The organism is Streptomyces sp. NPDC058284, assembly GCF_042881135.1.
In the GTDB taxonomy this organism is placed as follows: Bacteria; Actinomycetota; Actinomycetes; order Streptomycetales; family Streptomycetaceae; genus Streptomyces.
The window spans coordinates 116,989-172,957 of record NZ_JBHVYE010000011.1 but is presented as its reverse complement, the minus strand read 5'-3'; the positions used below and the strand labels follow the sequence as shown (position 1 = coordinate 172,957).

Genomic DNA, 55,969 nt, shown 5'->3' with positions numbered 1-55,969 from the left:
CGCGTACGCCGCCGACCTCGGCCTCTTCATCTGGCTGCGCGGACCCGTGGGCCTCGACCCGCTCACCGCCAAAGCCCTCTCCTTCGTGGCGGGCTGCTCGGTCGCGTACACGGGCAACGCGCTCGGCACCTACAGGAGCAGGACCTCGGGAGTCCCGCGGCTGCGCCAGTACGCGGTGTTCTTCGCCGTCAACGTCGCCGGCGCCCTCGTCCAGCTGCTGTGCATCGCCGTGTCGCACTACGGGCTCGGCCTCACCTCTCAGCGCGCGGACACCGTCTCGGGAGCCGGAATCGGTATGGCACTCGCCACTGTCCTGCGGTTCTGGGGTACCCGGACCTTGGTCTTCCGCGGAACGGGCAGGACATCGGACAGGACACCAGGCACGGAGGCGTCATGGACTGGCTGAAGAAACTGCCCGGAATCGGGCCGCTCGTCGAGAAGGGCATGCGCACGCACGCGTGGCAGGCCTATGAACGGCTGGACCACGTCCACTGGACGCGCCTCGCGGCCGCCATGACGTTCATCAGCTTCCTGGCGCTCTTCCCGCTCCTCACCGTCGCCGCGGCGATCGCCGCCGCGACGCTCTCGAAGAAGCAGCAGGGCACCCTGGAGAACAAGATCTCCGAGCAGGTGCCCGGCATCTCCGACCAGCTGAACCTGGACGCGCTGGTCGAGAACGCGGGCACCGTGGGCCTCATCGCGGGCGCTCTGCTGCTCTTCACCGGCATCGGCTGGGTCGGCTCGATGAGGGAGTGCCTGCGGGCCGTCTGGGAGCTGGAGGACGACGAGGAGAACCCCGTCCTGCGCAAGGCCAAGGACGCCGGAGTGCTCATCGGGCTCGGCGGCGCGGGCCTCGCCTCGTTCGCCGCGTCCGCCCTCGCCTCGACCGCCGTCGGCTGGACCGCCGACCTCCTCGGCGTCGACGAGCAGGGCTGGGGCGCCGTACTGCTCCAAGTCATCGCCTTCGCCATCGCCGTCCTCGCGGACTTCCTGCTGCTGCTCTACGTCCTGACGCTGCTGCCCGGCGTCCAGCCGCACCGGCGCCGGCTCATGACCGCGGCGCTGATCGGGGCGGCCGGGTTCGAACTGCTCAAGCTGCTGCTCGGCGGCTACATGAAGGGGGTCGCCTCGAAGAACATGTACGGCGCCTTCGGAGTGCCCGTCGCGCTGCTCCTGTGGATCAACTTCACCGCGAAGCTGCTGCTGTTCTGCGCCGCCTGGACCGCGACGAACAGGGCGTCACGTATGGAGGAGCAGGAGTCGCCTACGGCGGAGCGAGAAGGCGAAGAGGCGGTCTCCGAAGAGACCGCCTCCACAAACAGCCACCCCGTAGAGGGCGCCTCCGCGACCACGTCCTCCGAAGAGGCCGTCCGCCGTGAGTCCTGAAGGCCGCTTTCGCGTCAGCTCTGGCGGTCGCGTCGGCCGGACTGGCCCGGCAGCGGCAGCCGGCGCCTGATCACGAAGGCACCCGCGCCGAGCACCGCGAGCACACCGGCCGCGATCGCGAGCGCGGTGCCCATGCCGTTGCCGCCGCCGTCGGAGACGTGCGCTGCCTTCTCCGTCGCGTTCGTGCCCGCGCCGCCACCGCCCGGGGCGCCCTTGCCCGCCCCGCCCGTGGAGGCACCCTTCGGGGCGACGAGCTCGCCCACCGGGTCGACCTTGCCCGCGGCCGCGAAGCCCCAGTCGAAGAGGCGCGCGGTCTCCTTGTAGACCGCGTGGGCCTCGGAGGACGAGGGGTTCATGACGGTGACGAGGAGGACCTTGCCGTTGCGCTCGGCGACACCGGTGAACGTGTTGCCCGCGTGCGAGGTGTAGCCGTTCTTGACACCCGCGATCCCCTTGTAGGGGGTGACACCTTCGGCGCCGGTGAGCAGCTTGTTGGTGTTCTGGATCTCGAAGGGCTCGCGCTTCGTCTTGCCCTTGTCCTTGCCCTTCTCGATCTTCTTGGTCTCACCGGGGAACTGGGCCGTGGCCGTCGAGCAGTACTCGCGGAAGTCCTTCTTCTGCAGCCCGGAGCGCGCGAACAGCGAGAGGTCGTACGCGGAGGACACCTGCCCCTTGGCGTCGTAGCCGTCGGGGGAGATCACATGCGTGTCGAGGGCCTGCAGGTCCTCGGCGTGCTTCTGCATGTCCTTGACGGTCTGCGGGACGCCGTCGTTCATCGCGGACAGGACGTGCACCGCGTCGTTGCCGGACCTCAGGAAGACGCCGAGCCACAGGTCGTGGACGCTGTACGACTCGTTCTCCTTGATGCCGACCATGCTGCTGCCCGCGCCGACGCCCTCCAGGTCGGAGGGCACGACCTTGTGCTGCTGCGTCTTGGGGAACTTCGGCAGGACCGTGTCCGCGAAGAGCATCTTCAGGGTGCTGGCCGGAGGCAGCCGCCAGTGCGCGTTGTGCGAGGCGAGGACCTCGCCGGACTCGGCGTCCGACACGATCCAGGAGCGCCCGGTCAGCTCCTTCGGCAGGACCGGCGCACCTGCCTTGAGCTTCACCTGGGTGCCCGCCGTGCCGAGCAGGGCACCGCCGACGGTGGACATCTTGGCGGGCGGCTTCGGTTGGCCGTCGTCGTCTCCGGGCTTCCCGTCCGCCAGCGCGGGCGCTGCGGTCGACAAGGTCAGCAATGCGGCGGAAGCGACCAACATGGCGGTCTTTTTTACGGCAGGCACGGACGAGAACGTACAGGGCGGGACTGCGGGCGTCGCCGTCGAGGTCCACTGTGTCCCCTCGTCCCCACCCCGGCGGCGGCCCGGCAGGGAAGCTCGCGATACTGAACGTATGAAGCTCAGCCGCCCTGTCTCCTGGTTCCTGCTCGCCTTCGGGGTGTGGAGCTGGTTCATCTGGATCACTTTCGTCAAGAACCTGTGGAAGGACGGCAGTGGGCTGGCCTTCGACGACGCGGACAACCCGACCGGGTACTTCTGGGTGCACCTGACGCTTGCCGTTGTCTCCTTTGTCTTGGGGACGGTGGTAGGGGCCATCGGGTTCCGTGGCGTCCGGGCTCTGCGCAGAACGTCATAACCGTGGTCGTCCTCATGGTCCTCGCGGGCCTGGCCGTCCTCGCGGCCTTGGCGGGTCTCCACTGGTACGTCTGGCGGCGTCTGGTGCGGGACACCACGGCCGGGCCCGGACCGGCCCGGCGCGCGGGGACGGCGGTCTTCGTCGCTGCGCCGCTGACGATGCTCGCGGCGCTCGTGGCCGAGCGGACCGGGGCGCCCTTCCTGTTGCAGCGAATCCTTGCCTGGCCAGGGTTCATGTGGATGGCGATCGCGCTCTACCTGCTGCTCGCGCTGCTCGTGGGGGAGTTGCTGCGGCCGGTGGTGCGGCGGTGGGCGGAACACAGGTCCGTGGGGTCGCAAACGGTGCTCTCCGAAGAGGGCGATCCCGAAAGGGCCGCCTTCGGAGAGGCGGGTCCGACTGTCGCGGCTGCCTCCGCGGACGCCGGAAGCGCCGCCGTTGCCGCCGCCGCGGAGGCCACGGAGTCTGCCCCCGTGGCCCCTGCCCCCGCCCCCTCGACTGCCCTTTCCGCCACCCCTTCGCGCCGTCTCTTCGTCTCCCGGATCATCGGGGGGACCGCCGCCGCCGTCGCGGCGGGGACCGTCGGCTACGGGACGTACGGCGTGCTGCGCGGCCCCAAGGTGAAGCGGGTCACCGTGCCCCTGGCGAAACTCCCGCGCGCGGCACACGGCTTCAGGATCGCGGTGGTCAGCGACATCCACCTCGGGCCAATCCTCGGGCGCGACTTCACCCGGCGCGTGGTCGACACCGTCAACGCCACGCAGCCCGACCTGATCGCCGTGGTGGGCGACCTGGTGGACGGCAGCGTCGAGCACCTCGCCCCGGCCGCCGCGCCGCTCGCCGGGCTGCGGGCACGGCACGGCGCGTATTTCGTCACCGGCAACCACGAGTACTTCTCCGGGGCCGAGCAGTGGGTCGACCACGTACGCGAACTCGGCCTGCACCCGCTGCGGAACGCCCGCACCGAACTCCCCGGCTTCGACCTCGCGGGCGTCGACGACGTGGCGGGCCAGAGCGAGGGGAAGGGCCCCGACTTCGCCAAGGCCCTCGGCGACCGGGACCGCTCGCGCGCCTCCGTTCTCCTCGCGCACCAGCCGGTCGTCATCCACGACGCCGTCGAACACGGCGTCGACCTGCAACTGTCCGGCCATACGCACGGCGGCCAGCTGTGGCCGGGCAACCTCGTCGCCGACCTGGCCAACCCGACGCTCGCGGGCCTGGAGCGGTACGGCGACACCCAGCTCTACGTCACGCGCGGCGCCGGCGCGTGGGGGCCGCCGGTGCGGGTCGGGGCGCCCTCGGACATCACGGTCGTGGAACTGGCGGCGCGGCGGGCGTGAGCGGTCCGGTGGCCCGGCCCGTTGTCAGTGGCTGCCGCTAGCGTTCAGGCATGGGAATGGTGACGTTCGTCGACGAGACGACAGCGGGGGAGCGCCGTGCTGCCTGGGGTCTGGAGGTCGTGGAAGAGCGGCTGACCGTGCGGGAGTTGATCCGGCGCCGGGTCTTTCACGAGGTCGCCGAGTACAACGCTCGTGCGGCGACCGGGGACTTCCGTGGTCTCGTCCAGCCGGTGGACACGGAAAGCCCGTCGGACGGGGGCGCGTCGCGCGGGCCGCGTGAGGTCGACGCCGAGCGGCAGTTCGAGCAGGCGGTCGTGGCGTTCGGGCGAAACGGGTTCCTGGTGATCGTCGGGGACCGGCAGTTGGAGGAGCTGGACGCGGAGGTCGACGTGGTGTTCGGCGCCCGGGTCTCGTTCCTCAAGCTCGTGCCGCTGGTGGGTGGCTGATGAGCGGGCATTACCCCCAGCATGTCGAGGCCGTCACGCGCCTGGCCGCCGTGGGCGACATGGCCGGCCTCGCCGACGTGCTCCTCAAGGCGGCGACCGTCAACGCCAACCGCTGGGACGGTGACGGGGAGCAAGTGCTCGAGATCCTCCGTGCGTTGCCCCCGGAGGAGCGCACCCAGCTCGCCCACGCCCTCGACGAACAGGCCGACCCGCCCGACAGCCACCAGCCCATCGCCCCCCTCCTGACGCTGCTCGGCGTCATCGCCGACGACCTGCCCGGTGACCTGCTCTCCGCCGCGCGTGTCAGACGCCTCCACAAGCTCGGCACGGCGTACTGCGTATGGGGGCACCGCGAGGCCATGGCGCTCGTGGACGCCGAACTCGCCGTCGGCCACCCGATCCCCGCCACGGCCGTCGCCGCCCTGCGCCGCACCGCGGTGGTCGAGTACTACCGGGGGACGGCGCTGACCGATTTCGTCAAGAGGCTGCCCGATCCCGTCGTCAACCCGGGTGAGGCCTGGGCCGACCGGGCCCTCGCGGACGCCGCCGAGCGGGGCGGCACGTGGCTCGAACTCCTGCGGCGGGCCACCACCGCCACGTCGGCCAAGCCCACCGCCGCGTGGGAGAAGAACGCTCGGGCGGTCCTCGGGCGGCTGGACGCCGACGAGGCCCGCGAAACCCTCCTCGCCTGGATCGGCCTGGTGGGCCACCCCCGCACCCTGCCGTTCAACGCCTCCGCCCACACCAGGGCACCGAACGACGAGTACGACCCGTGCAACACCGATGCCCTGCGCGGCCTGGCCTGGCTGGTCGCCCTGCTGCCCGCGCACCCGGACGCCGCCCGCGCGCTCGGCAGGCTCGTCGACGTCTCCCTGCGCAAGATCCCGGGTATCGGCCCGCGCAACCCGAAGGTGGCCAACGCCGGCGTCACCGCGCTCATCCGGTCCGAAGGCGGAGCGGCACTGGCCGAGCTGGCCCGCCTCGCCTCCCGCGTCACGTACAGGACCACCCTCAAACTGATCAACACCGGCCTGGAGGAGCGGGCCGCGGCTCTCGGGCTGAGCCGGGAGGAGGTCGAGGAACTGGTCGTCCCCGCGTACGGACTCACGGAGGTCGGGCACCGCGTCCACCGCTTCGGGGAGTGCGAGGCCGAGTTGCGGGTCAGCGGCACGAAGGCCGCGGTCCACTGGCGGAATGCCGCGGGCAAGCCCGTCAAGACGCCGCCCGCCGCCGTCAGACGGGACCACCCCGACGAGCTGAAGGAGCTGAAGGCGGCCGTCAAGGACATCGACAAGATGCTCTCGGCGCAGGCCGAGCGGCTCGACCGGCAGTTCCTGGCCGGCCGGACGTGGACGTACGCCGCCTGGCGTGCGCGCTGTCTCGACCATCCCCTGGTCGGCACGCTCGCCCGCCGCCTCCTGTGGACCGTCGACGGGACCCCCTGCGGATACGCGGACGGGGCGCTGCGCACCCTCGCGGACGAGCCGGTGACGTCCGCCGGTGGCGAGGTCCCGGACGACTGCGCGGTCGAACTCTGGCATCCGGTCGGCAGGGAACCGGACGAGGTCGTCGCCTGGCAGGAGTGGCTGGAGCGACATGGCGTCACGCAGCCCTTCAAGCAGGCCCACCGGGAGGTGTACCTCCTCACCGACGCCGAGCGCCGGACGGGCACGTACTCGAACCGGTTCGCCGCGCACATCCTGCGCCAGCACCAGTTCAACTCCCTCGCCACGGTGCGTGGCTGGAGCAACCAGTTGCGCCTGAGCGTGGACGACGAGTACCCGCCGGCGGTCCGCGAGTTGCCGCACTGGGGGCTGCGTGCCGAGTACTGGGTCGAGGGCGTCGGCGGCGAGCGCTGGGAGGAGGAGCTCACCGACGCGGGCAGCTATCTGCGGATCCGCACCGACCAGGTGCGCTTCTACCCGATCGACGCCCCGCAGAACACGGCGCACGCGGCAGGCGGGGAGTACCGCATGCGGCTCTACGACGGCCGCGAGCCGGTCGACGCGCTGCCCCTCGACGAGATACCGGCGCTGGTCCTGAGCGAGGTGCTGCGCGACGTCGACCTGTTCGTGGGCGTGGCCAGCGTGGGCAATGACCCCATCTGGCAGGACGGCGGTCCGCAGGGACGCTTCCGCGAGTACTGGACGTCGTATTCGGGCGGGTCGTCGGTGGAGGGAGCCGCCTTCACCGGCTATCTGCCCTTCGAGGGTGACCGGACGCTGGCGGTCGTCCTGAGCAAGGCGATGATGCTGGCCAACGACAAGGAGATAACGGATCCGACGATCCGCAGCCAGTTGGGCTGACGCTCTCAGGGCGTGCGGGCCAGCTCCGGCCGCTTCAGGTAGTCCGTGAAGCCGACGACGTTGCCCCATGCGTCGGTGATCTCCACGGTCCAGCCGGTGGCCACGGAGAACGGCTCGCTCAGCAGGGTGATGCCCGCCGCCACCAGGGCCTGGCCCTTCGCACGGGCGTCGGGGACCTCCAGCCAGACGCGGGGGGATGGCCACGGCGGCGTACGCGGCACGATGCCGTCCTCCACGCGCAGGAGCAGGCCCGGCGTCTCCTTGCCGACCTTCAGGATGGCGAGCCCGAGTTCGTCGAGCCGGGCCGCGACCGGGAAGCCGGCCCGCTCGTAGAACCCGACGGCCTCGCCGAGATCGCCGACGGGGAACAGGACGTTGTCGAAGCCGAGCAGTACGACCGGCTGGTTGTCTGACATTCCGTCAGGGTAGGACGGGCGCCGTCGCACCGGCGCAGGCGCGCATGAAGCGCACCACGCGGGCCCGATTCTTCGACCGTACGGCCCCCTGGACCGGCGCACACCTACCGGTTGATGGACTGGATCTCCTGGACGTCGACGTCCTGGGTGCCTTCGAACGTGCCGTCGGGCAGGTCGCCCCCGGCACCGCCGTTGCCCTTCCAGGTGATCTCCCACGTGATGGAGGCCTTCATCCGGAACGGGTCGCCGCCCGTCGCCCGCAGGTACTTGATGCCGCACGGCGGGTCCTCCTTCGCGGAGCCCTTCTTGTACGGCGTACCGATGCTGCCGTCGTCGTCGACCGCGCACTCGCCGTCCGCGGGGAACGTCTCGGCGTCCGACGTGCCGGGGTCCAGGTGGAGGCTGACGGGCTTGGCAGTGGTCTCGGCCCACAGGCCCGTGCCCGGTAGCTCGGCGCGGACCTTCACCGGCTCGAACTTCCCCTTGTCCAGCCAGACCCAGGTGGGCAGGTTCACGGTCGACCTGCCCGTCGGCTTCATCTCGACCTTGGTGTCGGGGACCTTGATCCGGTCGTACGCGTAGGAGGCGAGCACCTTGGGCGTCGGGGCGTTGGCGACCTTGGGAAGGGTCCCCGCGTCCTGCCAGAAAAGGTTCTTCTCGCACTCGTACGCTTCCGGGTCGTCCTCCATGTCCGGATTGACGACGCCCCGCCAGAACCTGCCGTCCTTGCCGAGGTTGAAGTTCTTGTACCCCTTGTCGCCGTCGGACTGGGTCTTGCCCTTCTCGTAGTGGTCGATCATCAGGTCCCGGCCCCAGCTGAGGGTGGGGGTCACCGGGACCAAGTCGTTGTTCGGCTCCTTCTTGAGCCGGTCGACCGCTTCCTTGACCTGCTCGGACGTGGCCACGGGCTCGTACCAGCAGACGGGCGGCCGCCAGTTCGGGTCCACCGGCACGACGGGTTCGGCCGACCCGCCCTTGCCGCCGCTGAGCTGGGAGACCTGGATGTTGCTTGTCCCGGTGGCGGCCATGAGGGTGTTGCCCTTGGCGCCGCCGGAGGGTCCGGGAGCATGCTGATCGCCCTTGTCTCCGATGGCGTACGCCGTGGCGGAGAGGCCTGCGGAGAGGGCCGTGGCGAGGAGGAACGCGCAGGCGGTGTACCGGGCTCGCCTCACTTGCACCCACCCGGAACGGTGTCGAGGGAGACGGTCTGCCACACGCCCCGCGACGACTTGGTGAGCCTGGCCCGGTACTGAAGGATCGAATCGGGGCTGTCGGGGGTTCTGGTGACCTTGCCGGTCTTGCGGTTCTTCGTGGACGACTTGCGCTCGTCGACGCAGTAGAAGAGCACGCCCGCTCCGTTGTCCGTGACGTGCGCCTTGGGGTTGTAGGCCTTGATCTCGCCGGTCAGGCTGTCGTCGGTCCCGACGAAGTTTTTGATCCACTTGCGGGCGGTGGCCAGGGAACTGCCCGAGTCGTAGAAGGCGACCGCCTTGGAGTTCGGGTTGGCCTCGATGATCGCCGCGTACTTCGCCCGCAGTTCTTCCCGGCCGTCGTCCAGGATGTGTTGCAGTTTCGGGTCGCTGTTTGTCCAGCTCGCGAAGTCCGCCTTGAACTCCGACGGAAGCTTGATCTTCGGCCGTTCGACGCCGTCGGGCGTCTCGGAGGGTTCCTTGGAAGCCGACGCCCCGCCACCGCTGTCCGCCCCGGCGATCTTGTCGGAGGAGCCGCCCTCATCCCCTCCCGAACCGCACGCGGTCAACAGCAGGGCGGCGGACGCGGTCAGTGCGGCAGTCATGAGGTGAAGGGGATGACGGTTCACTCTGAACTCCTCTTGCGGGGGGAAATGTGTGTGGGGGGAGGTGGGGGATGGGGCCTATGGGCAGGCGGACAGGAAGTTCCTGATGTCAGTGATCGTCGTCCGCCACTCGGAGATCTCGTTGCCGTCCTCGTCGACCGTGGCGACGAGGCACGAGTCGACCTCGTCCCGCGCCGCGTCGACGCGGCGCAGAGCGCGCAGCCAGCTGTCCCGGTAGTCGTCGGCGCTCCAGTAGGAGAGGTCCATCGGAAAGTCCTCCGAGAAGTCCCCCACCGTGATCCTGCCGACGGCCACGGTGCCGTTCGCGGCCTCCTCCGATGGCACCGAGACCACCTGGATCGAGAAGGCGTCGCTTCTTGATGTGATCGAGGTCCGCGTCGTAGGTGTCAATCCTCTGCCCTTGTGCTCCCAGGGAACCCCTAGGGCCCCGCTCCGGACTGGAGCGGGGCCCTGGGGGACGTACAGGCGGAAGCCGGGTCAGAAGCGGCGCGTGATCAGCGCACGCTTCACTTCCTGGATCGCCTTCGTGACCTCGATGCCACGCGGGCACGCGTCCGTGCAGTTGAACGTCGTGCGGCAGCGCCACACGCCGTCCTTGTCGTTGAGGATCTCCAGGCGCTGCTCACCCGCCTCGTCACGGCTGTCGAAGATGAAGCGGTGCGCGTTCACGATCGCGGCCGGGCCGAAGTACTGGCCGTCGTTCCAGAAGACCGGGCACGACGACGTGCAGGCGGCGCAGAGGATGCACTTCGTCGTGTCGTCGAAGCGCTCACGGTCCTCGGCGGACTGCAGGCGCTCGCGCGTCGGCTCGTTGCCCGAGGTGACCAGGAACGGCATGACGTCGCGGTAGGCCTGGAAGAACGGGTCCATGTCGACGACCAGGTCCTTCAGGACCGTCAGACCCTTGATCGGCTCGACCGTGATCGGCTTGGCCGGGTTGATGTCCTTGATCAGGGTCTTGCAGGCGAGACGGTTCTTGCCGTTGATCCGCATGGCGTCCGAGCCGCAGATGCCGTGCGCGCAGGAGCGACGGAACGTCAGCGTGCCGTCGATGTCCCACTTGACCTTGTGGAGGGCGTCGAGGACACGCTCCTTGGGGTCGATCTCCAGCTGGAAGTCTTCCCAGGTGGCGTCCGCCGAGACCTCGGGGTTGAAGCGGCGTACGCGCAGGGTGATCGTGATGTACGGGGAGTCGGCGAAGCCCGCCTCGGGCTTCGCGTCTTCCTTCTCGAGGGTCGGGGTAGCCATCAGTACTTACGCTCCATCGGCTGGTAGCGGGTCTGGACGACCGGCTTGTAGTCGAGACGGATCGTCTCCGTGCCGTCGTCGCCGACCTCGCGGTACGCCATGGTGTGGCGCATGAAGTTGACGTCGTCGCGGGTGGGGAAGTCCTCGCGGTAGTGACCGCCGCGCGACTCCTTGCGGGCGAGCGCGGACTGCGCCATGACCTCGGCCAGGTCGAGCAGGTTGCCCAGCTCGATGGCCTCCAGGAGGTCGGTGTTGAACCGCTTGCCCTTGTCCTGGATGGACACGTTCTTGTAGCGGGCGCGGAGCTCGGCGATCTTCTCCACGGCCGTCTTGATCGTCTGCTCCGTGCGGAACACCATGACGTTGGCGTCCATGGTCTCCTGCAGCTCCCTGCGGAGCTCGGCGACCCGCTCGTTGCCCTTGGCGTCGCGCAGCTGCTCGACGAGGGAGACGACCAGTTCCTCCGGGTTCTCCGGAAGCTCGACGAAGTCGTTCTTCGCGGAGTACTCGGCGGCGGCGATGCCCGCGCGCTTGCCGAAGACGTTGATGTCCAGGAGGGAGTTGGTGCCGAGGCGGTTGGCGCCGTGCACCGAGACGCAGGCGACCTCGCCGGCCGCGTACAGGCCGGGGACGACCGTCGTGTTGTCCGCCAGGACCTCGCCCTCGACGTTCGTCGGGATGCCGCCCATGGCGTAGTGCGCGGTCGGCTGGATCGGGATCGGGTCCGTGTAGGGCTCGATGCCGAGGTAGGTGCGCGCGAACTCGGTGATGTCCGGGAGCTTGGCGTCCAGCTGCTCCGGCGGCAGGTGCGTCAGGTCGAGGTAGACGTGGTCGCCCTCGGGACCGCAGCCGCGGCCCTCACGGATCTCCGTGTAGATGGAGCGGGACACGACGTCACGGGACGCGAGGTCCTTCATGACCGGCGCGTACTTCTCCATGAAGCGCTCGCCGTCCTTGTTGCGGAGGATGCCGCCCTCACCGCGGGCGCCCTCCGTGAGGAGGATGCCCATGCGCCAGATGCCGGTCGGGTGGAACTGGAAGAACTCCATGTCCTCCAGGGGGAGGCCCCGGCGGTAGCAGGCCGCCTGGCCGTCGCCCGTCAGCGTGTGCGCGTTCGACGTCACCTTGAAGAACTTGCCGGTGCCGCCGGACGCGTAGATCACGGCCTTGGCCTGGAAGATGTGGATCTCGCCGGTGGCCAGCTCGTACGCGACGACGCCCGCGCTCTTCTTCACCCCGGTCGCGGGGTCCTCGACGATGATCTGGTCGAGGACGTAGAACTCGTTGAAGAACTCCACACCCTCCTTGACGCAGTTCTGGTAGAGGGTCTGGAGGATCATGTGGCCGGTGCGGTCGGCCGCGTAGCAGGACCGGCGCACGGCGGCCTCGCCGTGGTTACGGGTGTGTCCGCCGAAGCGACGCTGGTCGATGGTGCCGTCCGGGGTGCGGTTGAACGGCAGGCCCATCTTCTCCAGGTCGAGGACCGCGTCGATGGCCTCCTTCGCCAGGATCTCGGCGGCGTCCTGGTCGACCAGGTAGTCACCGCCCTTGATCGTGTCGAAGGTGTGCCACTCCCAGTTGTCCTCCTCCACGTTGGCGAGCGCGGCGGCCATGCCGCCCTGCGCCGCGCCCGTGTGGGAGCGGGTGGGGTACAGCTTCGTCAGCACGGCGGTGCGGCTGCGCTTCGTCGCCTCGATGGCGGCGCGCATGCCGGCGCCGCCCGCGCCGACGATGACGGTGTCGTACTTGTGAATCTTCACGGAAGTCGCCTCGGCTTTAGCGGATGTTCGGGTCGAAGGTGAAGATCACCAGCGTGCCCAGAAGGATGGTGAACACCGTGGCGGTGTACAGCAGGCCCTTGAGCCACAGACGCGTGTTCGGGCGCTCCGCGTAGTCGTTGATGACCGTGCGCAGGCCGTTGGCGCCGTGCAGCATCGCGAGCCACAGCATCAGCAGGTCCCAGACCTGCCAGAACGGCGAGGCCCAGCGACCGGCGACGAACGCGAAGCCGATCTTCGAGACACCGCCGTCGAGCACCAGCTGGATCAGCAGGTGGCCGAGGACGAGGACGACCAGGACGACACCGGACAGGCGCATGAAGAGCCATGCGGCCATCTCGAAGTTGCCGCGGGTCGAGCGCGGGGTCTTGGAGGTGCGCTTGCGGGGCGCCTCGATGACCGGGGCCGGGTGGTCGGAGTCGTAGAGCGAGGCGCCCTCGACGGGGCCGACTCCGGACGTTCCGGACTTCTCAAGCGTGGTGTCAGCAGACATGTCTGGCGTCAGCTCCCGAAGAGTTCGCGGACGGCGTGGCCGAGGACGGGGTAGAGCGCCCCGACCATCAGGACGACCCAGATACCGACGACGGTCCAGAGCATCTGCTTCTGGTAGCGGGGACCCTTCGACCAGAAGTCGACGGCGATGACGCGCAGGCCGTTGAGTGCGTGGAAGAGGATGGCGGCGACCAGGCCGTACTCGAGGAGTCCGACGATGGGCGTCTTGTAGGTACTGACGACATCGTCGTACGCCTCGGGGGAGACGCGGACGAGAGCGGTGTCGAGCACATGCACGAACAGGAAGAAGAAGATGAGGACGCCGGTGACTCGATGAGCCACCCATGACCACATTCCTTCCCGGCCGCGGTACAGCGTTCCAGCCGGCACGGAAGTTCCTCCGGGAGCGGGGGTTGGGGCCGGCCGCCAGTCTTCTTGTCAAAGAAAGAGCAGCTCTGTCGGACGAGCCCGGCCGGGTACGGTCCACCGGCCGCTCGTCATCGTATCGACGAGTTGTCGGTGGGCCTGCCCCGGGTCCACAGGTGTGATCAAACAGGCAATCAAACAGGCACGTACGGGCTATCGGGGCGTGCGGGCGGGCGGCTCGCCCCGGTGGCCTGTCCGAGGGCCGCTCCCGCGGCGTGTTCCGCGTCGTGGCCCAGGGCGAGCCTGGTCAGCCTGGACCGGGCGAGCCGCCGCAGTTCGTCGGCCGCGACGGCGCGCTCGTCCTCCGGATCGTTGCCGAGGCGTGACCGGATGCCGGAGAGGAGATGGTCGAGCGCCTCGCCCGGCGCCACGTCGTCGAGGCAGATCACGAAGGAGTGCCCGAAGCGGCTCTCGTACGCGGCGTGGGCGGCGCGCAGGGCGGTGTGGGCGGCGGCGCGGGTGGCGGGGGCGGCGACCTGGTACGGGATCTCGGGATCAAGCGGTTCGCAGGCCAGGGCCTCGGCGAGGTCACCGGGCGTCAGGTCGTACGCCGCCTCGTCGGACGCGGCGAGCAGCGCGTCGAGGTCGGGGTAGGGCCGGTGGGCGGTGACGCGGCGGGCCCAGCGCAGGCTGCCGCAGCAGCTGAGCAGGGCGGCTTCGGCCGCGCCCGGCGTGGCGGCGTTCAACTGGTGCGGCGCGGGGGTGGCGCGACCGGCGGGACCGGTGGGGCCGGTGGGACCGGCGAGACGGGGTGAACGGTGCGGGGGCAGCGTGCGCTCCTGGACAGGGGGCGGCAAGGAGGGGGCCATGCGGGTGTGGGGGTGGTGCAACGCTATCGAGACGTGCGGTCAGCTGTCCGATGGATGAGCGAATTTCACTCGAATGGGAGAGTTTCGACGTGTTCTGTGGACGAGCCGCCTGGGGGAGGGCGTCGTAGCGTGGCGGTATGGCTCTGATATTGGCTCCGATATCGACGTCAGTGACAGCTCTCACGGTGACGAGGGGTGACCGGTGAGGCGCGGGCCGGTGGTCGCCGCGAGCGGCGTCGCCGTCGCCGGGGCCGCGGTCCTTGCCGTGGGCCTCTGGCCCGGCGGCTCGGACGGCGGGGGAAGCGCGCGCGTGTCGCCGTCGCGGGAGGAGTCCGCCGCCGCGTCCCCGGCGAGTCCCACCAAGAGCTACGCGCTCTCCAAGGCCCCTGCCACCATCCCCGCCGTGCGCGAGCACACCGCCGCCCGCGGCCCAGGCTGGCGTCCCGCCGAGGGAAAGGGCCGCGTGGTCGTCCGTGACGACGGCCTCGCGGACGAGGCGCGGCTGCTCGCCGGCGAGCTGAAGCTGTCGTACGGGGGAGACGCGAAACCCCGCGAGGGCGACGTGGAGCTGGCGCTCGGCAAGGACGAGAACAGCGAGGGCAAGAGCAGCAAGGCGAAGAGCGGCGGCGACGAGTCGTACACGCTGACCGTGAAGGAGCGGCGCGTGCGGATATCCGCGCCCACCGAGGCCGGTGTCTTCTACGGGACCCGCACCCTCAAGCAGGAGGTGAGCGGCGGCAGGACCGCTCCCGAGGGCGAGGTGCGGGACCGCCCGGCCAAACCGCAGCGCGGCTTCATGGTCGACATAGCGCGCAAGCACTTCGACGTGAAGTGGATCGAGGACCGCATACGCGAGCTCGGCGACCTCAAGTACAACCAGCTCGGCCTGCATTTCTCCGACGACCAGGCGTTCCGCATCGCGTCGGACTCGCACCCCGAGATCGTCTCATCCGACCACCTCACCAAGGACCAGGTCCGCCACCTGGTGAAGCTGGCCGAGAGCAGGCACATCACGGTCGTGCCCGAGATCGACTCACCCGGCCACCTCGGCGCCGTCATCAAGCAGCACCCCTCGCTCCAGCTCCGCACCGCCCGCGGCACTGCCACGCGCGGAGCCGTCGACATCTCCGAACCGGAGGCGGGGAAGATCGTCGACGACCTGCTCAAGGAGTACGCCGAGTTGTTCCCCGGCGCGTACTGGCACCTCGGCGCCGACGAATACCAGGCCCTGACCGTCAAGGACCCCGAGTCCACCTATCCGCAACTGGCCGCCGCCGCCCGCAAGCGCTACGGCCCCGACGGCCGCGTCCAGGACCTGGCGACGGGCTGGCTCAACGACCGTGCCGACACCGTGCGCCCGCACAAGAAGAAGCTGAAGGCGTGGAACGACGGGTTCTTCCGGGGTGGGACAGCCGAGGCCGCCGACGACCTGGAGGTCGCCTACTGGACGGGCAAGGAGATCGGCGCGCGTGAGCCCGTCGAGTATCTGAAGGCGGGCCGCAAGCTCACCAACTACAACGACGAGTACCTCTACTACGTCCTCGGCCAGCCCAACGACTTCCGCTATCCGACCGGGCAGCGGATATACGAGAGCTGGACCCCGCTGGTCGTCCGCGGCACGAGGCCGGTGGACGCGCGGTACGACGACCAGATCCTCGGCGGCACGTTCGCGGTCTGGGGCGACCTCGCGGGCGCGCAGAGCCAGGAGCAGGTGGCGAAGGGCATACGCATGCCGCTGCGGGCCACCGCCCAGAAGCTCTGGGACCCCAGAAAGCCGACGCTGGCCTGGGACGACTTCGTGAAACTCGCTGATACCGTCCGGTAGCCGCTGTCCGGCGCCCTGGGGAGGGACGCGGGCGGCTCCATTCACTCGTGAACCACCCGTGGGGGGTCGCTCGACCATGCTGTCCCAAGAACACCCGGACCATCCAGACCATCCAGATCATCCGGACCAGCCACACCTCTTGAACCATCCGCACCACCCGCCGCAGCAGTACGCCCCCGCCGCGCGCCCCGCCTGGCTGCGCTCGCCGGTCGGCCTCAGCCGGGCGGTCATGGCGCTGCTCGGGGTCGTCATCGCCGCCGACCTGTACTCGCTGTGGGCGGGCACCGTCATGCGGAACGTGATGGCGGACCTGCTCGCGGGGGAGTTCGGGGCGGGTGTGGCGCGGGATGCCGAGCACGCCGACACGCTGTACGCGGTCTCCGGCTTCCTGCAGACCGGGGCGCTGATCGCGACCTGCGCCGTGTTCCTCGTCTGGTTCCACCGGGTGCGGGTGAACGCCGAGGTGTTCGAGCCGCACATCCACCGCAAGACGCGCGGCTGGACCGTGGGGTCCTGGTTCGTGCCCGTCCTGAACTTCTGGTTCCCGCGGCGGATCGCCGTCGACATCTGGGACGCGAGCGGCGACCGTTCGGTGGCTCTGGACCGCACGACCCTCGACCCGTCGGCGGGCGGCGCTCCGCACCGGCTCGTGAACGCCTGGTGGACGCTGTGGGTGGCGAACCTCCTCGCCGGGCGGTGGTCCACCCAGTCGTACTGGCGGGCGGAGGAGCCCGACGAGATCAAGGCGGCCGTCGGGAACCTGATGTTCTCCGACGCGCTCGACATCGCGGCGGCCGTCCTCGCCATCCTCTTCGTGCACCGCCTCACGGGCATGCAGGACCGCAAGGCCAGGTCGGGACCGCCGCGGCCGCAGCCGCTGCCGGTGGTGCCGGGGCCGCTCGCCGCGCCGTGACGCGGGCTTCCGGATTTCGGCTTCCGGGGTGGCCAACCCGCGGACATCTGTGGTGTATTCGGCCTCGGAGCCCGGTACGGGCATGACGCGGGACGAGCACTACGGGGGGTGCGCGGCATGGGTTACTGGGGGTACTACGTCGTCGGCAGGAGCGAGCGGCCGCTCGCGGAGCTCGCGGCGGTGGCCGCGGTACGGGACGAGCTGACGCTCCTCGACCGGCGGCCCGACGGCTGGCAGGTGTGGGAGGTGCCGGGCGGCGACGGCACGCGGGACGTCGGGAACATGAACACGCTGGCCATGGAGACGGGCGCACCCGCGCTCTTCGGCTATGTGATGGCCAGCGACTGCGTGGTCGTCGAGGCGGCGGCTCCCGAGAGCGGGGCGTGGACCACCTGTCTGGCGCGGAGCGCGATGGCCGGATACCTCGGCGACGCCGAACTGACCGTGGAGGACTACTTCCTCGAACCGCGCGACGCCGCGCAGCGGGCGGTGGCCTGGGCGGCGGAGTCGGGCAGAACGGTGCCGGCGGGGCCGTTGCTGGACGTGCTGAACGCGGCTGCCCAGCCCTCGGCGGAGGAGCTCTTCTTCCGCTTCCTCGACCGCCTCGGCGTGGTCCGCCAGTGACGTTCCCGGGCCGGTGCACGCAGTAAGGGGCAGTGCAGGGTCCGGGACGGGAGACGTAGAGCATGAGCCTGGTGGAGCTGATCGCGCAGGCCGACGAGCGGGGCCTGGCGGCGAGTGGCCTCGCCTGCCTCGACCGGTGCGTTCCGGTGCTCGGCGGCGACGACGACCTGCTGCGCCCGCTGTGGACGAAGGTCGCGGAGGGCGGCGACTGGGGCGGGCCGCTGGCCGACGCGCGCTCGGCGCTGGGTAGGTCGGCGGGGCCGGGCCGAGCGGCCTTCGGGGCCTGTGACGAGGCGGCGGCGCTCGCCCGGCGGATGTTCGACGCCGTCCCCCGGGCGTATTCGGGGTCGGGGGTGCGGGAGTGGGCGGACGGCTGCTCCGTCGCCGCTCTCCAGGTCCACCGCCTCCTTGAGACCGCGCCGGACCGCGGGGCCCGCACGGTGGCGGCGCGCCGCGAGGGCCGCACGGACGGCATGACGCCGCTGGTCGCGTCCGAACTCCGGCGCCAGGTCCGGATCCTGGAACTGCTGTCCAACAAGGGCGCGGGCCCGGCGGGTGGCCTGCGGCAGGCGCTCGACGTCTCCATGGAAGGGCGACGGGTGCTGCGGGCGGTGGTGTCGCGGCGGGCGCGGGGACAGGGCTGACGGCGCCGGAGCGTGGTGAAGGATTTCCGCCAATACCGAAAGTGCCGTGGCGAGAAGCGAACGGTGGCTACGGTAGCCCGGGGCGAATATCGGCCCCTTGAATTCTGGTGGAGGTGGAGGAATTCAGCACCGCTCGCTTCCGGCCGGGTGCGGGACGTCGGCGGTGCCCGTGCAGGTGACGCGGTACGTCACGGGGGCCGTGGGCAGTGGGTGCCGCCGATCGGAATCGCCGCCGCCGAGAAGGGCGTACGCGATGAAGGCGGCGCAGATGCCGATGAGCGCCGTGCCGACGGCTACGACGCGGCGGTCCGAGATCTCACCGACGACCGTCGGGTCGTCGGGATCCTCCGGAACAACGGCTTCCCCTAATTCCGCGTACTCGACGCTTTCCCTGATGTCCGTCGCGTTTTCGTCCTTCATCCATCTCCCCCACCCCGGGCGCTCTGCAAATCCGCCCGGTTATACAACACCTCGGTCTCCGTTCGCCAGGACGAGAAGAAAACGGACCAAACGCTTGACGGCGCGAGGAGAATTCTCGTATCGCGATGCCCGACGCGTGAGTCCCGCCCAGGGTTGTACCGGCCTTGTGGATCGGCCGGGTGAGAAGCGCCACGTCGGAAAGCCGTCATGGTCGGGGAGCGGCTTGCGCTGAGTAGGACGAGGGCGCGTCGTGCGCTTTCCGGATCACCGGGGCGAAGGAGTGGCAGTCATGGACGGCGAGGGCAGACAGGCGGCTCGGGCGGGGGATATGCGGGGGCAGGCCCGGGAGTTTGTCGCGCGGGCCACTGCCCGCAATCGGCTGCCTCTTGACTTCTCCGTCGCTAGCCTCCGCGTCGTCGACTTCCTCATCGAGGGCCTGCGAAAGGGCGGCCGTGATGGGGGCGAGATCGCCGGGACGCTGTTCGGGCTCGGCGCCTACGTAGGTGAAGTCCTCGTCCGCCGCGCCGGCGCCGTCTGGATCGATTTCGATGCCGGACAGCGGGAATTCTTCGGGCAGACCGTCGGCGTCCGGATGCCGGACGGCCGGGTATGGAATCCCCTCGGCAAGGTCGTCAATTGCCTTGAGCGCGGCGGAATGGGTGGCTCCGAAGGGTCCCTCCAGGCCTTTTACCTCACGCTGCCGGGACGGGCGCGGCGCGCGGCGTGAAAGAGCCGTCGGGCAGTTTTTGAGCCTTCTTTCGTTATGGGCGGCTGCGGCAGAGTGTGCCGGGCGCGGGGGCGGAGCGGGAAACGCGGGGCGCGGCAGGACGCGGGCACGGTGGGCGGTGCCGACGGAGTGAAGAGGAGAGCGTGGCGCAGGGTGGGGAACATCGTCGTTCAGCGGCTCGTGACGAAGAGCTGACGCGGGCTCTGGGGGCCGCGCGGGAGGGGGACGAGGAGGCTTTCGCCCTTGTCTACCGGTGCGTGCACCCAGAAATTCTCGGCTTCCTGCGCGGACTCGTCCGCGACGACGCGGAAGACGTCGCGTCCGAGGTCTGGCTGCAGATCGTCCGGGATCTCGGCCGCTTCCGCGGCGGCGGCGCCGACTTCCGCCGCTGGGCCGCGGCGGTCGCGCGCCATCGCGCCATCGACCATCTGCGGCGGCTGGGCAGCAGGCCCCGGGCCACGCTGACCGAGCAGGACATGCTCGACATCCCGGCCGTGGACGACACGGCGGGCCGCGCCCTGGAGACGCTCTCGACGGAGCACGTCCTCGACCTGGTCGCCGACCTGCCGCCCGGCCAGGGCGAGGCGGTGCTGCTGCGGGTGGTCGTGGGCCTCGACGCGCCCGCCGTCGCGCGGGTGCTCGGCAAGCGGCCCGCGGCGGTGCGGTCGGCCACGTACCGCGGACTGCGCGGGCTGGCCCGGCAGTTGGCGGGCGGGGACGCCGTGCCGCCGGTGGCGCCGGGCGCCGCGGGCCTTTCGCGCCGCGCCCGCCTGCCCCCGTACCGGCAGCGTGCGGAACCCGGCGAGTCCTGCGTGGGGCGGCAGCTGTCCTGCGCCCCACGGTAGGGGGAAGGACCGTGGCACCGTTGCGCTTGGCGTGCTCTCGCCAAAGTGCCGACCTGCTCGTTACCTGACGAGCCATCATCAGGCGACCCGGCCGTCACGGCCACGGAGAGGCCCGTGCCGGATGAACTCGGATTCGATGAGCTGCTGGACGACGGCGGCCTGATCACCCGGCTGCTCGGCAGGACCGCCGCCGGACGCGGACGGGACCTGCTCCACGGTCCCGGCCTCCCCGTCGTGCTGCTCGCCGGCGGGCCCGGCACGGGCAAAGGACGGCTCCTCAAGTGCGTACGACGGCACTTCGGGCCGCGCGTCCCCGTCGTGTACGTCGACTGCGCCCTCACCGACTGCCGTGAGCAGGCCGAGCAGTGACCGGGGAGCCGCTCGGAAGTGACCGAGGTACTGCGCGAGATCGCGCTGCAGTACGGCGACTGGGGCGGCGACGGCGGCGGGATCGCCGGTGAACGGCGCCCGGAGCCCGCGCGCCGCCCCCTCGCCGGGGGAGCGGCGCGCGGGGTGGGGCTACGGCGTCAGCGTCTGTCCCAGGTGGGCGCCCGCCGGGGTGCCCAGGAGCGTACGTCCGTAGTAGACGCCGCTCGACCCGGGAATGCCCGAACTGCCGCTGTCCAGCTGGAGGATCGTGCCGTCGCCCGCGTCCTCGCCGTCGACGCCGATGGCGAGGTCCGCGCGGCCGAAGCCGGACAGGTCGGCCAGGGTCACCGAGGAGCCGAGGCGGTCGCCGGTCTCCGTGGAGCCGGGGACATCGGGCTCGTCCTGCGAGAAGGCCTTCGCGCCCGAGCCGGTGAGGCCGGCGGACGAGCCCTTCAGGAGGAGCGAGGTGCCCGCGTCCTTGCGGTTCTTGCCGGCGCGGGTGATGTCCTCGTCGGGGGCGCCCGTGACGACGTCCGCGTAGCCGTCGAGGTTGTAGTCGCCCGCCGCGACCGACCAGCCCATCGCGTCGCCCGCCTCGGCGGCGCCGGGCACGCCGGACGTCGCCTGGTGCACCGTCTTCATGCCGGTCGTCGTGAACCCCGTCGACGTGCCGGGGACCACCGTGACCTGGCCGCCTGCGTGGGCGCCCGACTCGGCGGTGTAGGGCTGGCCGATGACCAGGTCGTCGTAGCCGTTGCCGTTGACGTCGCCCACGGCGACGGACCGGCCGCCGGGGACGGAGAGCACGCCGACCCGGCTGAGCCCGGAGCGGCCGCCCCGGAACCAGGCGACCTTGCCCTTGCCCGCCTGGTCGCGGTAGGTGAGCGCCACGTCGCCGTAGCCGTCGCGGTTGAAGTCGCCGGACGCGGCGTCCGGGTACGCGATGGCGGTGTCGCCCGAGGTGAGGCTGCCGCCCGACTCGTGGTCCTCGTCGAGCCGCGCGGCCCACGAGCCGCCCGTGCCCGTCGCCGCCGCGAAGACATCCGCCTTGCCGTCGGCGTTGAAGTCACCGGAGGCGACCGCGGAGCCGAACCTGGCGCCCGGGTAGTGGAAGTCGTCCGAGAGCTGCATGTCCGTGCCGGACGTGAACTTCGGGCCGTACAGCATGGTGACCGCACCGCGGTCGGCGTGGCCCGAGGTGTCGTCCTCGCCGGGGGCGCCGATCACGAGGTCCGCGTAGCCGTCGGCGTTCAGGTCGCCCCACGCCGTGGCCGCGCCCCAGTCGTCGCCCTTCTCCGAGTTGCCGGGGACGCCGGGGCTCGCCTGGGTGAGGGAGACGCGGGACGATCCCACGGGACCGCCGAGGCCGCCGGGGACCACGGTGACGCGGCCGCGGCTCGACGACGCCTTCGGGGTGCCGGCGATCAGGTCGGTGATGCCGTCGCGGTTGTAGTCCGCCGTCGGGATCGCGGAGTTCTTGCCCGCGCTGCCCGCGAAGCGGCGGATCTCGCCGAGCCCGGCGTACAGGTTCTTGCCGGGGCACAGGGTCGAGAAGCCGTCGCGGTGGCCGGAGACGGTGCGCAGCGAGGCCTGCTCGCCCTTCTTCCACACGCCGGTGTCGTCGGCCGCGGTCAGCGTGACCTTGCCGTTCGGGTCGCCGCCGTACTGGCCGAGCTTCCACGCCGTCACGCGCGCCACCGACTCCAGGGCGGCCCGGGTCGGCCTGCCCGCGGGCGTGTTCGTCGCCGGGTCGCCCTCGAAGTCACCGAGGACGGCGATGCCCGCCGAGTCGCCGTTGAAGCCGTAGGTGTGCGCGCCGCGCACGGGCAGGCCGATGCCGCCGCCGCGGCCCTCGAATATCTGGCCGCACTTGTCCACGACGAAGTTGTAGCCGAGGTCGTTCCAGCCCTCGGTCCGCACGTGGTACGTCAGGAGGCCGCGGACCAGCGCCGCCGACTGGGCGCAGCTGTAGTCATTCGTACCGGCCGTGTGGTGGACGAAGACCGCCTTGACCTTGTCGTTGTAATCCGGCGCGTCCTTGACCAGGGACTCGTCGGCGCCCCAGGCGGCCCGGCCGATCACCGGGGGCTGGGTGACGGTGGAGGGCGGGGGCGTGGGCCCGGCCGGGGCGGGGGCCTTGTCGGCGGGGGCGAAGGCCGCGGGGGACAGGGCCGTGCCGGTGCCGGTGCCGGTGGTGCCGGTGGTGCCGGTCATCCCCTTGCTTTCCGTGCTTGCCGTGCTTCCCGTGCTTTTCGCGCCGCCGTCGAGCGCCGGGTTGCGCGCCTCCTCGGCGGTCACGCCCGGATCCACGAGGTTGACCTCAAGTTCCCCCGGCAGAGCGTTACTTGACGAGCCGCCCTCGGCGACGACGCGGACCTCGACGCCGTCCGAAGGCCCGACCCAGAGCGGGTCGGACGCGGCACGCGGGCCCGCCTCCGCCTTCTCCGCGCGGTGCGGCTCCAGGTCCAGGGCGCGCCAGCCGGTCCAGGAGCCGGAACCGATGGCGCGCGTGCGGACCTGCGCGGAGCCGTCCAGCTCCACGGCGGCACCGCTCCACGAGACGCCGAGGAGCGAGAACTGCTCGGTCTCCGTGCGCGGCAGCGTCCGCTTCGTCGCATCACCGGCTTCGAGCGCCAGATCGTGCACGCTCGCCGGCCGCTCGGCGCGCGGGTCGGCGCCGGACCTCTGCCCGTCGCCGGGACCGGCCATGGCGTACGTCGCCGCCCCCGCGCCGCCGAGGACGACGGCCCCGACCGTCAGCAACGCCCTGCGCCGCAGACTCAGCGGTCTGTACGCATGCGTGGTACGCGCCTTCTCACGTGGTTTGCGCGGACTCAAATACCCCACCCCTCAGCGAATTGCCGGTGAACTCAGCGAGTCCGTACGACTGATCGCCCTCGCAAAGGGTTGTAGCGGAGCGGGTGATTTGTCGCGTGACGTATCCCGCACGCCCCGGGCGTGACGCGCGGGCGGGCCGGTGCGCTGGGTCATGTGACAGTGGTGAAGTCGTGGGGTGAGTCGAGGTCAGGGGCGGGGTTGCGGGTGGGGAAGAACAGAAGAGGGATACGGGCCGCCGCGCTCTGCCTCGCGGTGGGCGCGCTCGCGTCCTGCGCCACGGAGCGGCAAGTGACGTACTCCGGCGGCACCCTCGAAGAGCTCGTGCCCGAGGACGAGAAGCGCGGCAGGGAGCTGGCCGTTGAGGGCATGCGGCTTCTCAAGGAGGCGGAGTCGGTGCGCATGGCCGTCGACATGACCAAGGCGGCGCGGACCCGGACCGGCGTGCTGCACATGGACCGCGACGGCAACTGCACGGGCACGTACGACATGGGCCCGATGGAGCGCGGCCGGCTCATCGTCGTCGCCGGGGACGCGGCCTACGCGCGCTACGCCGACGAGTCGCTCGACGCGATCGACGCGATGGCGGCGGGGCGGGACCCCGAGGCCGCGGCGCGCGTCCGGGAGCGGACGGCGCTCGCCCGCGGGAAGTACCTGAAGCTGCCCGAGGGCACCGGAAACGGCTCGGGGGCCGCGACCCCGACGACCAACTGCGACCTCGACAAACTCACCGGGACGATGCCCGGCACTCCGGAAGAGGGCGAGACCTTCAAGGCCCTCGACCCGATCCGGCGCTACGGCCAGGACGTCATTCCGCTCGCCGGTGAGTCGCACGGGCAGAAGATGACGCTGTACGTCGCCGCGGACGGCGAGCCGTACGTGGTCGGCGTCCGGCAGGTGGGCAACGGCGAGGCCATGCTCCTGCGGTTCTCGGAGTACGACGAACCGGTCCACGCGGTGGCCCCGCCCGCGGAACAGACGTTGGACATCTCGCGGTTCCTCCCCGAGGGAGGGGACGGCGGCTCGCTCTTCGAGGTGTGAGCGTGGGCCCGGGCCCCGGGTGAGCGTGACATTTCCGCCCCCGGTGACGCTGTCGACCGTGGAGGCACAGGCGCCGTGGCCCGTGCCCGCAGCGGCCGGATGGGAGCGGGTTGGGCCAGCGTGGGGGACCCCGTCGCACACAGCCGTACGACGAGGAGCTGGGCAGGGCCGTCGCGGCGGCCCAGAAGGGGGACGAGGCCGCCTTCGCGGTCGCGTACCGCCTGGTCCAGCCGGGGCTCGTCGGCTATCTGCGCGGCCTCGTCGGGACCGACGGCGAGGCGGCCGAGGACGTCGCCGCCGAGGCGTGGCTGGAGATCGCCAGGGACCTCGCGCGGTTCCACGGCGACGGGGCGGGCTTCCGCGCCTGGACCGCGACGATCGCCCGGCACCGGGCCCTGGACCACCTGCGCCGCCGGCGGGCGCGGCCCCGCACCACCGCGCTGGAACAGGACGTCCTCGAACTCCCGGGCCCGCACAGCACCTCGTCGTCGGCCCTGGAGACCCTCTCGACCGAACGGGTCCTCGACCTCATCGCGACCCTGCCCCGCGACCAGGCGGAGGCCGTCCTGCTCCGCGTGGTCGTCGGCCTCGACGCCCCGGCGGCGGCACGGGTACTCGGCAAACGCCCCGGGGCGGTGCGGACGGCTGCGTACCGGGGGCTGAGGAGGCTGGGGGAGCGGATGGGGGGCGATGGGAGGTGATGCGCGGTGGCGGTGGGGCTGGGGCCGGCCGCGCGGTGGACGACCGCGCCGGAGCCGACCAGGGCCGCCACCCCCCACAGGAGAGGCCCCGGCCGGCGCGCGGCACGAACCGCGTGCGGTCCGTATCTTCTTCAGCGCCGCGCGTGCGTTTTCTGTCACACCGCGTTCCGTCACGCACTAGTTGCAGTTTGTACAAACATGGACGCAGGGGTGCCCCAGCCCGTACCGTGCTGCTTCGCGCCGGGGCCGGGCGCAGATCTCCGAGTGGCAGGATTGAGAGAGTGCTGGGGGACGACGCGGAGCTGACCGCCGCGGTGCTTGCGGCACAGGACGGGGACGAGACCGCTTTCCGGACTGTGTACCGCGCTGTGCACCCGCGCCTGTTGGGTTACGTACGCACGCTGGTCGCCGACCCGGACGCGGAGGACGTCGCCTCCGAGGCCTGGCTGCAGATAGCGCGCGACCTGGAGCGGTTCAGCGGTGACGCGGACCGGTTCCGGGGCTGGGCGGCGCGCATAGCGCGCAACCGCGCCCTCGACCACATCCGCATGCGCGGCCGCCGCCCCGCGGTGGGCGGCGACGAGTCGGAGCTCACCGGCAAGCCGGGCGACGCGGACACCGCGGGGGAGGCGATGGAGTCCCTCGCCACCGGTGAGGCCCTCGCCCTGATAGCCCGGCTCCCGCAGGACCAGGCGGAGGCCGTCGTCCTCCGCGTCGTCGTCGGTCTCGACGCGAAGAGCGCCGCCCAGACCCTCGGCAAGCGTCCCGGAGCCGTCCGTACCGCGGCGCACCGCGGCCTGAAGCGCCTCGCCGAACTGCTCGGCTCGCAGGGCGCCGACCCCCATGAGGCGCTCGACGCCGTACCCCCGCAAAGAGAGCCGCGCGGCCGCGCGGTGACGTCCGCCGGTGTGACGCAATCGCGCACGCGGACGCAGAAGGACATGTGATGGCCGACGAGCAGCACAAGTGGCTGGACCGCGATGCGGCGGAGCGTTTGCTGCGCGGCGAGCCCCTCGAAGACGTCGACCCTCACGCCCGTGCGCAGGCCGACCGGCTCGCCGCGGCGCTCGCCGCGCTGGCCGCGCAGAACCGCTTCGCCGAAACGGGGGGCGGCGGCGAGGACGGGAACGGGGACCGGAGCGGCACGGAAAGGCGCAGCGCTTCGGGGGAGGGCAGCCACCCTGAGAACCGCACCGGCACCGGCACCGGCCCCGGCCTCGACGCCGACGCCGGTCCCGGCCCTGCGCTCCCCGACATCGGTGCCGACGGCCTCACCGGCCCGGCTCCCGCCGCGCTCCCAGGTGAACTCCCGGGCGAAGCCGCCGCGTTGGCCGCTTTCAGGGAGGCCCGCGCAGGACTCCCGCAGAGCGGTGGCGGCAGGTCGCGGACCGCGCCGTACGCGACGGCCGCGCATGAGGCGGCCGCGAGCGAGACCGTGCGTCTGGGACGTGCGGGGAGCCGTCCCGCGCCCAGCCGCTGGGGCCGCCCCGTCCGCTTCGGGATCGCCGCGGCACTGGCCGGGTGCATGATCGGCGGGGTTGCCGTGGCCGCGGGGACGGGCGTGCTGCCCTCGCCGTTCGGCACGCACAGCGACCCCGGCCCCACCGTGTCCGCCTCGGCCGACACTGCCGGCTCAGAGGAACCGCAGGCTCCCCCGTCGGACGACGCCGGTGAGCCGTCCGAGGAGCTGTCCCCGGACGAGGGCGCGACACCGGGCGACGGGGCGACGCGGGAGCCCGCGTCCACCGCGTCGCCGGAGGCCGGGGCCGACGGCGAGGGCGAGAGCGACGCGGGCGACGACCCCACGGACCCTCCGGAGCAGCCGGGCGGCGACAAGCCGGCGCACCGGGACGAGGCCAGGAACTGGTACCGCAAGGCGGTGGCCGCCTGCCGTGCCTACCGCAGCGGCGAGCTGCAGGGCGGCAAGCGCCGACGCCTCGAGGAGATCGCCAAGGGCCCGGCCCGTGTGGAGGCGTTCTGCGGCCGGGTGCTCGGCGGCTCGGGCGGCGGCGGCCAGCAGGGCGGCGGTCATCAGGGTGGTGGCGGACACCAGAACGGCGGCGGGAACGGCCACGGCGGCGGTCACGGTGACGGGGGCGGCGACGGCGGCGGGAAGGGCTCCGGCGGTGACGACGACGGCGGCTCGGGCGGTGGCACCGGCGGTGTCCCCGGGCCTCCCATGTCCTCCCCGGCCGCCCCGGGTGCGACTCCCACGGCTTCGTACAGCGCGCTGCCGCACCTGCCGTAAGCGCCTGCCGTAAGCACCTCGCACAGCTCTGTCCGGCCGGGGTGTGACGTTTTCGGAAGCCGTGGCGCAGTAAGAAGTGAGCCGACTGGTCATCGGCCCACGCACGAGCCGGGGGTTCCCCCCGTACCTTCGGCTCCGTGCCCTCGGCGTGGGCGGGATACGTTCCCCCGATCCCGCCCACGCCGCTTTTCCCGGGCCCGGTCCGGCCCGCTCACCCGCAGGTGACGACACCGGCTCTCACTTGTAGATCACGACGCGGTCGCCGTTGCGGACCTGGGCGAACAGGCTCGCGATCTTCTTCTCGTCCCGCACGTTCACACAGCCGTGCGAAGCGCCGCTGTAGCCCCTGGCCGCGAAGTCCGACGAGTAGTGCACGGCCTGGCCGCCGCTGAAGAACATGGCGTACGGCATGGCGGTGTCGTAGAGCGTCGAGACGTGGTGCCGTGACTTCCAGTAGACGCTGAAGACGCCCTCGCGGGTCGGCGTGTACTGCGAGCCGAACCGCACGTCCATCGTCGACACGGCCCTGCCGTCGATCATCCAGGTCAGCGTGCGGCTGCTCTTGGCGATGCACAGGACCCGGCCGGTCAGGCACCGCTTGTCCGGCGCGGCGGCCGGCCTGCCGCCACCCGCGTACAGCTCCTGCCGCGTCGGTTCGCGCGTCATGTCCCGCAGCTTGCGCAGGGTCACGGTGTCCGTGGCGCCGGTGCGGGGCAGGCCGCGCTTGGCCTGGAAGCCCTTGACCGCGCCGGCGGTGAGGGGACCGTACGTCCCCGTGGGGGCCGCCTGGAACCAGCCGATCTGCCGCAGTCTGGCCTGCAGTTCCCGCACCTGTCCGCCGTGGTCGCCCTCCCGCATGAGCGTCATGGCGGGCGGCGGGGGCGGCGCGGCCTTCACGGCGGACGGCGTGTCGGGTGAGGTGCCGGGTGCGGTGTCGGCCCACGCCGGGGCCCGCGTCGGCGGAGGGGACGGGGACGGGTGCGTCGGGGTCCGTGTCGGCGCCCGGGTGGCCGACACCCCCGCCCCGCGGTCCGCGCCTGACCGCCCGCCGTCCGTGTCGACCGCCACCGCCTTGCAGCCCGCCGCCAGGACCAGTACCGCCAAGGCCCCTGCCGATATCGCGCCCCTGTCCATCCTGCCCCTGCCCATCACGCCCCCGGTGCTCATGGACAACACTTCTTCTACTGTTTCCCGGTTTGCCGCGAGTGACGCGTCCGGGGCGCGGGCGCAAGCTGGAGACATGACACACGAGTCGGAGTCCGGACTGCCCATCGAACCCGTGTACGGCCCCGAGGACCTGGCGGGATGGGACCCGGCGGAGAAGCTCGGCGCCCCCGGCGCGTACCCCTTCACCCGCGGCGTCTACCCGACGATGTACACCGGCCGCCCCTGGACGATGCGCCAGTACGCCGGATTCGGTACCGCCGCCGAGTCCAACGCCCGCTACCGCCAGCTCATCGAGCACGGCACGACCGGCCTGTCCGTCGCCTTCGACCTGCCGACCCAGATGGGCCACGACTCCGACGCGCCGATCGCGAGCGGCGAGGTCGGCAAGGTGGGCGTCGCCGTGGACTCGCTCGACGACATGCGCGTCCTGTTCGGCGGGATCCCGCTGGACAAGGTCTCCACGTCGATGACGATCAACGCCCCCGCCGCGCTGCTGCTCCTCCTCTACCAACTGGTCGCCGAGGAGCAGGGCATCGCCGCCTCCAAGCTGACCGGCACGATCCAGAACGACGTGCTCAAGGAGTACATCGCGCGCGGCACGTACATCTTCCCGCCCCAGCCGTCGCTCCGGCTCGTCGCGGACACCTTCCGGTACTGCCGGGCCGAGATCCCCCGGTGGAACACCATCTCGATCTCCGGCTACCACATGGCGGAGGCGGGCGCCTCACCCGTGCAGGAGATCGCCTTCACGCTGGCCGACGGCATCGAGTACGTCCGTACGGCGGTCGCGGCCGGCATGGACGTGGACGACTTCGCGCCGCGCCTCTCCTTCTTCTTCGTGGCGCGTACGACGATCCTGGAGGAGGTCGCCAAGTTCCGTGCGGCCAGGCGCATCTGGGCCCGCGTGATGCGCGAGGAGTTCGGCGCGCGGAACCCGAAGTCCCTGATGCTGCGCTTCCACACGCAGACGGCGGGCGTCCAGCTCACCGCCCAGCAGCCCGAGGTGAATCTCGTCCGCGTCGCCGTCCAGGGCCTCGGCGCGGTGCTCGGTGGCACCCAGTCCCTGCACACCAACTCCTTCGACGAGGCGATCGCCCTGCCCACCGCCACGTCGGCCCGCCTGGCCCTGCGCACCCAGCAGGTCCTCGCGTACGAGACGGACGTGACCGCCACCGTGGACCCCTTCGCCGGGTCGTACGTCGTCGAGCGCATGACGGACGACGTGGAGGCGGCGGCCCTGGACCTGATGCGGCGCGTCGAGGACCTGGGCGGCGCGGTGCACGCCATCGAACAGGGCTTCCAGAAGGGCGAGATCGAACGCAACGCCTACCGCATCGCGCGGGAGACGGACAGCGGCGAACGCGTGGTGGTCGGCGTCAACCGCTACCGCCTCGACGAGGAGGAACCGTACGAACCGCTGCGCGTCGACCCCGCCATCGAGGCACAGCAGTCGGCCCGCCTCGCCCGGCTCCGCGAGGAACGCGACGCGACGGCGGTCCGCACCGCGCTCACCGCCCTCAAGGAGGCGGCGAAGGGAGAGGCCAACGTCCTCCCTCCCATGAAGGACGCGCTCCGGGCACGAACCACGGTGGGCGAGGTGTGCGACGCGCTGCGGGAGGTGTGGGGGGCGTACGTGCCGACGGATGCGTTCTGAGGGGGGCTTGGGGGTCTCGAACGGGTGATCCGGAGCGGAATGCCCGTGGGGGTGGTCACGCTCATGAAGAGTGCTCTCGAAAGAAGGCTGACATGGCTGTGACAGTGCATGAGTCGTCGCTCGCCGATGCCGCCGACCGCCTCTGGCGAGCGTGCGCGGCTGCGGTCCGCCCGCTCCAGGGTGCTCGCTCAGTGGTGCCAGGCCGAGCCGCCCACGTTGTGGATCATCCGCTGGAGGACCTTCAGCGTGCGGACGTAGTCCTCGTCCGTGATGCCCTCGTGGATCTGGGCGCGCAGCTCCTGCTGGCGCTCGGCCACGCGGTCCCTCAGCGTGCGCCCCTCGTCGGTGAGAGCGAGGGCACCCGTGGAGTCCTCGCTGACCAGGCCGCGGTCGCGCAGGGCCCCGATGTCATGGTGCAGGGCGCCCTCGCCGACCTCCAGATAGCCCTGCAGGACCGTGACGACCTCGTCCCGCGGGCGTCCTCCGGGGGCCTGGAGGAGCTGGTTGAGGACCCACCACTGGGGCTGGGTGAGGCCGAGGCCGGCGAGGGTGGTGCGGATGTGGTGGACGACGGCCGCGCCCGCCGCCGAGCTCCAGTAGCCGACGGGCTGGCCGACGAGGTCCTCGTCGCTGTGTGAGTACGCGAAACTGGTCATGCACCGGAACCTAGAACCACAAGCGCGCTTGAGGTCAACACCCGCACCGCGCCAGGTACTCCATGAGCCCGTCCCGCGCGTCCGCCCCCGCCCAGCCCACGTAACCGTCCGGCCGGACCAGGAACAGCCCCTTCCCGTACGGCTCGTGACCGGGGACGTGGTGGACGCGGACCAACTTCGCGTCAGGCGACGGCAGTTCCGCGTCCGCACCCACCGCGAGAAGCGTGAAGTGCGGGCCCCGGAACGCGTCGAACAGGGTGCCAGTGCCGTCCGAGCCGTCCGAGCCATCCGAGTCATCCGCGCCATCCCCGCCGCACGGGCCGTCCGGCGCCCGGTCGCCCGCCCGCACCTCGTCATCGGACAGGCCCGTGCGGGTCTCCACCGCCAGTGACGACGCGCGGTAGCCGATGCCGAGCTGCCGGGTGGCCGCGCCGCGCCTCGCCTCGCCGCGGTGGATGCGGGTGGACAGGCCCAGCATCTGCTCGGCGTTGGGCCGCCGCTCCTCCTCGTACGTGTCGAGCAGCGCCTCGGGCGCGCCGTGCCGCAGCACCGCGCCCAGCTTCCAGCCCAGGTTGTAGGCGTCCTGGACGCTGGTGTTCAGGCCCTGGCCGCCGGCGGGCGAGTGGACGTGCGCCGCGTCGCCCGCCAGGAAGACGCGGCCCTCGCGGAAGCGGTCCGCGAGCGCCGCGCGCGGCCGGAAGTCGGAGACCCAGCGGAGCTCCGTCACGTCGTCGGCGTCCAAGTGCGTGCGGGCGGCGACGAGTTCCCGTACGCCCCGGAGGGAGAGGTCGGGCGTGGTCCCGGCGGGGAACTGGGCGGTCAGCTGGAAGTCATCCGTCCCGGGCAGCGGGCAGATCGCCGTGTACAGGCGGCTGTCGTCGGCGGCGGGCGAGGAGATGTTCGGCGCGCCCGAGGAGGGGTTCGAGGCGGGGCTCGCGGTGGTGGTGGCGGGGGTGGGAGTGACGCTGACTACTTGTGGGGAGTGAGGTCCCGGCTCAGTCCCTTGCGGATCAGCGGGGTCAGCCGCGCCTCCACGTACCGGTTCAGGAGCCACGCGAGGAGCAGCATCGCGGCGATGGTCAGGCCGAACGTCGCGTACGAGGGCAGCCCCAGGTGCCGGTGCAGCGCCTCCACGGTCACCCAGCCCAGGTGCTCGTGCACCAGGTAGAAGGGGTACGTCAGCGCGCCGGCCACCGTCAGCCAGCGCCAGTCGACCCGGTCCAGGTGGCCGAGCGCGATCAGGAGCACCGCCGCGAAACCCGCCGTCACCACCGCGATGATCACGGACGCCGAGCGGTAGGAGAAGAAGTCCGGGTTGGGCGCGTGCCACAGCTGGCCGACCGCGTAGTGCTGGCCGATCAGCCAGCTGACGCCCGTGATGCCCCACGCGGTGAGGTCGCGGCGGTCGCGGTGGAGGAGGTAGATGCCGACGCCGCCGATGAAGAACGGCGCGTACTCAGGCATCAGGACCACGTCGAGCAGCGGCTGGTTCGCGGCCTCCGCGACGGCCGCGGACGGCGTCCACACCGCGCAGAACAGCACGACGCGCGCGCGGGCGGCGCCCGGCAGGACCACACAGAGGGCGAACAGCGCGTAGAAGCGCAGCTCCGCCCAGAGCGTCCAGCAGACGCCGAGGACCCGGTCGGCGCCGAGCGGCTGTTGCAGCATGGTGAGGTTCACCAGCGTGTCGCTGGGTGAGACCGTCCTGTACGCGACGGCGGGCAGCGCGAAGACGGCTGTCACCAGGACGATCGCCACCCAGTAGGCGGGCAGCAGCCGGGACGCGCGGGACGCGAAGAACGAGCGCAGGGGCCTGCCCCAGCCGCTCATGCATATGACGAAGCCGCTGATCACGAAGAAGATCTGCACGCCCAGGCAGCCGTACGCGAACCACTCACTGGCCGTCGGGAACTGCTCCCTGGGCGAGCTGCCCCAGGCCTGGGATATCTCGCCGTCGCGGCCGCCGTAGTGGTACGCGGCGACCATGAGCGCGGCGACCAGGCGCAGCCCGTCCAGGGCGCGGAGGCGGGGCCTGGCGCGGGCGGTCCTTGCGGCGGGGACCGCAGGGGGAGCGGACAGGGCGGAGGTCTCCACGCCGGTTCCGGCGACGGGGTCCGCGGCGGGTTCGGCTCCCGCGGACCGTATCGGGAGGGTGGTGTCGGAAGACGTCATCCGAGCGCGGTCCGCTTGAGCGAGCGCTGCACCGAACGCGCGCGGCGGGCGACGCGGCGGACCGCCGCGTTGCGCGGGATGAAGGCGAGCTGCGAGGGGAGGGCGCCGGGCAGCGCGAGCGCGGTGAGGCGGCGCCGCTTGAAGTAGCGCCAGGTCGCGGTGGTGAGGTTCCGCGCGAGGTAGCGCTCGGCGTCGGGGCGCAGCCGCGGGTATATCTGCGGCTGCATCGCGAAGCCGACCGCCTTGAGGAGGTTGGTCAACTCGCCGACGGTCAGGCCGGGTTCCTGCGCGGTGACCGCGGCGCGGTCGGTGAGCTCGGGCAGCAGCGCGTCGACGATGGTGACCGGTACGCGGTTGCTGTTCTGGTAGGGCGCGAGCCGTTCCAGGAGGAGGTCCGTGCCGGTGCGGGCGGCGGGCAGGCCGTACAGCGCGGACGCCGTGAGCAGCGCCGTGGAGAAGCAGCCGACGACGAGCGCGGGCCGCATCCGCCGGTAGAGCACCTCGGCGAGCACCGGCGTGTCGAGCACCGTCAGCTCGACACCGATCTCCCGCGCCTCCTTCTCCAGGGCGCGCGACCAGCGGGCCGGCGCCGTGGGATGGGGCTTGAACACCACCTGCGTGTGGCCCAGTTCGGCGGCGCCGCGCACCATGCGGATGTGCAGCTCCTCCTCTTCCTCGGCGGTGAGGATGGAGAGCGCGGAGAGGTACTGTCCAAGGACGAGGGCGGAGCCCTCGAGGCCGGGCAGGTCGCCCGCCGGGCCCGCGCCGTCGTCCCCCGACAGTTCTTCCAGTACGGCGACGAACGCGTCGGTCGGCACGATCTCCGGGGCGACCCCGAACTCGGTGAGGAGCAGCGGGGTGAGCCCGGGCACCAGGTCCAGGTGGAGCAGGCGCCGCACGCGGGTGCCGACCAGCGGGTCGATCTTGTTGCGGGTGGGGCCGTAGCTCATCAGGCCGTCGGCGTAGACGTCCACGGGGACGCCGGTGAAGATCTGCGCGAGGGCGAGCGCGGGGTTGACCTGGATGGACTCGACGGCGAGCTCGATCTCGTCGTCACCGAGGTCCCAGAGCAGCCGGATGTAGCGCTCCCACAGCACGACGTCGTCGCCGCGCGGGGCCCAGCCGCCCGGGTGGAAAGGGGCGATCGTCTCGTTCCAGGACCGCACGTCGTCGAACCGGCCGCGCAGCCGCGCGAACCCGGGCATCGTGTCGAGAGCGGGCGTCGTCTCGGGCGTCGCCGCGTTGTTGCTGACCAGGAGGATGCGCCGGTCCGCGGGGCCGAAGCGGCCGGCGTCCAGGGCGGCGGCGAGCGTCGCGACGCCGTACAGCGTGGACGCCATGAAGATCTGCGTCGTACGGGGCGTGGCCCGTGCGGGCGCCTGCGGGGTCGCCTCGGAGGGGGTCTCAGGGGTCGCCATCACGCGGCCACCTCCGCGGACGCCGGGCGCCGGCGCAGCCTGCGCAGCCGGGTCGCCCGCTGGACGTCCATGGAGTCGAGCGCGTCGTCGAGAACGCCCTGCGGCATCCGCTTCAGCGCGGCCGCACTCATTGACTTCAATTTCCGCGCCACGGATGGCTCGAACCTTTCGATGGATCCCAAATGGTGGGAGATGATCGCGCAGTAGGTGCGTACGGCCTTCGGCAGGAGTTCGTCCGCGTCCCGGTCCGCCGCCGTTTCCCGTATCACCTGGTCGAATGCCTTGATGAAATCGAGCTGGCGCACATCGCCGATCTGTGTCAGCGACGAGGCGACACCGCGCCGGTAGAACACGCCGAGAAGGCCCACCGCCGCGAAGGATTCCGCCTCGCGGTGCAGTCGCCAGATCCACGGCCGGTCCTCGGCGGTGCGCAGGCCGTCGGTGAAGTGCAGAAGTCCCCGGTCGGCGAGGCGGCGGTGGTAGATGCCCGCCCAGGCGTACGCGTAGTCGACGGACGTCGAGCGGTCGGCGGGCAGGATGACGTCGCGCGGATTCAGTACGACGCCGCGCCTGCCGTGCGGGACGCGGTGCACGCTGCGGGCGCGCGCGGTGCACTGCACATGGTCGGTGCGCACGAAGTCGCAGCCCAACTCCTCGATGGCGGCGACGAGTTGAGTGAAGTAGCCGGGGGCGAGCCAGTCGTCGCCGTCCAGGAAGGTGAGGTACTCGCCGCTCGCCGCGTCGAGGCCCGTGTTGCGGGCGGTCGCGAGGCCGCCGTTGATCTCGTGTCGGAGGTGGATGGCGCCGGGAAGCTCGCGCGCCGCACGCTCCAGGATGTCCGGAGTCTCGTCGCGCGAGCAGTCGTCGACGAGAATGAATTCGAAGTCGTCACGCGCGTTCGCGCGCAGACTCCTCAAGGTGTCGGGCGCGTATTGCTGCACGTTGTAGAACGGCACGATGACGGAGAGCTTAACCACGTGGGTGACGCTAGGTGTCGGCCCGTCATTCGTGTCGACCCGCAGTGGGATGGCAGGTGAACGACGCGTGGCGGAATGGTTAACCGGGCCGCCGGTAAAGCCGTTCCCGGGCCGATTCGCCGTTCGTCGGCATGCTGTTAACCGTTTGTTGCACCTGAGTTGGGCCGCGAATCGAAATGTATTCCTAGCGTCTGGGACGTGCCAGCAAGCAACCAGAACCCGCTGCGGGTAGCCGTACTCGCCGACTCCGATACGCGATGGAAATGGGGCGCTCTCACCGCGAACCGCATCGTATCGGGCGCTCGGTCCGACGGCGGTGCCCCCGAAGGCCGTGACCCCGAAGGTCACCGGCTCAGTGGGTACCTGCTCCGCGGCCGGGCCACCCCCACACCCCGCCAGCTCGACGAGGTGGGCATCAGCGCGGACTCCCTGCGCGAGGTCACCGCTGTCGAGTTCCTGCGCGAGGTGGAGCGGGACGCGCCCGACCTGATCGTGCTCGCCCTGGTGGGCGGGGCGGTCCAGGCGCTGCTGCACGGACTCGCCCGCGTCACCGAGGACGCCCGCCTCACCGGGAGCGCGAGGAAGCGCCCCGTGGTCGTCACCGGCTATGTCGGCGTCGTCTACGAGAAGCTCGCCGACGGCCTCCTCCTGCGCCACGGCGCGGACATCGTCCTCGCCAACTCCCGCCAGGACGCGGAGCGGTTCCGCGCGGTGTACGAGGGGGTGGGCGCCGACGCGTCGGCGGTGACGGAGGCGGCGCTGCCGTTCCTCGGCGGCGCGCCCTACCGCGAGAACGACCCCTACACCGTCGTCTTCGCCGCCCAGCCCTCCGTCCCCGAGACCGCCGCACACCGCACCTACCTGCTGCGCAGGCTCACCGAGCACGCCCGCCGCCACCCCGAGCGCGAGGTCCTGCTCAAGCTGCGCAGCAAGCCCGGCGAGCACACCACGCACATCGAGGAGCTGCCCTACCAGAAGCTGGCGCAACGGATCGACGGCGGCCTGCCCGCCAACTGCCGCCTCGTCTACGGGCACATGGGCGAGGTCCTGGACCGCACCGACCTCCTGGTCACCGTCTCCTCCACGGCCGCGCTCGAATCCCTGCACCGCCGCATCCCCACCGCCGTCCTCACCGACCTCGGGGTGCGCGAGGCGCTCGGCAACCACCACTTCACCGGTTCCGGCTGCCTCGCCTCCTGGGACCAGCTGGACGCGGGCCACCTCCCGGAGCCCGACGCGCGGTGGCTGGCACGGCAGGGCGTCGCCGCCGACGGCGCGTACGACAAGGCCTTCGACACGGCGCGCGAGCGGGTCCGGGAGCTGCTCGCCGACGCGGCCGCGGGGAGCCTCGCGCCCCTCGCGCCCTACTACAGCCTCACCACCGCCCGCGGCTATCTGCCCGGCATCCTCGCCCGCCACCACCTCGGCCCCGACGGCGCACCGCTGCCGGGCGCCCCCGCGGCCGACAAGGACCCCGGGCCCGTACGGCAGATCGTGCGCCGCGCGGCCCGCGGCGCCTACCGCCACGGAGTGCAGCGCGTGGCCCCCGTCATCCGGCGGATGGGCGAGCTGTGAGCCCCCCGCACCGGCAGGACGGCGAGCCGTGAGCCCCCACCCCCTCCAAGGAGCCCCCATGTCCCACCCCGGCCAAGCCGGTACGCAGCCCCGCCGCGTGCTCGCCGTCATCCCCGCCCGCGGCGGCTCCAAGGGCGTACCCGCCAAGAACCTCGCCCCGGTCGGCGGCGTACCCCTCGTGGTGCGCGCCGTGCGCGAGTGCCTGGCCGCCCGCCTCGTCACCGACGTCGTCGTCTCGACGGACGACCAGGTGATCGGCGAGGCCGCCCGCGCGGCCGGCGCCGAAGTGGTCCTGCGCCCCGCCGCCATCGCCGGTGACACGGCGACCAGCGAGGCCGCCGTACTGCACGCCATGGACGCCCACGAGGCGCTGCACGGCGCGGCCGTGGACGTCGTCCTCCTCGTGCAGTGCACCAGCCCCTTCCTCACCCGCGAGGACGTCGACGGAGTCGCTTCGGCGGTCGCCGAGAACGGCGCGGACACGGCCGTCACGGTCGCGCCCTTCCACGGCTTCATCTGGCGCGACGCGGCGGACGACGCCACGGACGGCGCCGCCGAGGTCCCCGCGCAGCGCACGGACGCGCGGGGCGGCACCGCGACCCTCACCAACGCGACGCGCACCAGCGGCGGTTACGGCGTCAACCACGACAAATCGTTCCGCCCGCGCCGCCAGGACCGCCCCCAGGACCTCCTGGAGACCGGCGCCGCCTACGCGATGGACGCGGCGGGCTTCCGCACCGAGAAGCACCGATTCTTCGGCCGCACCGAACCGGTCCGCACCGACCCCGCCCGCGTCCTGGAGGTCGACGACCCGCACGACCTCGCAAGGGCCCGCGCGCTCGCCCCCCTCTTCGACGCGGACCGCCCGGCAGGCGGCACCGCCCTCCCCACCGCGGCCGACATCGACGCGGTCGTCCTCGACTTCGACGGCACCCAGACCGACGACAGGGTGCTGGTCGACTCCGAAGGACGGGAGTTCGTCTCCGTGCACCGCGGGGACGGCCTCGGCATCGCGGCCCTCCGCAGGAGCGGCCTGAACATGCTGATCCTGTCCACGGAACAGAACCCGGTCGTCGCCGCGCGCGCCAGGAAGCTGAAGCTTCCCGTCCTGCACGGCATCGACCGCAAGGACCTCGCACTCAAGCAGTGGTGCGAGGAGCAGGGCATCGCGCCCGAGCGCGTGCTCTACGTCGGCAACGACGTCAACGACCTCCCGTGCTTCGCCCTCGTGGGCTGGCCCGTGGCGGTCGCAAGCGCCCACGACGTCGTGCGCGGCGCGGCCCGCGCGGTCACCACCGTCCCCGGCGGTGAAGGCGCGATCCGGGAGATCGCCACCTGGATCCTCGGCCCCTCTCTCGACTCCCTCCACAGTTAAGGAACGTTCCTGCCATGACCTCCCACACCACCGTCACCTCCATCGGCGCCAACTCCCGCCTGCGCCGCTTCGGTTCGAAGACGGCCGGCCCCGGCCAGCCCGTCTACATCACCGGTGAGATCGGCATCAACCACAACGGTGACCTGGAGAACGCGTTCAAGCTGATCGACGTGGCCGCCGAGGCGGGCTGCGACGCGGTCAAGTTCCAGAAGCGCACCCCGGAGATCTGCACCCCCCGCGACCAGTGGGACATCGAGCGCGACACGCCCTGGGGCCGGATGACGTACATCGACTACCGCCACCGCGTGGAGTTCGGCGAGTCCGAGTACCAGGCCATCAGCGAGCACTGCGCCAAGCGCGGCATCGACTGGTTCGCCTCACCGTGGGACACCGAGGCCGTCGCCTTCCTGGAGAAGTTCGACCTGCCCGCGCACAAGGTCGCGAGCGCCTCGCTCACCGACGACGAGCTGCTCCGCGCCCTGCGCGCCACCGGCCGCACGGTCATCCTCTCGACCGGCATGTCCACCCCGAAGCAGATCCGCCACGCGGTGGAGGTACTCGGCTCGGACAACATCCTCATGTGCCACGCCACGTCGACGTACCCGGCGCAGGCCGAGGAGCTCAACCTCCGCGTGATCAACACCCTCCAGGCCGAGTACCCGAACGTCCCGATCGGCTACTCCGGCCACGAGACCGGCCTGCAGACCACGCTCGCCGCCGTCGCCCTCGGCGCCACCTTCGTCGAGCGCCACATCACCCTGGACCGCGCGATGTGGGGCTCCGACCAGGCCGCCTCCGTCGAGCCGCAGGGCCTCACCCGCCTCGTCCGCGACATCCGCACCATCGAGGCGTCCCTCGGTGACGGCGTCAAGAAGGTCTACGAGTCGGAGCTCGGCCCGATGAAGAAGCTGCGCCGCGTGGCCGGCGTCGTCGCCGATTCGGAGACCGCCGACGCCGAGCCGGTCGCGGTCTGAACCGCGGCCCGATCCAACGGGAGACGGACACACAACGATGAGCCCCCGAGTCGGCCGAGGCGCCGACACCACGGCAGCCCCGGGCGCCGACACCACGGCAGCCCCGGGCAGGGCGGCGACCACGCTCGCCTTCGTGGAGAGCCCGGTCCAGCTCCTCAACGTCCTCGAGTGGGCGCACGCCGCGGCCGCGACCGGCCCGGCCGGGGGCCTCACCGTCGTCGTCCTCTCCCCGAACGACCCCATGACGCGAGGCCAGCTGCGCCGCATGGCGCAGCTCGCCCGCGACGAGGGCGTGGAGGTCCGCTGGGAGGAGGCACGCGGCGGCGCGACGGCTCCCTTCCAGACCGTCGGGGGGCTCACCGGCGCCCTGCGCAGGGCCGACCGGGTCGTCATAGGCGACCCGTTCTCCCGCTACGTACAGCTCCTCCTCACCATCACCCGCGCCCGCTCCCTGGTCGTGGTCGACGACGGCACGGCCACGATGGAGTTCATCGCGCAGCTGGCCTGCGGCGAACGCCTGCAGCGCTGGCACCGCAAGGGCGGCCGGCCCGGCCCCCGTGACCTGGTCTTCGCCCCGGTCTCGGCGTCGGCGCGGCGCCGCCTCACGCCCGGCGGGACGCGCACCGTGGAGGTCTTCTCCGCCATGCCGATCGAGAGCGCGCCGGACGGCGTACGGGTCACGTTCAACGCCTTCGCCTGGACCAGGGAGCGCTTCGGCCCGCCCCGGGTCAGCAAGGGCGCCGACCTGGTCGGCACGTCGCTGGTCGAGACGGGTGTGGTCGACCCGGACCGGTACGTGGAGGCGGTCCGCGCACTGTCCCGCACGCACGGCGCCACCCGCTACTTCGCCCACCGCCGCGAAAGCTCCGAGAAGCTGCACCGCCTGGCGGTCGAGACGGGCCTCCAGGTAGTCCGCCCGGACCTCCCCCTGGAACTCATCGCCCGCAGGGGCCCCATCGGCCGCACGATCCTCAGCTTCCCCTCGACCGTCGTCCACACCCTGCCGCTGGCCCTGGCCGGTACGGAGGTGAAGGTGGCGGTCTGCGACATCGACCCGGCCTGGCTCACCGAGACGGCGTCGCCGCGGGCCCAGGGCTTCCTGTCCGGGGTGACAGGAACGGCACGGGACGTGCACCGCTTGAGGTCGGTGGGGCACGTGGCACCGGCGTGACACCGTGATGTGACACCGTGATGTGACGCCTACGGGGTGAAGCGCTCCACGTACCGCCGCTGCCAGGGGGTCTCGACCGCGCGCCGGTCGTAATGGCGCCGCACGAAGGTGACGGCGTCCCCGGCGGGCACCCCGTCGAGAACGGCGATACAGGCGAGCGCGGTCCCGGTCCGCCCACGTCCGCCGCCACAGGCGACCTCGACCCGCTCGCCACAGGACCGCTCCCACGCCTCCCGCAGCAGCGTGCGGGCCGCCCCCCGGTCACTGGGCAGCCGGAAGTCGGGCCACCGCAGCCAGCGCGACTCCCAGGGCAGGTCGGGCGGCGGCTTCCCCAGCAGGTACACGCCGAAGTCGGGCAGCTCCCCACCGGGCAACGGCTGCCGCAACCCCCGTCCCCGGACGACCCGCCCGGACGGCAACGCGAGGACGCCGGGGGCGCCGTCCCGCCAGGTCGGCGCGGAGCTGCTGTCCTCGGTCATGGCTGGCCGGTCTCCTCCCGGGTACGGACGACGGACACCGGCTCATTGTCGCGGCTGGAGGGGCCACCGGGTGGCCGAAATGGTGGGCGTCTCGCCGACCGCCTCCGTTACCGTCTCCGGATGACCGCATCCGACACCCTGCACACCACCCGCGACGCCTACGACGCCATCGCCCCGACCTACGCGCAGATGTTCCACGACCCGGCGCTGCTCGACCGCCCCTTGGAGCGCGCCCTGCTGAGCGCCTTCGCCGAGCTGGTGCGGACGAGCGGCGGCGGCAGCGGTAGCGGCGACGGCAACGTAGTCCGCGAGGTCGCGGACCTCGGCTGTGGGCCCGGCCACCTCACCGCCCACCTCCACAGCCTCGGCCTGAACGCCTTCGGCGTCGACGCGTCGCCCGTGATGGTCGACCTCGCACGCGAGGCACACCCCGGGCTGCGGTTCGAGGTCGGCTCCATGGCCGCGCTGGACATCGAGGACGGCGTACTCGGCGGGGTGCTTTCACGGTGGTCCGTCATTCACACCCCGCCGCCGGAGCTGCCCGCCATCCTGGCCGAGACGGCCCGGGTCCTCGCCCCCGGCGGGCACCTGCTGATCGAGTTCCCCGCCACCGACGGCCCCGAGCACGAGACGCAGTCCTACGACCACGTGGTCGCGACGGCCTACCGCTGGTCCCCCGACCGCTTCGCCGAACTCCTGCGCGAACAGGGACTGACGGAGACGTCCCGCTTGGTGATCGAGCCGACCCCGACCGACAAGCGCCAGTTCCAGGAGGTCCAGCTCCTCGCGCACAAGGCGTAGACCGGGGGTGCGCGCCGCCTTACAGGCGCCGCACGGCTTACGCATCCTCCGTGGCGGCCTGAAAGTTTACCCATCGCGACCAACGGTCATGCGCCACGCGGCCAGAAATTCTTCCCCTAACGGGCTGAACTTTTGTTGATCGCGGGTCAGTTGGCCGGTGCGTCGCCTTACCCTTCAAAGGGTGAACCAACTGATGTCCCATGCGTCCGAAGAGGTGTCCGAAGACGTGTGCACAAGCGTGTCCGACGACGTGACCGGATCGGCGTCCGCCCCGGCGGACCTGCTCCCCGGCGCGCTGCCCGAAGCGCTGCGCGCCGAACTCGTCGCCTTCCGGCGCGACTTGCACATGCATCCCGAGCTCGGCAACCAGGAGTTCCGTACCACCGCGGCCCTCAAGGCGCGGCTGGAGGAGGCGGGCCTCGCGCCCCATGTGCTCGCCGGGGGTACGGGGCTCATCTGCGACGTCGGGGACTGGGACGGCGTACGGCCCATGCTCGCCCTGCGTGCCGACATCGACGCGCTGCCCATCCCGGACACCAAGCTGGGCGTGCCCTACCGCTCCACCGTGCCCGACCGCGCCCACGCCTGCGGGCACGACGTGCACACCACCGTCGTCCTGGGCGCCGGGCTCGTGCTCGCCGGGCTCGCCGCGAAGGGGGAGCTGCCCCATCCCGTACGGCTGATCTTCCAGCCCGCCGAGGAGGTGCTGCCGGGCGGCGCGACCGACGCCATCGAGTCGGGCGCCCTGGACGGCGTCGGCCGGATCATCGCCGTGCACTGTGATCCCCGCGTCGACGCGGGCCGCATCGGACTGCGGCACGGGCCGATCACCTCCGCCTGCGACCGCCTGGAGGTCTCACTCGCCGGGCCCGGCGGGCACACCGCGCGACCGCACCTGACCACCGACCTCGTCACCGCCGCCGCCAAGGTCGCCGTCGAGGTCCCCGCCCTGGTCGGCCGGCGCGTCGACGCCCGCTCGGGGCTCTCGCTGACCTGGGGCCGCATCGAGTCGGGCCACGCGCCCAACGTCATCCCGCAGCGCGCCGAGCTCTCCGGCACCGTGCGCTGCCTCGACCTCAGGGCCTGGCGTGACGCGCCCGACCTGGTGCACGGGGCGGTCCAGGAGATCGCCGACCTCTACCGCGCCAAGTCCGAGATCAACTACATCCGCGGAGTGCCGCCCGTCGTCAACGACCCGGTGGTCACCGATCTGCTGGGTGACGCCATGGCGGCGCGGCGCGGCCCGCAGTCGGTCGAGGACACCGAGCAGAGCCTCGGCGGCGAGGACTTCTCCTGGTACCTGGAGCGGGTGCCCGGAGCCATGGCCCGGCTCGGTGTGCGCGAGCCGGGGGAGCGCACCGTCAGGGACCTCCACCAGGGCGACTTCGACGTCGACGAGTCGGCGATCACCGCGGGAGTCGAACTCTTCACCGCCGCCGCGATGTTGGACGCGGTGCGGTAGGCGTGGCGTCCCGCCCTCCTGGTGGCGCCCCTGGTCGCGTCAGCGTGCGAACTTTTCGATCGCCTCCGGGGTGACGGGGGTGAAGAAGTTGACGAGGTTGCCGTCGGGGTCGCGGAACAGCAGCGACCGGTTGCCCCAGGGCATCGTGGTGGGCTCGTTGACGAAGTCGGTGACGAAGCCGGTGAGGTTCTGGTGCACGCGGTCCACGTCGTCGACGAGGAACTCGGTGATCACGCTGTGGTTGTCCGCCGGGCGGGCGGATCCAGGGGCGAACAGCGGGACGGTGCGGGTGCCGGCGATCGCGAGGGTCGCGCCCGCGGTCCTGAGTTCGGCGAAGTCCTCGGTGGCCCGTACCGCCCGCATCCCCGTGGCCCGCTCGTAGAAGTCGACGAGGCGTGCGACGTTGCTGGTGATGATGCGGATCGAGACGAAGTCCATGGGAATCTCCTGGGCTGTGCGGAAGGCGTACGCATCGCTGAAGGCGTATGCATCGCCAAAGGCGTACACATCGCTGAAGGCGTGCAGTCGCAGGCTAGGAGAGATAGAGGACAGAATCCGTCCTGTATTCGCATTAGGCTGCGAACATGTCCCGACCCACCGGCCGCGTGCTGACCCTCCTGGAGCTGTTGCAGTCGGGCGGCACCCGCACGGTGGCCGAGCTCGCCGACCGGCTCGGCGTCGACGGACGCACCGTGCGGCGGTACGTGGACCAACTGGTCGACCTGGACGTGCCAGTGGAGTCGGTGCGCGGCCGCTACGGCGGGTACCGGCTGGCTCCCGGGTACCGCCTGCCTCCGCTCATGCTCAGCGACGACGAGGCGCTCGCCGTGCTGCTCGGCCTGGTCGCCGGTCGCCGGGCAGCAGGACTGACCACGACGGAGCGCACGGCGAACGAGACGGCGTCGGCGAAGATCCGGCGGGTGCTCCCCAAGCACATCGCCCGCCGGCTCGACACACTCCTGGAAGCCCTCGCCTTCACGGACCACCCCGGCGAGCTGGACCACCCGGACGCCGGGCTGCTGCTCACCATCGCCGACGCGGTGCGCCACCGCCGACCGGTCTCGGTCCGCTACACCGACCGCGAAGGACGGCGCAGCGAACGCACCCTGCACGCGTACGGGATCGTCGCCCATGCGGGCCGGTGGTACGTGACGGGCCGGGACGCCCGGGTCGGCGAGGACCGCACCCTCCGGCTCGATCGCATCGTGGACGCACGGACCCTGCCCGGCTCATTCGAAGCGCCCGCCGGTCCCGGTCCGGCCCAGCGCGTGCTGTCGGGATTCGCCACGGCGGAGTACCGGCACGAGGTGATCATGCGGATCCACGGGACGGTCGAGCAGATCCGCGCGCGCCTCCCCGCCAGCGTCGCGATCCTGAAGGAGCAGGAGCAGGAGCAGGAGCAGGAGCAGGAGCAGGGGCAGGAGCAGGAGCCCGAGCGAGGGCCCGCGCCCGGCCAGGCCCCGGCGGGCGCGCGCTGGCTGCGCGTCGAGCTGCGGGCGGAGCGGCTCGACTGGTTGCCTCCCGTACTCGCCTCACTCGACCGGCCGTTCGTCGTCGAGCGCCCCGCCGAACTGCGCGACCTCATCGTCGCGTTCGCCGATCGCCTCACGTCCTGTGCCCGTCAGGGGTGACGGCGCCGTAAGGGCCGCAAGGGCCCATAGGGACAGGGCAGGGAAGGGAATGCGTGTGCGGTGCCGCAAGAGGCGGGCGAAAAGCACAACAAGGTAACGGCACCGCGAAAACCCGTTCCCCTCCCTTTCTACGCGCGTTAATGTGCGCCGAAATCAGCGTCGTACGCGGCGCGTTGGCGATCAAGGGGTGCTTCCTGTGCGTCGTCTCTCTTCGCAATCCCGCCGGCCGCGACCAGCTCGCGCCCGGGCATCACGCGCCACTCACATCACCGCGACACTCGCCGTCCTCGTCCTCGCGGCGGTCGGCTGCGGAAAGACCAGCAGCGAGGCGTCGCAGGACGACGACGGCAAGGACAAGGGCTCCGGGGGCTCGTCCTCGTACAAGGCGAAGGGCGTCGGCCTCGCGTACGACATCGGCGGGAAGGGCGACCAGTCCTTCAACGACGCCGCCTACGCGGGGTACGCCAAGGCCCGCAAGGAGTTCAAGATCGGTGGCGTGGACATGGAGCCGGGTGACGGCGAGTCGAGCGCCGACAAGGTCCAGCGCCTCGAACAGCTCGCCCAGCAGGGCTACGACCCGGTAGTCGGCGTCGGTTTCGTCTACGCGCCCGCGGTGCAGGCCGCAGCGAAGAAGTTCCCTGAGACGACCTTCGGGATCATCGACGACAACACCGTGAAGGCGGACAACGTCGTCGACCTGGTCTTCCACGAGGAGCAGGGCTCCTATCTCGCGGGCGTCGCCGCGGCGAAGGTGAGCAAGGCCAAGCACGTGGGATTCGTGGGCGGTGTGGACATTCCGCTCATCCACAAATTCGAGGCCGGATTCGTGCAGGGCGTGAAGTCCGTCAATCCCAAGATCAAAATCGAGAAGCGGTATTTGACGGAAAAGCCCGAGGAGGGCGGATTCTCCAGTCCGGACCGCGGACAGAACGCCGCGAGCGGGCAGATCGAGGCGGGCGCCGACGTGATCTACCACGCCGCGGGGTTGTCGGGCCAGGGCGTCATCCAGGAGGTCGGGTCGCAGAAGAAGTGGGCGATCGGCGTCGACTCCGACCAGTACCGGCAGAAGGCGCTGGCCAAGTACAAGCAGTACATCCTCGGCTCCGCCTTCAAGGACGTCGGCGGCGCGGTGTACGACCTGACGAAGTCGGTCGTCGAGGGCGAGCCGATGAAGGGCGAGCAGCGCTACGACCTCAAGTCCGGCCGTGTCGGCTTCTCCGACTCGAACCCGAAGTACGCCGCGATGAAGGACGTCGTCGCCGCGGTGGAGAAGGCCAAGAAGGACATCGTCAGCGGGAAGGTCAAGGTCAAGATCAACCCGTAGGGCGTGATCCGCACACGTTTTACGTAGTACCCGCTGCGGCTGCTGGGCGCTCCCTCTGAAGGGGGCGCCCACTTGCCGTTCGGGTGCCCGACATCCGGTGGCCACAGCTCGATAACGGAGCGGACAGAAGGGTTCTTATGTCAGGTCTACGCGCGTTACGCTGCGGCGAAATCAGCGCCAGGTAGGCGCCGATGCTTGCTTGTACGTGCTTGTGCTTGCTTGACTCAAGGAGTTCGTCTCTATGCGCCGGGTGTCTCGAATAGCTGTCGCGGGCGCCGCGACCGCCGCTCTTGCCGTAACCGTCTCCGCCTGTGGTGGCACGTCCAGCGACGCCGCCGCGAGCAAGGACGACAAGAACAAGGGCATCGCCATCGCCTACGACGTCGGCGGCGCCGGCGACCAGTCCTTCAACGACGCCGCGACCGTCGGCATGAAGAAGGCGGCCAAGGAGTTCAAGACCGGCGAGAAGGCCATCGAGCCGGTCGACGGCGAGTCGGACGCCGACAAGGCGCAGCGGCTGACGCTGCTCGCCAAGCAGGGCTACAACCCGGTCATCGGCGTCGGCTACGCGTACGCGCCGGCCATCAAGGAGGTCGCGGCGAAGTTCCCGAAGACCACCTTCGGCATCGTCGACGACGAGACGGTCAAGGCCGACAACGTCTCCGACCTGGTCTTCAGCGAGCAGGAGGCGTCCTACCTCGCGGGCGTCGTCGCTGCCAAGACCACCAAGTCCAAGACCGTCGGCTTCGTCGGCGGCGTGGACGTCCCCCTCATCCACAAGTTCGAGGCGGGCTTCGCGCAGGGCGTCAAGGACACCGACCCCAAGGTCAAGGTCGTCAAGCAGTACCTGACGGAGAAGGCCGAGGACGGCGGCTTCTCCAGCCCCGACAAGGGCAAGACCGCCGCCCAGGGCCAGATCGAGAAGGGCGCCGACGTGGTCTACCACGCCGCCGGCCTCTCCGGTCAGGGCGTCATCGAGGCCGCCGCCGCCAAGAAGGTCTGGGCGATCGGCGTCGACTCCGACCAGTACAAGCAGGACGCGCTCGCCAAGTACAAGAAGTACATCCTGACCTCGGCGACCAAGGACGTCGCGGGCTCGGTCTACAACCTCGCGAAGGCCGTCGAGGACGGCAGCGCGAAGGGCGGCGTCGTCCGCGCCGACCTCAAGTCCGGCGGTGTCGCGCTCGCCGACTCGAACCCCGATTTCCAGAAGATGAAGGACGTCCAGGCCGCGCTGAAGAAGGCCGAAGAGGGCATCAAGAGCGGCAAGATCAAGGTCAAGACCACGCCGTAGGGCGCGGTTGCAGGGCCGGACCACGCCGTAAGGCGCGGCGCCTTGCCGACTGCCGTGACGGCAGCGTGATTCTCGTGCGACGGGGTGTGGGGGACGATGGTTCACCCGCGCCCCGTTCGCGCGGGCCACATCTCAACATCCCCTGCAACGAGGCGATTTCGCGCAGGGACTTTCCAGTAGCAGCAGGGGCACTGCGCGCGTAGGCGGCCCCTTTCCTTCAGGCCCTTTTCAGGCCTTCCGGCCCCCGAGGAGAGTGCGCCATCGACGCGTCCACCAACCCTCCGCCCGTCGCCGTCGAACTAGTCGGCATCACCAAGCGCTTCCCGGGCGTCGTGGCCAACCACGACATCCACCTGACCGTCCGCAAGGGCACCGTGCACGCCCTCGTCGGAGAGAACGGCGCGGGCAAGTCGACCCTGATGAAGATCCTCTACGGCATGCAGAAGCCGGACGAGGGCACCATCACCGTCGACGGCGAGCAGGTCGCCTTCGCGAGCCCCGCCGACGCGATCGCGCGCGGCATCGGCATGGTGCACCAGCACTTCATGCTCGCCGACCAGCTGACCGTCCTGGAGAACATCGTTCTCGGCAGCGAGAAGCTGCACGGCATCGGCGGCGCGGCCCGGCGCAGAATCGCCGAGATCTCCGAGCGTTACGGACTCGGGGTGCGCCCCGACGCGTACGTGGAGGACCTCGGCGTCGCCGACCGGCAGCGCGTGGAGATCCTCAAGGTCCTCTACCGCGGCGCCACCACGCTGATCCTCGACGAGCCCACGGCCGTCCTCGTGCCGCAGGAGGTCGACGCGCTCTTCGACAACCTGCGCGAACTGAAGTCCGAGGGCCTCTCCGTCATCTTCATCTCGCACAAGCTGGGTGAGGTCCTCTCCGTCGCCGACGACATCACCGTCATCCGGCGCGGCACGACGGTCGGCACGGCGATCCCGTCCGAGACGACGCCGCGCCAGCTCGCCGAGCTGATGGTGGGCAGCGAACTGCCCACCCCCGAGACGGCGGAGTCGACGGTCACCGACCGCCCGATGGTCCAGGTCGAGAGCCTCAAGCTGCTCGCCGACGGCGACTCGGGCCGCGCGCTGCTCGACGACATCTCCTTCACCATCCACGAGGGCGAAGTCCTCGGCATCGCGGGCGTCGAGGGCAACGGCCAGACCGAGCTGATCGACGCGCTCATCGGCCTCAAGCACGCCGACTCGGGCGTGATCCGCATGGCGGGCGAGGACATCACGGCCGTCCCCACCCGCAAGCGCCGCGAGGACGGCATCGGGTACATCCCCGAGGACCGCCACCGCCACGGGCTCCTCCTGGAGTCCCCGCTGTGGGAGAACCGCATCCTCGGTCACGTCACCGAGAAGCCGAACTCGGGCGGGAAGCTGGGGTTCTGGCTGGACCTCAAGAGCGCCCAGGCCGACACGCGCCGCATCGTCGAGGAGTACGACGTCCGTACGCCCGGCATCGACGTGACGGCCGCCTCGCTCTCCGGCGGCAACCAGCAGAAGCTGATCGTCGGCCGCGAGATGAGCCACAAGCCGCGCTTCCTGATCGCCGCCCACCCCACCCGCGGTGTGGACGTCGGCGCGCAGGCGCAGATCTGGGACCAGATCCGCGAGGCCCGCCGCGAAGGCCTCGCCGTACTGCTGATCTCCGCGGACCTGGACGAGCTGATCGGCCTCTCCGACACCCTGCGCGTCATCTACCGCGGGCGGCTCGTGGCGGACGCCGACCCGGCCACCATCACGCCGGAGGAGCTGGGGTCGGCGATGACGGGTGCCGCCTCCGGTCACCTGGAACACCCCGAGTCCGGTGACGGCTCCGAGGAGGACGAGACCCGATGAAGAAGATCGACAAGGAGCGTGTGCTCCTCGCGGTGGCCGGGCCGGTCATCGCCCTCGTCGTGGCCGTGGCGCTGACCTCGGTCGTGCTGCTGGCGTCGGGCAAGAGCCCGATCGAGCCGTACCGGCTGATGCTGACGCAGATCTCCTACTCCGACGTCCAGGTCCTGACCCTCAACCAGGCAGGGATGTACTACCTGGCCGCGCTCGCGGTGGCCATCGGCTTCCGCATGAACCTGTTCAACATCGGTGTGGACGGCCAGTACCGCCTCGCCGCGATGATCACCGCGGTCGTCGGCGCGCACGTCGCGCTCCCGGCGCCGCTGCAGATCCCGCTGCTCATGGTGGTCGCCATGCTCACGGGTGCCTTCTGGGCCGGCATCGCGGGCATCCTGAAGACCACCCGCGGGGTCAGCGAGGTCGTCGCGACGATCATGCTCAACTCCATCGCGACGAGCGTCATCGGCTACCTCACCCTGACCGACAACTTCGGCGTCCCGGTCGGCAACAACCAGACCACCGGCGTGATGGAGAAGTCCGGCTGGTTCCCCGGCATCAAGCTGGCGGGCGGCGAGGTCTACGGCTTCGTGTTCGTCGCCGTCGCCGCGGGCGTCCTGTACTGGCTGGTCCTCAACCGCACCCGGTTCGGCTTCGACCTGCGCGCCACCGGCGCCTCCGAGTCGGCCGCCGCGGCCTCCGGCGTCAACGCCAAGCGCATGGTGCTCACCGCCATGCTGGTCTCCGGCGGCATGGCGGGCCTCGCGGGCCTGCCGATCCTGCTCGGCGACACCCACACCTACAGCCTCAGCTTCCCGGCAGGACTCGGCTTCACCGCCATCGGCATCGCGCTGCTCGGCCGCAACAACCCGGTCGGCATCGCCCTCGCCGCGCTGCTCTGGGCGTTCCTCGACAAGGCCTCGCCCGCGCTCGACTACGCGACCCCGGTCGCGTACGACAAGGAGATCGCGGTGATCATGCAGGGCCTCATCGTGATCGCGGTCGTCGTCTCCTCCGAGTCCGTACGCCGCTGGGGGCTCAGCCGCCAGCAGCGGCGCGTCGGTGAGGAACTGGCCGCCGCCGCACGGGCGAACGGCAACAACGGCAACAACGGCAACAACGACTCCGTGAAGGAGGTGGCTGCCCGATGAGCACGGCAACCGTCGCCAAGCCCCCGGCCAAGCAGCCCGCGCCGGGCCGCCGCCGCGTCTCGCTCCCCGTCGTCCTGCTGATCGTCGCGGGCGTCCTCGTGCTGACCTCCGTGGTCCGCATCATCACCGGCGCCGACGGCATCACGTCCACCGGACAGATGTCGACGGCCCTCAAACTCGCCGTGCCGATCGGCCTCGCGGGCCTCGGCGGCCTCTGGGCCGAGCGCGCGGGCGTCGTCAACATCGGCCTCGAAGGCATGCTGATCCTCGGCACCTGGTTCGGCGCCTGGGCCGGATTCCAGTGGGGCCCGTGGGCGGGCGTCGTCTTCGGGATCCTCGGCGGCGCGCTCGGCGGACTGCTGCACGCGATCGTCACGGTCACCTTCAACGTCAACCACATCGTCTCCGGTGTCGCCCTGAACATCCTGGCCCTTGGCGTCACGCGCTACCTCGCGACGTTCGCCTTCGAGGGCGAGGAGGGCGGTACGTCGAAGCAGTCGCCGCCCGTCGACTCGCTCGGGGACTTCTCCGTGCCGGGACTCTCCGACTGGCTGATGGACCTCAACGGCAAGCACTGGTTCCTGGTCTCCGACCTCGCGGGCCTGCTCGGCGGCCTGTTCACCAACCTGTCGCCGCTCACCGTGGTCGCCGTCGCGATGGTGCCGCTGAGCTGGTGGGTGCTGTGGCGCACCTCGTTCGGACTGCGCCTGCGCTCCTGCGGCGAGAACCCGATCGCGGCGGAGTCGCTCGGCGTCAACGTCTACAAGTACAAGTACCTGGCCGTCGTCATCTCCGGTGGCCTCGCGGGTCTCGGCGGCGCGTTCCTCTCCCTGGTCGCCTCCAACATCTACCTGGAGGGCCAGACCGGCGGCCGCGGCTACATCGGCCTCGCCGCGATGATCTTCGGCAACTGGATGCCGGGCGGACTGGCGCTCGGCGCGGGCCTGTTCGGTTACACCGACAGCCTGAAGCTCCGGGGTGGCGGCACCAACGTCCACGCGCTGCTGCTGCTCCTCGCGATCCTGCTGGTCATCGGTGCGGTCTACCTCGCCTGGCGCAAGCGGTACGTGCCCGCGGCGATCACCGCGGCCGTCTCCGCGCTGATGTTCCTGTGGTACGGCTTGACCGACGAGGTGCCCAACCAGGTCGTCACCGCCACCCCGTACGTGGTGACCCTGCTGGTCCTCTCGCTCTCCGCCCAGCGGCTTCGGATGCCGAAGGCGGACGGAATGCCGTACCGAAGGGGCCAGGGCAAGTGACGTTCATCGCCGCCGACGCCGACTGGGACGCCCTGCGGGAGGCGGCGCGCGAGGCCATGTCCCGCGCGTACGCCCCGTACTCGGAGTTCCCGGTCGGCGCCGCAGCCCTGGTCGACGACGGCAGGACGGTCGCCGGCTGCAACGTGGAGAACGCCTCCTACGGCCTCGGCCTCTGCGCCGAGTGCGGCCTCGTCTCCCAGCTCCAGCTGACCGGCGGCGGCCGGCTCACCCACTTCACGTGCGTGGACGGCAAGGGTGAGGTCCTGATGCCGTGCGGGCGCTGCCGCCAGCTGCTGTACGAGTTCGGCGGCGCGGAGCTCATCCTGGAGACGCCGTCGGGCTTCCGTACGCTGGGCGACATGCTGCCGGACGCGTTCGGGCCGCAGCACCTGGGCGGGCGGCCGGAGAACCGCAACTGACGGGTGGCCCCGTGCCCTTGGGATCTGCGGATCTCGGGTGCGGGGCTGCCTTCATCTCGGGGCTCTATGCGCGTAGAGTCGCGGCATATTCACGTACGTACGCCGTTGTACTGCTGGAAGGACATGCCATGGACGTCATCTCCGTCATCCGCACCAAGCGTGACCGGGGCGAGCTCAGCGACGAGCAGATCGACTGGGTCATCGACGCGTACACCCGCGGCGCGGTCGCCGACGAGCAGATGTCGTCCCTCGCGATGGCGATCCTGCTCAACGGCATGAACCGCAAGGAGATCGCCCGCTGGACCGCCGCGATGATCGCGTCCGGCGAGCGCATGGACTTCTCCTCCCTCTCCCGCCCCACCGCCGACAAGCACTCCACGGGCGGTGTCGGCGACAAGATCACGCTGCCGCTCGCCCCGCTGGTCGCCGCGTGCGGCGCGGCCGTCCCGCAGCTCTCGGGCCGGGGCCTCGGCCACACCGGCGGCACCCTGGACAAGTTGGAGGCCATCCCCGGCTGGCGCGCGCTGCTCTCCAACGAGGAGATGCTCAACGTCCTCGAAGGCGTCGGCTCGGTCATCTGCGCCGCGGGTGACGGCCTGGCCCCCGCCGACAAGAAGCTCTACGCGCTGCGTGACGTGACCGGCACGGTCGAGGCGATCCCGCTGATCGCCTCCTCCATCATGTCCAAGAAGATCGCCGAAGGCACCGGCTCGCTCGTCCTCGACGTGAAGGTCGGCACCGGCGCCTTCATGAAGAACCTCGACGACGCCCGCGAACTGGCCTCGACCATGGTCGAGCTGGGCACCGACAGCGGCGTCCGCACGGTCGCGCTGCTCACGGACATGTCGACCCCGCTGGGCCTGACGGCCGGCAACGCTCTTGAGGTCCGCGAGTCGGTGGAGGTCCTCGCGGGCGGCGGCCCCTCCGACGTCGTCGAGCTGACCCTCGCGCTGGCCCGCGAGATGCTCGACGCGGCGGGCCTGCCGGACGCCGACCCGGCGAAGGCGCTGGCCGACGGCTCGGCGATGGACGTCTGGCGCCGCATGATCACGGCGCAGGGCGGCGACCCGGACGCGGCGCTCCCCGTGGCCCGCGAGACGCACGTGGTCCGGGCCCCGTCGTCCGGCGTCCTCACCCGCCTCGACGCGTACGACATCGGAGTCGCGGCCTGGCGCCTCGGCGCGGGCCGCGCGCGCAAGGAGGACGTGGTCCAGGCGGGCGCGGGTGTCGAACTCCACGCCAAGCCGGGCGACTCCGTCGAGGCGGGGGCGCCGCTGATGACCCTGCACACGGATACGCCGGACCGCTTCGCGTATGCGTTGGAGTCGGTGGCCGGCTCCTACGACATCGCTCCGGCGGGGACGGGCTTCTCGGCGACTCCGATCATCCTGGGCCGGATCGGCTAGCACGGGCGCCTTCGGTGGGCCTGCGTCTTTGATGGTTGCTGGGGCCGCCCGGTGTTGTGCGGAGTGTGGCGGTTCCGGGCCGGGAGTAAAGGGCGCTCCGCTGCGCTGCGCGTCGGCTGCGCCGATTCCGCTGCGCTCCACCCTTGACTCCCGTCCCTCCACCGCACGTTGACTTTGATCCGGACGGCCAGGGGTGGGGGCGAGGGGGGCGGTGCTCGGGCCATCCCCTTTCATCGCCGGGTGCGGCCCGGTCCAACGCGAGCCGCCGTCACGGTTGGGGTGGGCCCGGCTTCGCCGCTCGGGTCATCGGCTCTCGCGGCCGGGTGCGGCCCGGTCCATCGTGAGTCGCTGTCACGGTTGGGGTGCGGGGTCGGGGCGAGTGGTGTGCGGCGACCGTCCCGGCCGAAGCGATGGCGGCGGTCTGCCATGGGTTTCTGCCCTGGCCTCTCCGGGACCTACTTTGGGAAAGTTGCGAACCGACTCGCCGCGCGCCCCCTCCCACGCCCCGCGCGCCGCCAGCCATGTTGCCGTTCTCGCGAATCGGATGCCACAAGCCTGCACGTTGGGGGCGCATCCGGCTTGGCAGGGGGGCGCGCGGCGAACGCGTTCGCAACTTTCCCAAAGTAGGTGCCGGGAGGGGGCGGCCCGACTCAACCGTCCCCCTCCCACGTCCCGCGCGTCATCCCACCCACCACCTCATCTCGCGCATCCGCAGGGGCAAGCCCGCATGCGAGGGGGCGCATCCGGCTTGGCAGGGGGGCGTGCGGCGAATGCATTCGCAACTTTCCCAAAGTAGGTGCCGGAGGGGACCGGCCCGGGCCCACCGGCACATCGACCGTCACTCCCGCCCACGTTGGGCCGGGCCGCACCCGGCAGCGCGAGGTGATGACCCGAGCGGCGGAGCCGGGCCCGCCCCAACCGTGGCGGCCACCCACGATGGACCGGGCCGCACCCGGCAGCGCGAGGGGATGGCCCGATCGGCGAGGCCGCACGGGCAGCCGCGCCCGGACCGTGACGTCGGCTCGCGTTGGACCGGGCCGCACCCGGCGATGAAAGGGGATGGCCCGAGCATCGCCCCCGTCGCCCCCACCCCTGGCCGTCCGGGTCAAAGTCAACGTGCGGTGGAGGGACGGGAGTCAAGGGTGGCCCGAAGGGACATCGGCGCAGCCGACGCGCAGCGCAGCGGAGCGCCCTTTACTCCCGGCCCGGAACCGCCACACTCCGCACAACACCGGGCGGCCCCGGTAACCAACAAAGACGCAGGCCCACCAGAGGTACAGCCCGCCCACCGATGAGTTCCGGCCGCCGCCGCGGTCAACCCTGCGTGACTGCTCCCGAAGAGAACCTCATTCGTATCGAGGGCCCGCTGCGCCCAGGAGACATTCCACCCCTGTGCGACCGGGTCGCAGCGGCCCGGCACGGGCCCGGCGGCGGCGCCGACGTGATCTGTGACGTCTCCGGCGTGACCACCGCCGACCTCACCACCGTCGACGCCATCGCCCGGCTGCACCTCGCCGCCCGCAGGGCCGGGGCCGGGGCCGGGGGCGGGATCCGGCTCAGGAATCCCAGCCCCGCCCTGCTCGCCCTGCTCGGTCTCGTCGGGCTCGTCGAACTGCTCGGGCTAGTCGTCGAGATGGGGGGCCAGGCCGAACAGCGGGAACCACCGCGGCGTGTCCAGGAAGCAGTGGAAGCCGGCGATGCGGCCCTCTGAGATCTCGATGACCTGGATCGCCCAGGGCGCGAAGCCGCCGTTCTCGGGGTCGGGCTTGTAGTGCGCGAAGCCCGGCGTGCCGTTCACGTTCACCGGGAACAGGCGGCTGTTGGCGCACCCCGCGCCCATCGTGGTCATGAAGCCCGTGATGTCCGCCGTGCCGCGCAGCCAGAGGTCGAACGGCGGCATCGTCATGACGGCGTCCTCGGCGAGCAGCGCCGTCAGCGCCGCCATGTCGTAGCCCTCGAAGGCGGCGACGTAGCGGTCGAGGAGCTTCTGCTGCTCCTCGTCCAGCGGATCGGAGACGGCCGTGTCGTCCTCCGGCCGCTCGGCGAGGGTGGCACGGGCCCGCTGCAGCGCGCTGTTCACCGAGGCGACCGACGTGTCGATCAGCTCGGCTACCTCACTGGCCTTCCACGCGAGGACCTCCCGCAGGATCAGCACCGCCCGCTGCTTGGGCGGCAGACTCTGCAGGGCGGCGACGAACGCCAGACGCACCGACTCCTTGGCGACGGCCGCCTCGGCGGGGTCGTGCAGGCTCGGCAGCACGCGGGCGTCCGGCACCGGCTCCAGCCAGGTGTTGTCCGGACGCGGGTTGAGCGCCGCCTGGGCCAGCGGGGTGGCCGCGGTCAGGTCCATGGGGCGGGCGCGGCGGTTGCCCGCGTTCAGCATGTCCAGGCAGACGTTGGTCGCGATGCGGTACAGCCATGAGCGGATGCTGGAGCGCCCCTCGAACTTCTCGAAGCTGCGCCAGGCCCGCAC

54 protein-coding genes and 1 pseudogene (2 of these 55 running past the window's edge) are annotated in these 55,969 nt (G+C 71.3%); 34 read left to right on the top strand and 21 right to left on the bottom strand.

The genetic code is table 11. The features are described 5' to 3' along the window. Window positions 1–406, top strand: the 3' portion of a protein-coding gene (locus tag ACFVYR_RS17980; RefSeq protein ID WP_384260710.1) for a GtrA family protein. 62 nt of this gene lie to the left of the window's left edge; only the last 406 of its 468 coding nucleotides appear in the window; its start codon lies beyond the left edge, outside the window; its stop codon occupies window positions 404–406. Continuing rightward, window positions 394–1,386, top strand: coding sequence for a YihY/virulence factor BrkB family protein (locus ACFVYR_RS17975; protein ID WP_384260651.1), 993 nt, complete (start codon window positions 394–396; stop codon window positions 1,384–1,386). Before ACFVYR_RS17980 ends, ACFVYR_RS17975 begins: the two co-directional genes overlap by 13 nt. A 14-nt stretch (window positions 1,387–1,400) precedes the next feature. Here the strand turns inward: ACFVYR_RS17975 and ACFVYR_RS17970 are convergent, their stop codons facing one another. After that, window positions 1,401–2,645: a D-alanyl-D-alanine carboxypeptidase family protein gene (locus tag ACFVYR_RS17970; protein WP_384260652.1), complete on the bottom strand. Its 1,245-nt coding sequence runs from the start codon at window positions 2,643–2,645 to the stop codon at window positions 1,401–1,403. A 133-nt stretch (window positions 2,646–2,778) separates the two neighbouring features. Between ACFVYR_RS17970 and ACFVYR_RS17965 the strand changes: the two genes are divergently transcribed. Genes ACFVYR_RS17965 through ACFVYR_RS17950 form a run of 4 tightly spaced genes read left to right on the top strand, consistent with a single transcriptional unit; the run spans window position 2,779 to window position 7,110 of the window. Then, entirely contained in the window at window positions 2,779–3,021 is a 243-nt protein-coding gene (locus ACFVYR_RS17965; protein WP_362332231.1) for an SCO4848 family membrane protein, read from the top strand. Window positions 3,022–3,023: 2 nt separating this feature from the next. After that, on the top strand, window positions 3,024–4,358 hold the full coding sequence (locus ACFVYR_RS17960) for a metallophosphoesterase (RefSeq protein ID WP_384260654.1): 1,335 nt from the start codon (window positions 3,024–3,026) through the stop codon (window positions 4,356–4,358). Between the two features lie 50 nt (window positions 4,359–4,408). After that, window positions 4,409–4,804, top strand: a complete 396-nt coding sequence (locus ACFVYR_RS17955; RefSeq protein WP_384260657.1) for a hypothetical protein — start codon at window positions 4,409–4,411, stop codon at window positions 4,802–4,804. Next, window positions 4,804–7,110, top strand: coding sequence for a DUF4132 domain-containing protein (locus ACFVYR_RS17950; RefSeq protein ID WP_384260659.1), 2,307 nt, complete (start codon window positions 4,804–4,806; stop codon window positions 7,108–7,110). Before ACFVYR_RS17955 ends, ACFVYR_RS17950 begins: the two co-directional genes overlap by 1 nt. 5 nt (window positions 7,111–7,115) lie before the next feature. Here the strand turns inward: ACFVYR_RS17950 and ACFVYR_RS17945 are convergent, their stop codons facing one another. The 9 genes from ACFVYR_RS17945 to ACFVYR_RS17905 all read right to left on the bottom strand — a co-directional run bounded on the left by ACFVYR_RS17945 (window position 7,116) and on the right by ACFVYR_RS17905 (window position 14,095). Next, window positions 7,116–7,526: a VOC family protein gene (locus ACFVYR_RS17945; protein WP_384260662.1), complete on the bottom strand. Its 411-nt coding sequence runs from the start codon at window positions 7,524–7,526 to the stop codon at window positions 7,116–7,118. Window positions 7,527–7,630: 104 nt separating this feature from the next. Beyond that, window positions 7,631–8,698 (bottom strand): hypothetical protein, encoded by a 1,068-nt coding sequence (locus ACFVYR_RS17940; protein WP_384260663.1) that lies wholly within the window; start codon window positions 8,696–8,698, stop codon window positions 7,631–7,633. Then, window positions 8,695–9,321, bottom strand: a complete 627-nt coding sequence (locus ACFVYR_RS17935; RefSeq protein ID WP_384260666.1) for a hypothetical protein — start codon at window positions 9,319–9,321, stop codon at window positions 8,695–8,697. Before ACFVYR_RS17935 ends, ACFVYR_RS17940 begins: the two co-directional genes overlap by 4 nt. A 78-nt stretch (window positions 9,322–9,399) precedes the next feature. Further along, complete coding sequence (locus ACFVYR_RS17930; RefSeq protein WP_384260668.1) at window positions 9,400–9,666, bottom strand: hypothetical protein; 267 nt, start codon at window positions 9,664–9,666, stop codon at window positions 9,400–9,402. Window positions 9,667–9,819: 153 nt separating this feature from the next. Then, window positions 9,820–10,590: a succinate dehydrogenase iron-sulfur subunit gene (locus ACFVYR_RS17925; protein WP_384260670.1), complete on the bottom strand. Its 771-nt coding sequence runs from the start codon at window positions 10,588–10,590 to the stop codon at window positions 9,820–9,822. Continuing rightward, complete coding sequence (gene sdhA, locus ACFVYR_RS17920) at window positions 10,590–12,350, bottom strand: succinate dehydrogenase flavoprotein subunit (RefSeq protein WP_384260673.1); 1,761 nt, start codon at window positions 12,348–12,350, stop codon at window positions 10,590–10,592. The genes ACFVYR_RS17925 and sdhA overlap by 1 nt, the downstream gene beginning before the upstream one ends. Window positions 12,351–12,366: 16 nt before the next feature. Next, the gene (locus tag ACFVYR_RS17915) at window positions 12,367–12,861 is read right to left on the bottom strand and encodes a succinate dehydrogenase hydrophobic membrane anchor subunit (protein ID WP_384260675.1); all 495 of its coding nucleotides are present in this window, start codon (window positions 12,859–12,861) and stop codon (window positions 12,367–12,369) included. Window positions 12,862–12,869: 8 nt separating this feature from the next. After that, window positions 12,870–13,250 (bottom strand): succinate dehydrogenase, cytochrome b556 subunit, encoded by a 381-nt coding sequence (gene sdhC, locus ACFVYR_RS17910; protein WP_384260678.1) that lies wholly within the window; start codon window positions 13,248–13,250, stop codon window positions 12,870–12,872. 170 nt (window positions 13,251–13,420) lie between these two features. Continuing rightward, window positions 13,421–14,095, bottom strand: a complete 675-nt coding sequence (locus ACFVYR_RS17905) for a 2-oxo-4-hydroxy-4-carboxy-5-ureidoimidazoline decarboxylase (protein WP_384260680.1) — start codon at window positions 14,093–14,095, stop codon at window positions 13,421–13,423. Between the two features lie 202 nt (window positions 14,096–14,297). Between ACFVYR_RS17905 and ACFVYR_RS17900 the strand changes: the two genes are divergently transcribed. The 4 genes from ACFVYR_RS17900 (at window position 14,298) to ACFVYR_RS17885 (ending at window position 18,101) form a co-directional block, all read left to right on the top strand. Beyond that, on the top strand, window positions 14,298–15,920 hold the full coding sequence (locus ACFVYR_RS17900) for a glycoside hydrolase family 20 protein (RefSeq protein WP_384260682.1): 1,623 nt from the start codon (window positions 14,298–14,300) through the stop codon (window positions 15,918–15,920). 139 nt (window positions 15,921–16,059) lie between these two features. Next, window positions 16,060–16,833, top strand: a complete 774-nt coding sequence (locus tag ACFVYR_RS17895; protein WP_384260685.1) for a DUF4328 domain-containing protein — start codon at window positions 16,060–16,062, stop codon at window positions 16,831–16,833. Window positions 16,834–16,950: 117 nt separating this feature from the next. After that, on the top strand, window positions 16,951–17,457 hold the full coding sequence (locus ACFVYR_RS17890) for a hypothetical protein (RefSeq protein ID WP_384260687.1): 507 nt from the start codon (window positions 16,951–16,953) through the stop codon (window positions 17,455–17,457). A 62-nt stretch (window positions 17,458–17,519) separates the two neighbouring features. Next, window positions 17,520–18,101 (top strand): hypothetical protein, encoded by a 582-nt coding sequence (locus ACFVYR_RS17885; protein WP_384260690.1) that lies wholly within the window; start codon window positions 17,520–17,522, stop codon window positions 18,099–18,101. A gap of 123 nt (window positions 18,102–18,224) precedes the next feature. On the opposite strand, the gene ACFVYR_RS17880 is transcribed toward ACFVYR_RS17885, so the two are convergent. After that, a complete protein-coding gene (locus ACFVYR_RS17880; RefSeq protein WP_384260692.1) occupies window positions 18,225–18,521 on the bottom strand; it encodes a hypothetical protein in 297 nt (98 codons plus the stop codon). Window positions 18,522–18,810: 289 nt separating this feature from the next. Here ACFVYR_RS17880 and ACFVYR_RS17875 point away from each other — a divergent pair, with 289 nt between their 5' ends. From ACFVYR_RS17875 to ACFVYR_RS17865, 3 genes are all read left to right on the top strand, one after another. Further along, a complete protein-coding gene (locus tag ACFVYR_RS17875; RefSeq protein WP_384260695.1) occupies window positions 18,811–19,248 on the top strand; it encodes a hypothetical protein in 438 nt (145 codons plus the stop codon). Window positions 19,249–19,391: 143 nt separating this feature from the next. Continuing rightward, window positions 19,392–20,093 carry an RNA polymerase sigma factor gene (locus ACFVYR_RS17870; RefSeq protein ID WP_384260697.1) on the top strand — a complete coding sequence of 234 codons (702 nt, stop codon included), beginning with the start codon at window positions 19,392–19,394 and terminating at the stop codon, window positions 20,091–20,093. Between the two features lie 114 nt (window positions 20,094–20,207). After that, window positions 20,208–20,462 carry a hypothetical protein gene (locus ACFVYR_RS17865; protein WP_384260699.1) on the top strand — a complete coding sequence of 85 codons (255 nt, stop codon included), beginning with the start codon at window positions 20,208–20,210 and terminating at the stop codon, window positions 20,460–20,462. Window positions 20,463–20,612: 150 nt separating this feature from the next. On the opposite strand, the gene ACFVYR_RS17860 is transcribed toward ACFVYR_RS17865, so the two are convergent. Continuing rightward, window positions 20,613–23,225, bottom strand: coding sequence for an FG-GAP-like repeat-containing protein (locus ACFVYR_RS17860; RefSeq protein ID WP_384262480.1), 2,613 nt, complete (start codon window positions 23,223–23,225; stop codon window positions 20,613–20,615). Window positions 23,226–23,504: 279 nt separating this feature from the next. On the opposite strand from ACFVYR_RS17860, the gene ACFVYR_RS17855 reads away from it, so the two are divergent. The 4 genes from ACFVYR_RS17855 (at window position 23,505) to ACFVYR_RS17840 (ending at window position 27,287) form a co-directional block, all read left to right on the top strand. After that, window positions 23,505–24,338 carry a hypothetical protein gene (locus ACFVYR_RS17855; RefSeq protein ID WP_384262482.1) on the top strand — a complete coding sequence of 278 codons (834 nt, stop codon included), beginning with the start codon at window positions 23,505–23,507 and terminating at the stop codon, window positions 24,336–24,338. Window positions 24,339–24,448: 110 nt separating this feature from the next. Continuing rightward, the gene (locus tag ACFVYR_RS17850; protein ID WP_384262485.1) at window positions 24,449–25,039 is read left to right on the top strand and encodes an RNA polymerase sigma factor; all 591 of its coding nucleotides are present in this window, start codon (window positions 24,449–24,451) and stop codon (window positions 25,037–25,039) included. Between the two features lie 281 nt (window positions 25,040–25,320). Then, entirely contained in the window at window positions 25,321–25,986 is a 666-nt protein-coding gene (locus ACFVYR_RS17845) for an RNA polymerase sigma factor (RefSeq protein ID WP_384262487.1), read from the top strand. Further along, window positions 25,986–27,287 carry a hypothetical protein gene (locus ACFVYR_RS17840; protein ID WP_384262489.1) on the top strand — a complete coding sequence of 434 codons (1,302 nt, stop codon included), beginning with the start codon at window positions 25,986–25,988 and terminating at the stop codon, window positions 27,285–27,287. Before ACFVYR_RS17845 ends, ACFVYR_RS17840 begins: the two co-directional genes overlap by 1 nt. A 237-nt stretch (window positions 27,288–27,524) precedes the next feature. Here ACFVYR_RS17840 and ACFVYR_RS17835 read toward each other — a convergent pair whose 3' ends face one another. Continuing rightward, the gene (locus ACFVYR_RS17835; RefSeq protein ID WP_384262492.1) at window positions 27,525–28,454 is read right to left on the bottom strand and encodes a L,D-transpeptidase family protein; all 930 of its coding nucleotides are present in this window, start codon (window positions 28,452–28,454) and stop codon (window positions 27,525–27,527) included. A 73-nt stretch (window positions 28,455–28,527) separates the two neighbouring features. Between ACFVYR_RS17835 and ACFVYR_RS17830 the strand changes: the two genes are divergently transcribed. Then, entirely contained in the window at window positions 28,528–30,108 is a 1,581-nt protein-coding gene (locus ACFVYR_RS17830; RefSeq protein WP_384262494.1) for a methylmalonyl-CoA mutase, read from the top strand. Between the two features lie 188 nt (window positions 30,109–30,296). On the opposite strand, the gene ACFVYR_RS17825 is transcribed toward ACFVYR_RS17830, so the two are convergent. Together ACFVYR_RS17825 and ACFVYR_RS17820 are read right to left on the bottom strand one after the other, a co-directional pair. Further along, window positions 30,297–30,764, bottom strand: coding sequence for a MarR family winged helix-turn-helix transcriptional regulator (locus ACFVYR_RS17825; RefSeq protein ID WP_384262497.1), 468 nt, complete (start codon window positions 30,762–30,764; stop codon window positions 30,297–30,299). 34 nt (window positions 30,765–30,798) lie between these two features. Continuing rightward, window positions 30,799–31,641 (bottom strand): annotated as a pseudogene (locus ACFVYR_RS17820) (FAD-dependent monooxygenase); the annotation flags it as partial. On the opposite strand from ACFVYR_RS17820, the gene ACFVYR_RS17815 reads away from it, so the two are divergent. Next, window positions 31,559–31,750 carry a hypothetical protein gene (locus ACFVYR_RS17815; RefSeq protein ID WP_384262542.1) on the top strand — a complete coding sequence of 64 codons (192 nt, stop codon included), beginning with the start codon at window positions 31,559–31,561 and terminating at the stop codon, window positions 31,748–31,750. The pseudogene ACFVYR_RS17820 and the gene ACFVYR_RS17815 sit on opposite strands and share 83 nt — an antisense overlap. Here the strand turns inward: ACFVYR_RS17815 and ACFVYR_RS17810 are convergent. From ACFVYR_RS17810 to ACFVYR_RS17800, 3 genes are all read right to left on the bottom strand, one after another. Continuing rightward, window positions 31,734–32,936, bottom strand: coding sequence for an acyltransferase family protein (locus tag ACFVYR_RS17810; protein WP_384262499.1), 1,203 nt, complete (start codon window positions 32,934–32,936; stop codon window positions 31,734–31,736). The two genes, ACFVYR_RS17815 and ACFVYR_RS17810, sit on opposite strands and share 17 nt — an antisense overlap. Then, entirely contained in the window at window positions 32,933–34,276 is a 1,344-nt protein-coding gene (locus tag ACFVYR_RS17805; protein WP_384262536.1) for a polysialyltransferase family glycosyltransferase, read from the bottom strand. Before ACFVYR_RS17805 ends, ACFVYR_RS17810 begins: the two co-directional genes overlap by 4 nt. A 77-nt stretch (window positions 34,277–34,353) precedes the next feature. Then, window positions 34,354–35,331 carry a glycosyltransferase family 2 protein gene (locus tag ACFVYR_RS17800; RefSeq protein WP_384262501.1) on the bottom strand — a complete coding sequence of 326 codons (978 nt, stop codon included), beginning with the start codon at window positions 35,329–35,331 and terminating at the stop codon, window positions 34,354–34,356. 198 nt (window positions 35,332–35,529) lie between these two features. Here ACFVYR_RS17800 and ACFVYR_RS17795 point away from each other — a divergent pair, with 198 nt between their 5' ends. The 4 genes from ACFVYR_RS17795 to ACFVYR_RS17780 are packed head-to-tail and all read left to right on the top strand — an operon-like array spanning window position 35,530 to window position 40,426. Then, window positions 35,530–36,906 carry a DUF6716 putative glycosyltransferase gene (locus ACFVYR_RS17795; RefSeq protein WP_384262503.1) on the top strand — a complete coding sequence of 459 codons (1,377 nt, stop codon included), beginning with the start codon at window positions 35,530–35,532 and terminating at the stop codon, window positions 36,904–36,906. Between the two features lie 58 nt (window positions 36,907–36,964). After that, window positions 36,965–38,281 (top strand): cytidylyltransferase domain-containing protein, encoded by a 1,317-nt coding sequence (locus ACFVYR_RS17790; protein WP_384262506.1) that lies wholly within the window; start codon window positions 36,965–36,967, stop codon window positions 38,279–38,281. A 14-nt stretch (window positions 38,282–38,295) separates the two neighbouring features. Beyond that, window positions 38,296–39,255, top strand: coding sequence for an N-acetylneuraminate synthase family protein (locus tag ACFVYR_RS17785; protein WP_384262508.1), 960 nt, complete (start codon window positions 38,296–38,298; stop codon window positions 39,253–39,255). 37 nt (window positions 39,256–39,292) lie between these two features. Then, window positions 39,293–40,426, top strand: a complete 1,134-nt coding sequence (locus ACFVYR_RS17780; RefSeq protein WP_384262510.1) for a hypothetical protein — start codon at window positions 39,293–39,295, stop codon at window positions 40,424–40,426. Between the two features lie 29 nt (window positions 40,427–40,455). Here the strand turns inward: ACFVYR_RS17780 and ACFVYR_RS17775 are convergent, their stop codons facing one another. Next, a complete protein-coding gene (locus ACFVYR_RS17775; RefSeq protein WP_384262513.1) occupies window positions 40,456–40,905 on the bottom strand; it encodes a protein-tyrosine phosphatase family protein in 450 nt (149 codons plus the stop codon). Window positions 40,906–41,025: 120 nt separating this feature from the next. Here ACFVYR_RS17775 and ACFVYR_RS17770 point away from each other — a divergent pair, with 120 nt between their 5' ends. After that, a complete protein-coding gene (locus tag ACFVYR_RS17770; RefSeq protein ID WP_384262515.1) occupies window positions 41,026–41,706 on the top strand; it encodes a class I SAM-dependent methyltransferase in 681 nt (226 codons plus the stop codon). Between the two features lie 181 nt (window positions 41,707–41,887). Next, window positions 41,888–43,168, top strand: coding sequence for an amidohydrolase (locus tag ACFVYR_RS17765; RefSeq protein ID WP_384262517.1), 1,281 nt, complete (start codon window positions 41,888–41,890; stop codon window positions 43,166–43,168). A gap of 39 nt (window positions 43,169–43,207) precedes the next feature. Here ACFVYR_RS17765 and ACFVYR_RS17760 read toward each other — a convergent pair whose 3' ends face one another. Next, a complete protein-coding gene (locus ACFVYR_RS17760; RefSeq protein WP_384262519.1) occupies window positions 43,208–43,606 on the bottom strand; it encodes a VOC family protein in 399 nt (132 codons plus the stop codon). A gap of 146 nt (window positions 43,607–43,752) precedes the next feature. Between ACFVYR_RS17760 and ACFVYR_RS17755 the strand changes: the two genes are divergently transcribed. The 9 genes from ACFVYR_RS17755 (at window position 43,753) to ACFVYR_RS17715 (ending at window position 55,207) form a co-directional block, all read left to right on the top strand. Continuing rightward, the gene (locus tag ACFVYR_RS17755) at window positions 43,753–44,799 is read left to right on the top strand and encodes a helix-turn-helix transcriptional regulator (RefSeq protein ID WP_384262522.1); all 1,047 of its coding nucleotides are present in this window, start codon (window positions 43,753–43,755) and stop codon (window positions 44,797–44,799) included. A gap of 265 nt (window positions 44,800–45,064) precedes the next feature. Beyond that, the gene (locus ACFVYR_RS17750; protein ID WP_384262538.1) at window positions 45,065–46,123 is read left to right on the top strand and encodes a BMP family protein; all 1,059 of its coding nucleotides are present in this window, start codon (window positions 45,065–45,067) and stop codon (window positions 46,121–46,123) included. A gap of 241 nt (window positions 46,124–46,364) precedes the next feature. Beyond that, a complete protein-coding gene (locus tag ACFVYR_RS17745; protein ID WP_384262524.1) occupies window positions 46,365–47,417 on the top strand; it encodes a BMP family protein in 1,053 nt (350 codons plus the stop codon). Window positions 47,418–47,677: 260 nt separating this feature from the next. Beyond that, window positions 47,678–49,267 (top strand): ABC transporter ATP-binding protein, encoded by a 1,590-nt coding sequence (locus ACFVYR_RS17740; protein ID WP_384262539.1) that lies wholly within the window; start codon window positions 47,678–47,680, stop codon window positions 49,265–49,267. After that, window positions 49,264–50,412, top strand: a complete 1,149-nt coding sequence (locus tag ACFVYR_RS17735) for an ABC transporter permease (RefSeq protein WP_384262527.1) — start codon at window positions 49,264–49,266, stop codon at window positions 50,410–50,412. Before ACFVYR_RS17740 ends, ACFVYR_RS17735 begins: the two co-directional genes overlap by 4 nt. Beyond that, on the top strand, window positions 50,409–51,671 hold the full coding sequence (locus ACFVYR_RS17730; protein ID WP_384262529.1) for an ABC transporter permease: 1,263 nt from the start codon (window positions 50,409–50,411) through the stop codon (window positions 51,669–51,671). Before ACFVYR_RS17735 ends, ACFVYR_RS17730 begins: the two co-directional genes overlap by 4 nt. Then, window positions 51,668–52,090: a cytidine deaminase gene (locus ACFVYR_RS17725; protein WP_384262532.1), complete on the top strand. Its 423-nt coding sequence runs from the start codon at window positions 51,668–51,670 to the stop codon at window positions 52,088–52,090. The genes ACFVYR_RS17730 and ACFVYR_RS17725 overlap by 4 nt, the downstream gene beginning before the upstream one ends. A 128-nt stretch (window positions 52,091–52,218) precedes the next feature. Continuing rightward, window positions 52,219–53,496: a thymidine phosphorylase gene (locus tag ACFVYR_RS17720; protein ID WP_384262534.1), complete on the top strand. Its 1,278-nt coding sequence runs from the start codon at window positions 52,219–52,221 to the stop codon at window positions 53,494–53,496. Window positions 53,497–54,820: 1,324 nt separating this feature from the next. Next, window positions 54,821–55,207: an STAS domain-containing protein gene (locus tag ACFVYR_RS17715; RefSeq protein WP_384263910.1), complete on the top strand. Its 387-nt coding sequence runs from the start codon at window positions 54,821–54,823 to the stop codon at window positions 55,205–55,207. Here ACFVYR_RS17715 and ACFVYR_RS17710 read toward each other — a convergent pair. Continuing rightward, window positions 55,118–55,969, bottom strand: the 3' portion of a protein-coding gene (locus ACFVYR_RS17710) for a sigma-70 family RNA polymerase sigma factor (protein WP_384263907.1). 132 nt of this gene lie beyond the right edge of the window; the window shows 852 of its 984 coding nt (coding positions 133–984); its start codon lies beyond the right edge, outside the window — the gene reads right to left on this strand; it ends in the stop codon at window positions 55,118–55,120. The genes ACFVYR_RS17715 and ACFVYR_RS17710 overlap by 90 nt on opposite strands.

Excerpts from the sequence above, each read along its gene's own strand:
- ACFVYR_RS17975 (WP_384260651.1), top strand. The coding sequence starts at position 394 with ATGGACTGGCTGAAGAAACTGCCCGGAATCGGGCCGCTCGTCGAGAAG.
- ACFVYR_RS17970 (WP_384260652.1), bottom strand. The coding sequence starts at position 2,645 with ATGTTGGTCGCTTCCGCCGCATTGCTGACCTTGTCGACCGCAGCGCCC.
- ACFVYR_RS17965 (WP_362332231.1), top strand. The coding sequence starts at position 2,779 with ATGAAGCTCAGCCGCCCTGTCTCCTGGTTCCTGCTCGCCTTCGGGGTG.
- ACFVYR_RS17955 (WP_384260657.1), top strand. The coding sequence starts at position 4,409 with ATGGGAATGGTGACGTTCGTCGACGAGACGACAGCGGGGGAGCGCCGT.
- ACFVYR_RS17950 (WP_384260659.1), top strand. The coding sequence starts at position 4,804 with ATGAGCGGGCATTACCCCCAGCATGTCGAGGCCGTCACGCGCCTGGCC.
- ACFVYR_RS17945 (WP_384260662.1), bottom strand. The coding sequence starts at position 7,526 with ATGTCAGACAACCAGCCGGTCGTACTGCTCGGCTTCGACAACGTCCTG.
- ACFVYR_RS17935 (WP_384260666.1), bottom strand. The coding sequence starts at position 9,321 with ATGACTGCCGCACTGACCGCGTCCGCCGCCCTGCTGTTGACCGCGTGC.
- ACFVYR_RS17925 (WP_384260670.1), bottom strand. The coding sequence starts at position 10,590 with ATGGCTACCCCGACCCTCGAGAAGGAAGACGCGAAGCCCGAGGCGGGC.
- ACFVYR_RS17915 (WP_384260675.1), bottom strand. The coding sequence starts at position 12,861 with ATGTCTGCTGACACCACGCTTGAGAAGTCCGGAACGTCCGGAGTCGGC.
- ACFVYR_RS17905 (WP_384260680.1), bottom strand. The coding sequence starts at position 14,095 with ATGGCCCCCTCCTTGCCGCCCCCTGTCCAGGAGCGCACGCTGCCCCCG.
- ACFVYR_RS17890 (WP_384260687.1), top strand. The coding sequence starts at position 16,951 with ATGGGTTACTGGGGGTACTACGTCGTCGGCAGGAGCGAGCGGCCGCTC.
- ACFVYR_RS17885 (WP_384260690.1), top strand. The coding sequence starts at position 17,520 with ATGAGCCTGGTGGAGCTGATCGCGCAGGCCGACGAGCGGGGCCTGGCG.
- ACFVYR_RS17880 (WP_384260692.1), bottom strand. The coding sequence starts at position 18,521 with ATGAAGGACGAAAACGCGACGGACATCAGGGAAAGCGTCGAGTACGCG.
- ACFVYR_RS17875 (WP_384260695.1), top strand. The coding sequence starts at position 18,811 with ATGGACGGCGAGGGCAGACAGGCGGCTCGGGCGGGGGATATGCGGGGG.
- ACFVYR_RS17840 (WP_384262489.1), top strand. The coding sequence starts at position 25,986 with ATGGCCGACGAGCAGCACAAGTGGCTGGACCGCGATGCGGCGGAGCGT.
- ACFVYR_RS17835 (WP_384262492.1), bottom strand. The coding sequence starts at position 28,454 with ATGAGCACCGGGGGCGTGATGGGCAGGGGCAGGATGGACAGGGGCGCG.
- ACFVYR_RS17830 (WP_384262494.1), top strand. The coding sequence starts at position 28,528 with ATGACACACGAGTCGGAGTCCGGACTGCCCATCGAACCCGTGTACGGC.
- ACFVYR_RS17825 (WP_384262497.1), bottom strand. The coding sequence starts at position 30,764 with ATGACCAGTTTCGCGTACTCACACAGCGACGAGGACCTCGTCGGCCAG.
- ACFVYR_RS17810 (WP_384262499.1), bottom strand. The coding sequence starts at position 32,936 with ATGACGTCTTCCGACACCACCCTCCCGATACGGTCCGCGGGAGCCGAA.
- ACFVYR_RS17805 (WP_384262536.1), bottom strand. The coding sequence starts at position 34,276 with ATGGCGTCCACGCTGTACGGCGTCGCGACGCTCGCCGCCGCCCTGGAC.
- ACFVYR_RS17790 (WP_384262506.1), top strand. The coding sequence starts at position 36,965 with ATGTCCCACCCCGGCCAAGCCGGTACGCAGCCCCGCCGCGTGCTCGCC.
- ACFVYR_RS17785 (WP_384262508.1), top strand. The coding sequence starts at position 38,296 with ATGACCTCCCACACCACCGTCACCTCCATCGGCGCCAACTCCCGCCTG.
- ACFVYR_RS17780 (WP_384262510.1), top strand. The coding sequence starts at position 39,293 with ATGAGCCCCCGAGTCGGCCGAGGCGCCGACACCACGGCAGCCCCGGGC.
- ACFVYR_RS17775 (WP_384262513.1), bottom strand. The coding sequence starts at position 40,905 with ATGACCGAGGACAGCAGCTCCGCGCCGACCTGGCGGGACGGCGCCCCC.
- ACFVYR_RS17770 (WP_384262515.1), top strand. The coding sequence starts at position 41,026 with ATGACCGCATCCGACACCCTGCACACCACCCGCGACGCCTACGACGCC.
- ACFVYR_RS17760 (WP_384262519.1), bottom strand. The coding sequence starts at position 43,606 with ATGGACTTCGTCTCGATCCGCATCATCACCAGCAACGTCGCACGCCTC.
- ACFVYR_RS17755 (WP_384262522.1), top strand. The coding sequence starts at position 43,753 with ATGTCCCGACCCACCGGCCGCGTGCTGACCCTCCTGGAGCTGTTGCAG.
- ACFVYR_RS17745 (WP_384262524.1), top strand. The coding sequence starts at position 46,365 with ATGCGCCGGGTGTCTCGAATAGCTGTCGCGGGCGCCGCGACCGCCGCT.
- ACFVYR_RS17735 (WP_384262527.1), top strand. The coding sequence starts at position 49,264 with ATGAAGAAGATCGACAAGGAGCGTGTGCTCCTCGCGGTGGCCGGGCCG.
- ACFVYR_RS17730 (WP_384262529.1), top strand. The coding sequence starts at position 50,409 with ATGAGCACGGCAACCGTCGCCAAGCCCCCGGCCAAGCAGCCCGCGCCG.
- ACFVYR_RS17720 (WP_384262534.1), top strand. The coding sequence starts at position 52,219 with ATGGACGTCATCTCCGTCATCCGCACCAAGCGTGACCGGGGCGAGCTC.